The following is a 55,999-nucleotide window of genomic DNA, read 5'->3' on the forward strand; positions in this document are numbered from 1 at the left end:
ACGCCACCACCTGTTCGGGCGTTGTCGCTGGTATGTCGAGCGTGGTGATGTACTGGCCGTCGCGCAGCACGGTAACGCGGTCGCAATTGTCGAAGATCTCGGCCATGCGGTGCGAGATGTAGATGATGCCGATGCCTTCGCCGGCAAGCTGGTGAATGATCTCGAACAGTTTCTTGGCCTCGCGCTCGGTCAGCGCCGCCGTCGGTTCGTCGAAGATGAGGATGCGGCAATCGAGCGTCAGCGCCTTGGCGATCTCAACCAACTGCTGCTGGGAAATCGACAGGCTACGCACCATCGCGGTCGGATCGATATTGCCAAGCCGCGCCAGGATGGCTGCCGCGCGTTTCTCAAGGTCGCGGTAGTTCATCAGCAACGCCTTGCTGGCGTTGGTGATCGACATGAAAATGTTTTCCGCCACCGAGACATCGGGGCAGAGCGCGATTTCCTGATGCACGAAGCCGATGCCGAGTTTTTGCGCCGCCAGCGGCGAGGGGATGGAGACAGAGCGGCCGTCGACCTGGATGTCACCACTGTCGGGCGGCAGGATGCCGTCGATCACTTTCATCAGCGTCGACTTGCCGGCGCCGTTCTCGCCGGCAATGGCGTGAATCTCGCCGGAGCGCAGCTCGAAGGACACATCGCGCAACGCCCGGACGGGACCGAACGATTTGCTGAGGCCGGATATTGTGAGAAGGGCCGGGGTTTCCACTGCGGTGCTCGCCTGCTCAGGGAGGGTGAGGCAACCGCGCCGGATGGCGCGATTGCCTGATGGACGCGATCAGCTGGGATCGCGGCCTTGCATGTACTTGTTCAGGTCGAACGAGTCGGCATTCTCCTTGGTGATGACGGCAAAGCCGTTATCGGCGAAGGGAATGCGCATCGGATTGTAGCCCGACGCCTTGTAGTCGTTGAACGGGTCGATCAGTTCCGGATGCGCCGCCATGAAGGTGGCGACGAAGCCGAGATAGCCCTGCATGCCCTGGTTGGGGCTCAACGCCATGTGGATGTTGCCGGCCTTGATCTGCTCCAGCGTCGCCGGCGTGATGTCGGCATGCATGATCAGCACCTTGGCCTTGGCTTCGAGAACGGCAGCGACCGCACCTTCGGCCGAGCCGGCTTCCGGGATCCACAGCGCCTTGAGGTTCGGGTTGGCCTGCAGCATCGAGGCCACCGCCTTGTTGGCGACATTGGCGTCCTGGTTGGAGGCCTGGCGTCCGACCAGCTTCATCTTCGGATAGTTCTTGGCGAGATAGTCGATGAAGGCGGTGACGCGCAGATCGTGGTTGCTCTGGCCGGGGTTCTCCAGCACGCCATACTCGGCATCGTCGCCGACCTGCTTGACGATCTCCTCGGCAGCGAATTTGGCTTCCGCCAGATTGTCCGAGGTGATGTAGGACACGCGCTTCGACTTCGGCGAGTCGGCGGCGAAGGTGACGACCGTGGTGCCGTTCTCGATGGCGCGGTCGATCGGCTCGATGAACGGATCGGCCTGCATCGGGTGCAGCAGCACGCCGGCCGGCTTCTTGATCAGATCCTGCTCAAAGGACGCAATCTGCTTGGCGATGTCATAGTCCGGCGTGCCCGAAAACACTGTTTTGCAGCCCATCGCCGCCGCCGCCTGCTTGAAGCCCTGATAGACCGGCACCCAATAGGGATGCGCGGAGACCATGACGTTCATCACATAGGTCTCATCCGGCTTGCACTGAAACTTGCTCTCTGCCGACGCAGCACCTGGCATCGCCAAGGTCAGCGTCATCACGGCGGCGCTCAATGCGCCCGCCAGCCCAATCCTGTTCATTCTCTCCTCCGGGTTCCCCGACGATGAAAGCCTCGTCGCGTCAGCTTTTGCAAGAAATTTCATCATATGAAATCTCTGGCGAGTTTGAATAGGCCGGGATTTGTTGCATGTCAATGAGCATGCACGAAATATCATGTCGTGAAATTTCTTGCAGACCTACGCATTGATCCGGGCGGTGGCATCCATCGCCGGGGGCATCGTCTGATTGGCTTTGCGGCCGGCGACCTGAAACCAAGATGTTCGGTCTCGGTGTAGGTGCTCCGAGGGCAAATCCTCTGTTTCTTAACCAGCCGCAATTCTTGCGTGTTGAAGCAACGTCGGAGTTCTCTTATCGTCGCCGCAATTTCCGGGGAAATTCGATATGCCTTTCATAATTGCTCTTCTCGGCGTGCTGGGAGCGGCGGCGTTCTGGTGGTACCGCATGAAGGCCATGAACGACGCCGCGCGCGAGGTCGCCGATGTCGTCGGGCGCGTCCAGGGCAACATCCGTCGCAAGAAGCTGCGCAAGCAGGCCGCGCTGTCGCCGCTGACGGCGATCGACGATCCGGTGGTGGCAGCGGCAACGCTGATCACCGCCATGGCCGCGGAGCATGGTCCGATCCTGCCGAAGCGCGAAACCGTCATCCGCGAGGTGATTTCGCAGATCGCCGAGAACCAGAAGAAGACCGACGAGGCCGTCGTCTACGCCAAGTGGGCCTCGGCGCAGATCGACGACACGACCATCGTCATCGACAAGCTGGCGCCCTTCCTGCGCGAGCGCCTCGATCCGCACGAACGGGAAGATCTGCTGCAGATGCTGAACCGCGTCGCGCAAGGCGGCGAACAGAGTTTTCGGGTCACCGACCAGCGGATGTTAAGGCTGCGGCAGAAGCTGGGCTTCGAGGTCAACTAGAATTCAGGGTGCAGCCGCCTGCTTCGGCGATTGGCGGATGCATCCCAGCTTCGTCATCCACGGGCGGAGCAGCCGCGAAGCGGCGTCGCGAAGACCCGAGGATCCATTCCGTGACCTCGATCGAAAGATGCAGCGGAGCAGAATTCTGTAACCGCCGCAACGCTTTAGCGTAACGGCATGGATCCTAGGGTCCGCGCGCGTCGCTCCGCTCCTTGCTCCGCCCTAGGATGACGAAGTGGGAAGGCTTCCGCCAATTGCGGGCGATCAGATCGCCTCGCCCTTCAACAACCGTGGCGTGTCGCCGGACAGCCCCGACGCCTGGCGGATGAAGAACTCCTTCAGCCGCGGCATGCGCTCAACCAGCCCGAGGCCGATGTCGCGGATTTGGCGCAGCGGGCCGATGTCGTTGGAAAACAGCCGGTTCAGCACATCGGTGGTGACGCCCATCTGCACGGTGTCGAAGCGGCGCCATTGCTGGTAGCGCTCGAGCACGTCGAGCGCACCGATGTCCTGTCCCAGGCGATCGGCTTCGACCACCACTTCGGCCAATGCTGCAACATCCTTGAAGCCGAGATTGAGGCCCTGGCCGGCGATCGGGTGAATGCCGTGGGCGGCGTCGCCGGCAAGGGCGATGCGGGGCGCGACAAAGGCGCGCGCGATGGTCAGGCCGAGCGGCCAGGCGCGCGGCTTGTCGGTGACGCGGATCTCGCCGAGCTTGAGGCCGAAGCGCAATTCCAGCTCATGCTCGAAGACGAGGTCGTCGCCCGAAACCAGTTTCTCGGCATCCTCGGAGCGTTCGACCCAGACCAGCGATGACCGGTTGGTGCCGTCCTCGGTCGGCTTCAGCGGCAACGTGGCAAACGGGCCGGCGGGCAGGAAATGCTCCTCGGCGCGGCCATTGTGCGGGCGCTCATGCGCCACCGTGCAGACGATGCCGGACTGGCCATATTCCCATTTCACCGTCTTGATGCCAGCCATGTCGCGCAATTTCGAATTGACGCCGTCGGCGGCGACAAGCAGCCGCGCTTTGAGCGTCGCGCCGTCGGCCAGATGCACGGTGACGCCGGCGCCGTTCGTGTCGAAGGCGCTGACCGCGACACCTTCGATGATATCGATGCCAAGCTTTTGCGCGCGGCGGCGCAAGGCGCCGTTCAGATCCCTGTTGGCGACCATGTGGGCGAACGGTTCGCCGGGAGCCACCTCGCCGTCGAACGTAAGAAACACCGGGCGCACCGGGTCGGCGGTGCGCGAATCGGTGACGATCATCTCGGTGATGGCCTGCGACTGACCGACGATCTCCTGCCAGACGCCGAGCTGGTCGAGCATGCGGCAAGCGGCGGCGGCGATGGCCGAGGCGCGGCCGTCTTTCTGCCAGATGCCGGCAGGGGCTGCATCGACGACGGCGACCGCCAGGTTCGGCCGTGCCTGTTTCAGCGACACGGCGGCGGCGAGGCCGACATAGCCGGCGCCGGCGACCAGCACGTCGAGCGATTTTTTTGCGTCCGTCTTGCGGTCTGCCATGTCAATTCCTTTCGAAGCCATGACCGTCCTGTTCCCACGGGGACATTGCGGCCTTGACTGCCCGCCATTCCTGTCCGAAACCGCCATAGCATCTTTAAGGCGAGGTCACGAAGCATGACGGCGGCCATGGACGAGCTTCTCAGCATTCTCGACCTCGAGCAGCTGGAACACAATCTGTACCGTGGTCGCAGCCCCAAGCTCGACTGGCAGCGTGTCTTCGGCGGCCAGACCATCGCCCAGGCGCTGGTCGCCGCGCAGCGCACGGTCGAGCCCGAGCGTCATGTGCATTCGCTGCATGGCTATTTCATGCGGCCGGGCGATACCAAGGTGCCGATCGTCTACGAGGTCGACCGCATCCGCGATGGCGGCTCCTTCACCACGCGGCGCGTGGTGGCGATCCAGCACGGCCAGGCGATCTTCTCGCTGGAGGCCTCGTTCCAGCAGGACGAGGTCGGTCTCGAACACCAGCTGCCGATGCCGCGCGACGTGCCGGCGCCCGACAGCCTGTTGTCGCAGCGCGAATTGCTGGGCAAATTCGGCGAAGCGGTGCCGGAGGGCATCAAGCGCTACTGGGAGCGCGACCGGCCCATCGAGATGAAGCCGGTGATGCTCAAGCACTACACCAGCCGCGAAAAGCTGGAGCCGCAGCAGAACATCTGGATTCGCACCACCGGCCCGGTGCCGGCCGACCGCGGCATCCAGGCGGCAGTGCTTGCCTACCTCTCCGACATGACCCTGCTCGACACCTCGACTTTTGCGCACGGCCGCGCCATTTTCGACCGCGACATCCAGGCGGCAAGCCTCGACCACGCCATGTGGTTTCACCGCAGCCATCCGCTCGACGACTGGATCCTGTACACGCAGGACAGCCCGTCGACGCAAGGGTCGCGCGGGTTCACCCGCGGCTCGCTGTTTGCCCGCGACGGCACGCTGATCGCCTCGGTTGCCCAGGAAGGTCTGATTCGCCTGAAGCGCCCGCCTGCCGAATAGGCATTTTCTGAAAATTGCCTATTTTTTAATCAGTGACTGTCCGATGACAGTGCGCGCTGTGCTGTCGTGCCCCGAGCAATCCGTTTGTTTACAATGAGTTAACACGCTGCTTCGGCAACTGGCACGGAGCTTGAATCCTGTTGGGCACTCTCCGGGCTCTTTGGGATCGGTGAAGGTGTGCAAACGCGGGGGACCGCAACAGCAAAGGGTGAAACCTTATGAAAATCGTGATGGCAATCATCAAGCCGTTCAAGCTCGACGAGGTGCGCGAAGCGCTCACCGCCGTCGGCATCCAGGGCCTGACCGTCACCGAAGTCAAAGGCTACGGGCGTCAGAAGGGACATACGGAAATCTATCGCGGAGCGGAATACGCGGTCAGTTTCCTGCCGAAAATCAAGATCGAAGTCGCGGTCAGCACCGACCTGGTCGACAAGGCCGTCGAAGCCATCACGGCGGCAGCCAAGACCGGGCAGATCGGCGACGGCAAGATCTTCGTCTTCGGCATCGATCAGGCGGTGCGCATTCGTACCGGCGAAACAGACACCGACGCGCTCTGAGCGGCGAACACGTATTCCAATGGAGAGTTCAATGAATATTCCTTCCACCTTGAAGACGACGGGACGCGCGGCCGCACTCGGCTCGCTCGCTCTCGCAGCATTGGGCAGCGTCGCCGCCTTCGCGCAGGAAGCAGCCCCCGCGGCCGCGGCTGCCGCCCCGGCGGCACCGACGCCCGTGCTCGATACCGGCAACACCGCCTGGATGCTGACTTCGACAGCGCTGGTGCTGATGATGACCATTCCGGGCCTCGCCCTGTTCTACGGCGGCATGGTGCGCAAGAAGAACGTGCTCGCCACGATCATGCAGAGCTTCGCCATCACCTGCCTGGTGACGATCCTGTGGTTCATGTTCGGCTATTCGCTGGCCTTCTCCACCAATGATTCCGCCAGCGTGAACAGCTTCATCGGCGGCGCCTCGAAATTCTTCCACCATGGCATCACCACCTCGTCGCTGTGGTTGCCTGGCGTGGCGAACATTCCCGAGTTCGTCTTCTCGATGTTCCAGATGACCTTCGCCATCATCACGCCGGCGCTGATTGCCGGCGCCTTCGCCGAACGCATGAAATTCTCGGCGCTGCTGATCTTCATGGCGCTGTGGCTGCTGGTCGTCTACGTGCCGGTTGCGCATTGGGTCTGGGGTGGCGGCTTCCTCGGTACGGCTGGCGTTCTCGACTTCGCCGGCGGCACGGTCGTCCACATCAACGCCGGTGTCGCGGGCCTGGTCTGCGCGCTCGTTCTCGGCAAGCGCGAAGGCTACGGAACCGTCAACATGGCGCCGCACAACCTGGTCTACTCGGTGATCGGCGCTTCGCTGCTGTGGGTCGGCTGGTTCGGCTTCAACGCCGGTTCGGAACTGGCGGCTGACGGCCTTGCCGGTGCTGCCATGCTCAACACCCAGGTTGCCACCGCCGCGGCGGCGCTGGCCTGGATGTTTGCCGAATGGATTGTCGCCAAGAAGCCTTCCGTGCTCGGCATTATCTCGGGTGCGGTTGCCGGCCTCGTCGCGGTGACGCCGGCTTCCGGTTTCGTCAACCCGACTGGCGCCTTCATCGTCGGCATCGTCGCCGGCGTGCTCTGCTACATCTCGGCGGTCAAGGTGAAGCACATGTTCGGCTATGACGACTCGCTCGATGCCTTCGGCGTGCATGGCATCGGCGGTATCATCGGCGCCCTGCTCACCGGCGTGCTCGCCGATCCGGCAATCAACAGCCTGTCGTCGGGCGCATCGCTCGGCAAGCAGGTCTACGGCGTTGCCGTCACCATCGTGTGGACGGCGGTCGCCACCTTCGTGATTCTCTACATCGTCAAGGCGCTGGTCGGCCTGCGGCCGAGCACCCAGGAAGAGGTCGAAGGTCTCGACGTCACTCAGCATGGCGAAGTGGTTCCGTAAGGCCACCTGCCAACGGGACCGGCGGAACCCTCCTCCCGCCGGTCCCCCAATTTGCTTCAGAATCCCGTCGTGACGCTCCCGAAAAGGGCTCACGCATTGAGGCCCGGGTCATTCCGGGCCTCTCTTTTTTGCAAACTGTTCCGGCGAACCGGGGCTCACCATTGTCGTGCGCATCCCCCGCGCGGGGGATGAAAGCGCCCGATGGGTGTGGCACCCAGACCCGCGACTTTGTTCGAACGGGAAGCCCGCATGAAAAAAATCTACGAAAAGCCGACGCTGACAAAGCGCGAGAAACTGTCCCGTGTCATCGCGATGGCGTCGGTGCCGATAGAGTAACCTTCGGCTCGCGCCGGCCTCTTGGAACAGGCGCAGAAGCTGCAGATTGATTGTCATTACAGCTCTCCCCATGCGGGAGATCAAAGTGCAGGGCGGCAGGTCGCCGGGTACTCGCTCCAAGAGGAAGCTCATCGTGAAAAAAACCTATGAAAAGCCGACGCTGTCAAAGCGCGAAAAATTGTCCCGTGTGACCGCCGGCATTCCCTTGTCGCAGCAGGCATGAGTCGAAATGGCCGTGGTGCGCTCGGTGCAAGATCGTCGCCCACGGCCTTATAGTTAATGCGGCCTTAACCTTCCCCCCGATAGTCTGGCGTTCGAATCTGCCGGAGTGCGTCATGCGCCCGGCCAGGCAAAAACAGACGGGGAAGAGCATGCGTTCAGGGGCTTCAGCACCGCTCGCGCTGACCGATTCGGGGCACGGCATCCAGGCATTCGCGCGGCGCCAGGTCGGGCGGCTGGTCGGCGCCGGCCTGTTTGCGCTGGTCGCCTTCGGCGTCGCGGCACTGGCCACCTGGAACGTCGCCGATCCGAGCTTCTCGCACGCCACCGACAACATCGTCACCAATGCCATGGGCTATGCCGGCGCGGTGTTCTCCGACCTCGCCATGCAGTTCTTCGGCCTTGCCGCGGTTGCCGCGCTGGTGCCCGCGGTGATCTGGGGCTTTCTCCTGTTTTCGGCGCGTGGCGTCGACAGGTTGCCGAAGCGCGGCCTCGCCTGGTTCGGCTTTGCGCTGCTTGCGGCGGCAATCGCCGGCTGCGTCGTGCCGCCCAAGACCTGGCCGCTGCCGACCGGCCTCGGCGGCGTGTTCGGTGACATGGTGCTCAACATCCCGGGCCTGCTCATTGGCGGCTACCCGACCGGCCTCGTTGCCAGCATCATAGCCCTGGTGCTCATTGCGCCGGCGCTGTGGCTGTTTGCCTATGGCTCGGCGTTGATTGCGCGCAAGAACGGCTTTGCCGTCATGGAGCGCACTGCCGAGCCCGATCCCCGAGAGGACGATCTGCTCTTCGACGAAGACGAGGACGAGGGCGACGAGGGGATATTGGCGCTAGGCGCCATCACCCATTGGTGGCTGTCGTTCCGCGCCTACCTGCATCGCCGATCCGTACGCCGTCAGCAGGAGCGCGACGAGTACGAGCCGGAGATGGAGCAGCGCTCCACGGCATGGCGTCGCGCTGCCGAACGGGTCGAATCGGCGGAATACGCCGAAGCGCGGATGAGCCCGGATGGCCGCGCCCGCGTCGAACCGGAATTCTTCGCCGCCATGGTCAATGATCGCAGCGTTTCCGTCGATCCGGACGATGACGACGTCCTCGATGCCGGTTTCGACAATGGTGACGAAGACGTCGAACTCGACGACGAGCCGGTCCAGCGCCGTGGTGCGCCAAACGCCAAGGTGCAAAACTTCCGCTCCGATGCGGCGACCCGTGTTGCAGCACCGGCGGCGCGCCCCGTGCCGGGCGCCCGCGTCCAGCGCGAGGCGCAGACCTCGCTCATCGGTTCCGACACGTTCGAGATGCCGTCACTGCATTTCCTGTCCGAACCGAAAAACGTCGCCAAGGATGCCAGCCTTTCGAAGGACTCGCTGGAGCAGAATGCGCGGCTGCTGGAGGGTGTGCTGGAGGATTTCGGCGTCAAGGGCGAGATTATTGCCGTCCGGCCAGGCCCGGTGGTCACGCTCTACGAGCTGGAGCCGGCGCCCGGCATCAAATCGTCGCGCGTCATTGGCCTCTCCGACGACATCGCCCGCTCGATGAGCGCGATCGCCTGCCGCGTTGCCGTGGTGCCCGGCCGCAACGCCATCGGCATCGAACTGCCGAATGCCAAGCGCGAGACAGTGTATCTGCGCGAAATCATGGCCAGCCGTGATTTCGAGACGACCAAGATGAAGCTGGCGCTGGCGCTCGGCAAAAGCATCAATGGCGAAGCTGTCATCGTCGACATCGCCAAGATGCCGCACGTGCTGGTCGCCGGCACCACCGGCTCAGGCAAGTCGGTCGCCATCAACACCATGATCCTGTCGCTGCTCTACCGGCTGACGCCGCAGGAATGCCGGCTGATCATGATCGATCCGAAAATGCTCGAACTCTCCGTCTATGACGGCATCCCGCATCTTTTGACGCCGGTGGTCACCGACCCGAAGAAGGCGGTGGTGGCGCTGAAATGGACCGTGCGCGAGATGGAGGACCGCTACCGCAAGATGTCCAAGGTCGGCGTGCGCAACATCGACGGTTTCAATGCGCGCGTGCAACTGGCCGAGAAGAAGGGCGAGAAAATCTCGCGCACCGTGCAGACCGGCTTCGACCGCCAGACCGGCGAGGCGATCTACGAGACCGAGAACCTCGACCTCGAGCCGATGCCCTACATCGTCGTCATCATCGACGAGATGGCCGATTTGATGATGGTCGCCGGCAAGGACATCGAGGGCGCGGTGCAACGCCTGGCGCAGATGGCGCGTGCCGCCGGCATCCATGTGATCATGGCCACGCAACGCCCGTCGGTTGACGTCATCACAGGTACCATCAAGGCCAATTTCCCGACCCGTATCTCCTTCCAGGTGACGTCGAAGATCGACAGCCGCACCATTCTGGGCGAGCAGGGCGCCGAGCAGCTGCTCGGCATGGGCGACATGCTCTATATGGCCGGTGGCGGCCGCATCCAGCGCGTGCACGGCCCGCTCGTCTCCGATGACGAGGTCGAGAAGGTGGTCGGTCACCTCAAGCTGCAGGGCGTGCCCGAATATCTCGACGCCATCACCGAGGAAGACGAAGAAGATGACGACGATGCGCCGTCCGGCAAGGGCGGTTCCGGCGGCGGTGGCGGCGGCAATTTCGAGGATTCCGACGATCCCTACGACCAGGCGGTGGCCGTGGTGCTGCGCGACGGCAAGGCCTCGACCAGCTACATCCAGCGCCGGCTCGGCATCGGCTACAACCGCGCGGCCTCGATCATCGAGAAGATGGAGAAGGAAGGCATTGTCGGCCCGGCCAACCATGCCGGCAAACGCGAGATCCTGGTGCCGACGGAGGACGACAAGTTCTGATTTGACAATACGGCCGGGCGAAGACTGCCCGGCGGCAACCTTTGAACCGTTTGGCGCGTTCAAGCGACAGAGTGCCGTTCGGCCGCCAAACTTAAGTCTAACTGGGGGTCCACGGACTGCAACGAGACACACACCACACGAGAGTGACCGGCATGAAAAACGATCCTTCCGCGCTCAGCGATTTCGCCCCAAACCGCCGCCAGCTGCTCGGCCTTGGCCTGATGCTTGCCGGCGCCGCTGCCGTCAACGTCATACCGGGGTTCCAGCTTTTGGCTTCGGCACAGGCCGCGGTGCCGCCGACGGCGCAAAAGATCGCCGACCATTTCTCCTCGGTCAAATCGATGAGCGGCGAGTTCGTCCAGTTCGGGCCCAACAACCAGCAGACCGGCGGCAAGTTCTTCCTCGAGCGGCCGGGCAAGATCCGTTTCAACTATGAGGGCAAGTCGAATTTCCGGGTGATTTCCGACGGCAAGTCGGTGGTCATCCTCAACAAGCGGTTGAACACATCCGATCTCTATCCGCTGTCGAAGACGCCGCTGAAGCTGTTGCTCGACAATCGGATCGACCTCTCCGGCGGACGCGTCAAAGATATCAAGGAAGAGGCCGACGTGACCACCATCCAGCTTGCCGACAAATCAGTGTTCGGCAACTCGAAGATCACCATGATGTTCGATGCGAAATCCTATGATCTGCGCCAGTGGACGATCACCGACGCGCAGGGCAAGGACACCACGGTGATGATCTACAACACCAAGGAAGGCGTCAGCTTCCCTGCGGACACATTTGCCATCGACTATACGGCGAACCGCGAACTGAACACCAAGACGCGGTAAGGGTCTGCGGGGCACACTTCTCCAGGGTTTGTCGTGCCAAACTTGATGACTGGTGCGAGGCTTGTCTTTGCCGGCTGTGGCTGGCAGTAGTTTCCGGGATCGCTCTTTCAAAAAAGGCGTCATTTCCCGTCAAGGCCCATTCCGGTTCCTGGCAGGTCTTGCGCTGCCCCGGACCCTCGCATGCCCTTCACCATTGCCACCTGGAACATCAACTCCGTGCGCCTGCGCATGCCGATCGTCGAACGGTTGCTGAAAGAGCAGGCGCCGGATGTGCTTTGCCTGCAGGAGACGAAGGTTCCCGACGAGCTGTTCCCGGAAAAAGCCTTCCGCAAGGCCGGCTACGAGCACATCGCCTTCCATGGCCAGAAGGGTTACCACGGCGTGGCGACGGTGGCGCGGCGGCCGATCGAGGTGGTCGAGAAGCGGCGCTTCTGCGAGATCGACGACAGCCGCCATCTGTCGGTGAAAGTGCAGGCCGGCGGCAAGGCGATCCTGATCCACAATTTCTATGTGCCGGCCGGCGGCGACGAGCCCGATCCCGAGATCAACCGCAAATTCCGCCACAAGCTCGACTTCGTCGACGAGATGAACGCCATCCGCGCGGCGCATGACGAGGTTTCAGCCTCGATCCTGGTCGGCGACCTCAACATCGCGCCGCTGGAGCATGATGTCTGGTCGCACAAGCAATTGCTCAATGTGGTCAGCCACACGCCGGTCGAGACCGAAAATTTCGAGGCGATGCGGCTCGCCGGCGACTGGGTTGACCTGATGCGGCTCAACGTGTCGTCCGAGGAAAAGCTCTACACCTGGTGGAGCTATCGCGCGCAGGACTGGGAAGCGTCGAACCGCGGCCGCCGGCTCGACCACGTCTGGTCGTCGCCGAACCTTGTGCCCAGTTTTGCCGGCTACGAAATCCTGCGCGCCGCCCGCGGCTGGGATCGGCCATCGGACCATGTGCCGGTGATTGCGCGGTTTGATCTGGATTAGACCGCGAGACAAAGAGGTCGTTTGAATGGAGATAGTGGCAGCACGAGAGCCGGATGTGACATCGGCGGCCGACTGCCTGGCGGCAGCCTTTGCCGATGATCCGCAGATGGCTTTTTTCTTCTCGGGCGATCCTGCGCAGCGTCAGGAGCTGGTGACGGAGTTCTTCTCGATCCTGATGGCGGCGCGCCTGGCGCTTGGAATGCCTGTGCTGCTGTTAAAGAGCGAAGGTGCCATCCTGGGCGCGGCGATGGGCTATGATACGCAGCGGCCCGAATGGCTTCCCGCCCACCAGGAGAGATGGGCTCTGCTTCAGCAAAGGCAGGCATTGATGGCTTCGCGCTTCGAGAGGGCTGACGCCATCAGCGAGAAATACAAGCCGCAGGAACCGCATTTCTACCTTGGCGTCCTTGGCGTTCACCCCTCAATGCAGGGAAAGGGGGCTGGCGGCGCGCTCATCAAGGCTTATTGCGATCTTGCCGAAAGAGATCTTGTCTCGGCAGGGACGTTTCTCGAAACCGCACAAGGCAAGAATTTGGCTTTCTATGGGCATTGCGGGTTTCAACTCGTCGGCCAAGGTGAACTTGCGCCCGGGAAGCCATTCTGGTGCCTGTTCAGGCCAAGACCCGTTCGAGACGGCAATTAGACTCACCCGCCAAACCGCGGCGCCAGTTTCTCGATGCGGGCGATCATGGCCTGGAAATCGTCCAGGATGCGCTGGTGCAGTTTCACCGCCACGTCGGGATATTCCTCGAGGATGCGGCGAAACATCTTGCGGCTCAGCCTTATCACTTCCGAATCGGTCTCGGCCGAGGCGCTGGTCAGCCGCCTTGAGTCGGCGATCAGCGCCAGTTCGCTGAGAATCGTGCCCGGACCGGCGGTGCCGATCGGGATGCGGTCGCCATCCTGCTCGCGGTAGAGCACGATCTTCCCACTGACCACGATATAGGCCGAATCGGCTTCGTCGTCCTCGCGGTACAGCTTGCGGTCGGCCTGCAGGTGGGTGGCTTCGGCGCCGAAGGCGAGCAGGCGCAGCTGTTCCTGCGTGAAGCCCTCAAAGAGCTTCACGGCGGACAGGATGCGGATGTCGTCATCCAGCGCCATCTCTAGCTGCGTCCCCGAACGGTCAGTCCAATCCCTCCTCTACGGATCGATCCATGCCCTCCAGCTGGATCGTACCCGAAAACAGTCCCGCCCCGACCGTCTATTAGATAACAAAATGCTTAAGGAACCAGCTTGTAGCCGCCGCTTTCTGTCACAAGGATTTCGGCATTGGAAGGATCGCGCTCGATCTTCTGGCGCAGCCGATAGACATGGGTTTCCAGCGTGTGCGTGGTGACGCCGGAATTGTAGCCCCACACTTCCTCGAGCAGGACGTCGCGCGTCACCACCTTCTGGTCGGCGCGGTAGAGATATTTGATGATCGAGGCCTCCTTCTCGGTCAGCCGCACCTTGGCGCCGCGCTGGTCGATGAGAAGCTTCTGGCTGGGCTTGAACGTGTACGGACCGACCGAGAAGGTGGCGTCCTCGCTCTGTTCGTGCTGGCGCAGTTGGGCGCGGATGCGGGCAAGCAGCACGGCGAAGCGGAACGGCTTGGTGACATAGTCGTTGGCGCCGGCCTCAAGGCCCAGAATCGTGTCGGAATCAGTGTCATGGCCGGTCAGCATGATGATCGGCGCCTTGTAGCCGCCCTTGCGCAGGATCTTAACCGCCTCGCGGCCATCCATATCGGGCAGGCCGACATCCATGATGAGCAGGTCGATGAGCCCGCCGCGCGCAGCAGTGACGCCTTTGGCGGCGGTCGCTTCCTGCAGGACGTCGAATTCTTCGTAAAGGGCGAGTTGCTCGACGAGGGTTCCGCGCAGGTCGTCATCGTCGTCAACGATAAGAATGGTACGTGATGTCATGGATCAATCCGTTGTTTTGAAAAGAATTTTCAGTTGACCGACCCCCATTTATGCGGAAGCTGACCGGCGCAACAGTCCGATCACAGTGATTTGTTCCGTGACACGATCATACAAGAAAAAACGCGATCGCAATGCAGCCGGCGCAATTTTGCCAAAAGGGCTGCGCGTGCTGGTGGTGCGGGCAAGGCCGGGCAACCCCAGCCAGGGCATTTTGCAGGCCGGCAGCAAGGTGTTTGCCTGCGCACTGGGGCGCGGTGGCATCTCGGCCAACAAGCGCGAAGGCGACGGCGCGACGCCGCTTGGCGAGATGCGGATTTTGTCGGGGTATTTTCGGGGCGATCATTTCCCGGCCGGCCGCAAAACCCGGCTGGCGATGGCGCCGATCGGCCCAGATCTCGGCTGGTGCGAGGTGCCGGACGACCGCAACTACAACCGGCCGGTGAAAATCCCTTATGGCGCCAGCCATGAGCGTATGCGGCGCGACGACCGCCTCTACGACGCTTGCCTGGTGCTCGACTGGAACATGGCGCCGCGCCGGCGCGGCCGCGGCAGCGCCATCTTCTTCCACCTGGCGCGTCCCGGCTTCACGCCGACGCAAGGCTGCGTGGCGGTGACGGCGCGGACGATGGCGCGGCTGTTGCCGCTGGTGTCGGACAGGACGGTGGTGAGAGTGGTTAGGTAGGCAGTAGGCAGTAGGCAGTAGGCAGTAGGCAGTAGGGCGGGATGTCGGCGCCGTCTAACTTCCCCTACTGCCTACTGCCTATTCACTACTGCCTGTTCCTCTGCCAGCCAATATCCAGCAGCCCGAGCCGACCCAGTTCCCGATCCACCGCCCGCGTGACGTCCTTGCGCTGGGCGCCGATGTCGCGCAATTGGCGGTCGGAGAGGTCCTCGACATCCTGGCGCGGCAGCTTGATTGCGACCCTTGCCTGGCGAAGCCAATCGGTGACGGCGACAAACCAGGTCGAGCGAGGGGCTGGCGAATTGAAAGTGATGATGGACATGGTGTGATCCGTTCCTCCGGATATCAAATCCGGTTTGATGGTGTTTCGATTGAGCCCATCTTGGCGGATTGAAAGAAAAAGGAGAAACGAGTAGTTTTCTCCGTATCATCAAGTTTTATTTGGAGATCGATTGGCCCGCCTGCTGCCTGGAACCCGAGCCTTGAGGACGCTGGAAGCGGCGGCCCGGCACCTCAATTTCACCCGGGCCGCGGACGAACTCGGGCTGACGCCGGCGGCGGTCAGCCACCAGATCAAGGAAATCGAGGATCAGCTCGGCATCGTGCTGTTCACCCGCACCAGCCGCACCATCCGGTTGACCGAGGCAGGCACGGTGCTGTTCGAAGCCTCGATCGATGCGCTTGACCTGCTCAACCGGGCGGTGTCGCGGGCGCAAAAGATGACGCGCGGCTTGGCGCTCCTGAAGATAACGCTCGACCCGCAGTTTGCGACCAAATGGCTGATGCGGCGTGTCGACGATTTCCGTAAGCATCAGCCCGGAATCGAACTTCGCTTCGATATCACCTATGAGGTGCGCGATTTCGATCGCGACGACGTCGATATAGGCATTCGCTTCGGCACCGGGAAATATCCGGGCATTGTCAGCCACCGGCTGTTCGACAACATCATCATTCCGGTGTGCAGCCCGGCTTTGCTGACCTCCGGTCCGCCGCTGCGCGAGCCGCGCGATCTGTTCCGGCACACGCTTGCCCATATCGTGTGGGCGCGGCAAGGCGTGACCTGGCCTAACTGGCGCATGTGGATGGCGGCGGCAGGCATCGACGATTTCGATGACAGCCGCACCATCGTTTTCGGCTCTTCGTCAGATGCGGTGCAGGCGGCGCTCGACGGTAATGCGGTGGCGCTCGCCGATTTCGCCATGGTGGCCAACGACCTGTCCGAGGGACGGCTGGTGCGGCCGTTCGAACTCGGCCTCAAGGTGGCGGCCGAATTCGCCTATTTCCTGGTCTATCCGGCAGGGTCGGCAAACGACGCCAGGATCATCGCGTTCAAGGACTGGATCCTGGGCGAAGTCCACAATCCGCAACCGGATTCGACGCGCCGGACTTGGGACGAGCTTTAGGTCAGCCGGGGACGACCGGTGCGCCGAACCAGCCGATCACCGCACCGATGATCAGAAGCACGCCGAGCCAGTGGCCGCCATCGATGAGGGTCAGGTCCCAGCCGAAATTCTCATAGCGGTGGTTGGCCGTCAGTGTGGTGGCGACAAAGCCCAGCCAGAGGACGAAGCCGAAGACCACGCCGGCGACAAGGGTCGGCTCGCCGCCGGTCATCGCGCCGACGACCAGGGCAAAGACCGCAGCCATGATCAGTTCGGTGACAAAGGAGACGATGAAGGGCAATATTGATTTCTTCGCAGTTGACGGATCGATCTTGGCCGCCCTCATCCATGGCTTGCTGAGGGCCGTGTACCAGACGGCGCCGAACAGCCACACCGCCACGGCCGCGACAACCACCGCCAGCCAGTTCACCACTGAAAAATCCATAAATCCTCCCCTCAAGCATGTCGCCCAACGCCTTAGCGGTTTGGGGCAACGACGCGCGTATTCTTCAAATCAATCTCGCGATGGAACGCCTGTTCGCCAGCGCCGTCAAGCGAAGCGCCACACCGTGGTGCGCTTGACCAAGGCGTCCTCCAGCGCCCGCGTCACCGCCACTTCGTAGACGGCCAAAGGCTCCAGTCCGGCCTTCGGCATATAGGAGCGGCCGGGATCGCCGACGAGAATGTCGGCACCGCGCGCCTTCAGTGTCGAAAACCACGGCATGAGCGTGTCGGCAAAGGACCGGTCGTAGAAGACGTCGCCGGCCAGCACCACGTCCCAGCCGGCATCGGTGCCGATGCTGTCCGTGCCGCAAAACTCGATGGCAACGCCATTGGCCTCGGCATTGAGGCGGATCGCCGTTTCGCAGAACGGATCGATGTCGGCGGCGATCACGTGTGCAGCGCCGGCCTTGGCGGCGGCGATGGCGACAAGCCCCGAGCCGGAAGCGAAGTCGAGCACGCGTTTGCCGCGCACTTCAGACGGCTTGTCGAGGATATAGCGGGCAAGACCCTGGCCGCCGGCCCAGGCAAAGGCCCAGAAGGGCGGCGGCAGGCCGATCTCGGTCAACTCGTCCTCGGTCCGCTGCCAGAGGTCGTGCGCCTCGTCGGCCAGGTTGAGGACAATTTCCGGCACATGCGGCGGCGCCATCAGCGCCGTGTTGTCGAGAATGAACTTTTTCGCGCTGTTCGGCCTGACGGCCGTCACGGAGCGGGCGTCAGGCCGCCCATGCGGCAGACCTCTTTCCATTCGGCCGGAGTGACCGGCTGTACGGAAAGCCGCCCGAGCCTGACCAGCGCCATCTCGGCCAGCTTCGGGTTGGCCTTGACCTGTTCCAGCGTCGGCGGGTTAGGCACATCCTTGAAGGCTCTGATATCGACGCATTCCCAGCGTGGATCGTCGGTTGTCGAGTCGGGATGGGCAAGCGCGCAGACTTCGGCAATGCCGACGACGTTCAGCCCCTCATTGGAATGGTAGAAGAAGCCGAGATCGCCGATCTGCATCGCCTTCATGTTGTTGCGCGCCGCATAGTTGCGCACGCCGTCCCATTGCGTGCCGGCCTTGCCCTTGGCCTTCAGCGCCTCGAAGGAGAAGACCGAAGGTTCGGATTTGAACAGCCAGTAGTTCATGTCTTTGCTCCTCCGTCCGTCTTGCCCGAACTAACTAGCCGCCGGCTTGTTGAAGGTCCAGTTCCACTGGCGGATTTCGACGCTTTCGAACAGGCCTGCCTTGGCATAGGGGTCGGCAGCCGACAGCGCCTGCGCGCCGGCCAGGTCCGGCGCCTCGACGACGACGAGGCTGCCGCTCGGCTTGCCGTCGGCATCGAGGAACGGGCCGGCAAAGGCCAGTTTCTTGTCGGCGTTCAGACCTTCGAGAAAGGCGACGTGGGCGGGCCGCGTGTCGACGCGTATCTGCAGGCTGCCCGGTTTGTCCTTGCAAATCAACGCAAACAGCATGTTTTCTAACTCCGGTTTGGGATTGCGACAACAGCTCGCCTCGAACTGCAGAAACCGCGGTTTTGCTTTTATGCGGGCTTTGGGTCAATGCCAAATGACGACCTATCGCGTTGAATCTCTGCCACGGCTCAAGGCCAAGGCGTTGAAATGATTGATCCACTTGAGTTTGACGACAGTCACGGACGATATCGCTTCGCCCGAAAGGGTAGACTCAAGGCAACAGCGCTGCATCGCGAAAAAATAGCGCCAGGCCTTTGCCAGTGCCGCTTATGAAAGAAAAGACTGATATTCCGTAAATTCAAAAATAATCAATTTTCGATACGCAACACTCCAGCGGGTCAATTGTGAGGATGGGCTGGTTCTTCCAGAACGCCTGAATAGAGGACGCAATGGAGAGCATCGCGCGCAGCACGACAGTTCGGATCGACGACGCCAGCGTGGAGACCGAGCGTGTTCTCGTCTCTGCAATCATTCCTTGCCTGAACGAAGAATTGACGATCGGCATCTGCATCCGCAAAGCCTTGGATGCCTTCTCGAGGCGCGGCATCAAGGGGGAGGTCGTCGTCGGCGACAATGGCTCCACGGACAAGTCGGTGGAGATTGCGCAAAAGTTGGGAGCCCGGGTCGTCCATCAGCCGGTAAAGGGGTATGGCGCGGCGATCAGCGCCGCGGCTGAAGCGGCCGAAGGCAAATATCTCATCATGGCCGATGCCGACGATTCCTACGACTGGAGCCAGCTCGGCGATTTCGTCGATGCGTTGGAATTGGGTGCGGACTTTGTCATGGGCAATCGGTTCGCCGGCGGCATCGAGCCGGGCGCCATGCCGCTATTGCATCGCTACCTGGGCAATCCCGTCCTGTCCACCATCGCTCGCTGGCTGCACAAATCTCCGATCCGCGACTTCCATTGCGGCATGCGCGGTTTCACCCGAGAGGCATTTCAGAAAATCGGCGCACGCTCGACGGGAATGGAATTCGCCTCGGAAATGATCATCAATGCGCATCGTGCCGGGCTCGCCATTCGTGAAGTGCCGATCAAGCTCCATCCCGACAAGCGAAACCGCGCGCCGCATCTGCGTTCCTTCCGCGACGGCTGGCGCCATTTGCGGCTCATCATCGCTCATGCACCGGACACACTCTACCTGATACCTGGCCTTACCCTGCTGGTGACGGGTACCGTCGGCCTGGCTTTGCTTTCGTCCGGCCCAATACAGTTCAACGGGCATTATTTCGGCATCCATTTTGTCGCGCTTGCGTCCATGTCAACGCTGATCGGACTGTCCGCGACGCTGTTGGGCATGTTGGCCAAAGTGGCCATCGCCATCTATCACCCGGTTCAGAAGGGACGTGTCGTTCCCTGGCTCAAACGAGGACGCCCACTGGAATGGCTGGTTGGGGGAGGTGTCTTGATCTTTGCCGGAGGGTTCACGGTAAACCTGCTCCTTGCTCTCCAATGGTTGCTTGTCGACGAACCGATGGAGCAGTCTGTGCACCTCATATTCACCAGCAGCACTGCGTGCGTGGCCGGCGTGCTGATGACCCTGTCCGGTTTCGTTCTGAAGCTGCTGCTCGACAGTCTTGGCGATCCGCTTCTTTCCGAGTTTCGCCGCCTTATGCGAAGGTAAGCTCGCAACATGAAAGCAAGCAGGGCTTCTCCGCGTATCTGGGATACCGACTGGCTTATATTGCGCGGGCTTGCCAGGCTGCTCAAGGAGCAGGCACGCGCCCATGTCAGGCCGGAAACACTGATGGTCGATCTGGGTTGCGGAGACATGCCCTATGCCCGGATGATGCGGGAGATGCGGATCGACTATCGTGGCGCCGACATCGACGATGGCGGATCGCTGCGGATCGACGAGCGTGGCCGGGTGCCGCTTGCCGATGGCGCCGCGGGCGCTGTCCTCTCCGTCCAGGTCCTGGAACATGTACGCGACCTCGACGCCTATTGTGCCGAAATCAAACGGCTGCTGCGCGATGACGGCGTTCTGTTGTTATCCACGCATGGCACCTGGCTGTACCATCCTCACCCGGAAGATCATCGCCGCTGGACACGAACAGGCCTGATTGCCGATCTCGGCGATCGCGGCCTGGTTGTCGAGGATGTCAAGGCTATCGCCGGTCCGCTGGCCACGACCACATTGATCCGTCTGACAGGCTTTGCCTTCTTCCTGCGCCGCATTCCTGTTTTGGGAGGCGTTTTCGCGTCGCTGCTGGCCGTGCTCATGAACCTGCGCGCGCTGCTGGAAGACGCCATCACGCCAGCGTCGATACGCGACGACAATGGCTGCGTATTCCTCGTTCGGGCACATAAGGCGATCGCATGAACATGCGTGCGCCTTCCACTTACGTCGTTGTGGCGGCGCTGTGTCTCGCGCTCCACAACGCGGTGATGATTCTTTCCGACCGTGCCGGATCGCCTTTGTGGCTGGCGGTCCTGTTGTCCTTCGGGATTGTAGCGGCAACCGGCTACGTCCTGCATGGCGTCTTCACGTTCCGGCAGCCCTTGGCTCTGCCCGGTTTTGCAAGATATCTGCTGGCGATGTCGGCCAACGTTCCGCTGGCGTTCATCTTCACCTGGTTCTGGCGCGACTGGACAGGTCTGGCGATGCCTGTCGCGGCGCCGCTTGCGTCGGTCTGCATGCTGGCGATCAACTTTGCGCTCAGCCGCTGGGCGATCGGCGCGCCAAAATCCACATCCGTCAGAAATCCATGAATCTCCAGATGACGATGCCCTCCATCGATCCGCACCTCCTGCAGGGTATCATGTCGCGCCATCTCGCCATGTACCGAAGCAAAGTGCCGTTCTATCAAGCCACGATGCTCGACAGCTTGCGTCAAGTGTGGGCCGGCGATCATCGCAGGCTGCTGGATGTCGGTGGCGGTACAGGCGTGATTGCACAAGCCATGTCCGAGCTGTTTCCGCTGGAAGAAGTACAAACGGTGGATCTTGTCGACCGTTTCTGCCCGTCGCTAACGGTGTCCACACGCCAGTATGACGGCAAGACGTTGCCCTTCAGGGACGATGCGTTCGACGCGGCAACGCTCAACAACGTCATGCATCACGTGCCGCTTGCGGCGCGAGCAGCGCTTCTCACAGAGATTCGGCGGGTGGTGGATGGGCCGCTCTATATCAAGGACCATGAAAGCCTCCACGCAGTGGATCGTCTGCGCCTCATGGGAATGGACGCCATTGGAAACATCCCGTTCGGCGGAATGGTCTGGGCACGCTACCTAGATCGTGCCGAATGGGAGAGGCTCGCCGCCGAGAGCGGCTATCGCATTGCCGCACGCGCGGCGCCGATGCGATATCGCAATGGCCTGTACGGATGGGTGTTTCCGAACCGCCTTGAGATTACGCTCCGCCTGGAGCGGGTTTGACGGGCGCGCCCTTGCGAATTTTGACGGTAAGCCACTTCTTCGAGGCGCATGGCGGCGGCATAGAACGCGTCGCCGGGCATCTTTGCCGCCGCTTCGCGGATAACGGCGTCGAAGCGTCCTGGGCTGCAAGCGATGCCGACCTGCCGCCCGAGGGAAAAGTGGATGCGGTGCCGATTGCCTGCTTCCAGCTGATGGAAAAACGCAACGGCCTGCCGATGCCCATACCTCGTATGCGAGGGATAGCGGCGTTGGCGCGCGCAGTGCGCGGCAGCGATTCGGTGGTGATGCATGATGCGCTCTACGCCACGTCGATCGTGGCAATGGTGGCGGCCAAGATTTACCGCAAGCGAACGGTGCTTGTTCAGCACATTGCCAGCGTTCCGTTTTCTTCGCGTATCCTGCGCTTCGCGATGGCGCTCGCAAACCTCCTGGTGACGCGGCCTATGCTGAGGGCGGCGGATGCCCGCGTCTTTATTAGCGACACGGTGCGCCATGAGTTGCTGGGAACGCCCGCGCGGCACCCTTACAGCCTGCTTTTCAACGGGGTCGACCGCGGCATTTTCCACCGATCTCCGGACTCGACCGGCAATGCGGGCTCTCCGGCGCCAGGACGTCGCGTTCTGTTCGTTGGCCGCTACGTCGAGAAAAAGGGACTGTCGGTGATCCGCGCGCTGGCGACCTTGCGGCCCGATCTCGAATTCTCGCTGGCGGGCGCCGGCTCGATCAGGCCAGGCGCCTGGGGACTCGGCAATGTTCGTGACCTGGGCACTCGGACGCCCATGGAATTGGCGGACCTCTATCGCACGGCAGATCTTTTGCTGCTGCCAAGCGTCGGTGAAGGGTATCCGCTTGTCATACAAGAGGCGATGGCCTGCGGCCTTCCGGTGATCTGCGGCGCTCCGGTCCACCTTGCCGATCCCGATGCAGCGGTCTGGCTGCGTGGTGTGAAAATCGACCTGAGAGATCCCTTGGGGTCAGCGCGTCGTTGCGCTGAAGCGATCGACGGCCTTGCCCTGACTGACGCCGAGCGCGATGCGATGGCTGCCCATGCCCTGGCGCATTACGATTGGGAAAAGATGGCCCGCGGCGTGATCGCCTTGGCGGGCAATGGCCGAGCGGTGGCACCGACCGAGAACCGGCAAGGGAGCGTTGCCGATGGATGACCGGTCCGCCGTGAAAACCGACATCGGTAACAGGGACCTTTTCGGTATTGCCGAACGCCCGGCCACAATCGGGCTGAGCGTGCTGATCGCACTTAAGATCGTCCTTCTCTTCGCGCTGGCCTATCGCAGCCGCTTCGTCATGGATGAGTTCGGCCAAGTCGGTTACGCGAAATATCTCGGCAACGGCCTGTTTGACACTATCCAGCCGGCCAAGGCGGTAGGTTTCACGGTTTTCAGCAAGCTGGCCATTCTCATTGGATGGGATGCGACGTCCATCATGTTCGTGGGGCGCTTCCAGATGGCGCTGCTCGCCTGCGCCACCATCGCCATGATCTATGCATGCGCGCGAGCGCTCGGCCAGGACAGGCAGCATGCCTTGGCAATTGTCCTGGTCCTGCTGTGCTTTTCCAATTTCATGGAGCGAATTTTCCGCACGATCTCGGAACCGCTGGCGCTGTTCTTCGCGGTCGCGGCGCTGCTGGTGGTCATCAGCGGGAATTCGGCAGGCGCGAGACGGATCGTCTTCGCTGGTATGCTTAGCGGCCTCGCCTTCCTGACGACCCAGAAATCCATCTATTTCAATGTCGCGCTGGGCCTGGGACTGCTTGTCAACGCCTTCATTGCACGACAATACGCTGCCGGGATCAAGCGTGGCGCAGCCCTGGTGCTGGGCTGGATTGTGCCCATCGCCGCGTATTGCTTCATATTTGGTGGCGCCGATCCGCTCCCGATCGCCCGAGGCCTGATATTCGGCCCAGCTGAAGTCGCGAGCCGGGGCGGTGTCGAATATGGCGGCTTGCGACATTTTGTGCTCCAGACACTCGTTCGCAACGCAATCCTCTATGCATTCTGCTCCGGCGGGATCGTCCTTGGGTTGGTACGCATTGGAGCGTTGGAAGAAAGGCAGCGGATTGCACTGACGTTCACCGCCGTCATCACGGTCCTGGTTTTTGTTCATGATCAGCCTTGGCCTTATATCTTCATCATGGCCTTGCCATTCATGGCGCTGTGGTCGCTTGCACTGCCCGATCGCAACGCGGCCGATGCATTGCCCATGCGTTTGGCGCGGGCGTCACTCGTGATTGCCGGAGTGATCAGCTTCATCAGCAACGTACTCTATCTGCGCATTGACAATCCGGCGCAGCTGACGCTGATCGCCCGCGCCGAAGCGATGGTCAAACCGGACGAGTTCTATTTCGACGGCATCGGAATGCTGCCCAATCGACGGGAGCCCTCCACCCTCTGGCTCGACCAGTACTACATCTTGAAAACATTGCGGGAGGGCAGCGAATCGGAAGCGTACAAAATCCTCTCGAACACTCCGCCAAAGCTGATCATCTGGTCATATCGCATGGATATGATCGATACCGTGATTGCCCCTTTTATCCGCGACAGCTACGTCCAGATCGCTCCAAATATCAGAATGGCCGGCCGTCGCCTTCGCTCCGGTCGTGTGGACGTTTTCAAGGTCCCGGTCGCCGGACGGTACAAGCTGTATACGACGAACGGGCAGCTTGCAGATGGCGAGGTCGAGATCAATGGCACCCCGCGCTCCTTGCCTTTGTCCCTGGAGGCCGGTGTCAGCGACGTTGTTCTGCGCAGCGGTCCGGCCGAGGCGCTGCTGCTTCCGGAAGGTGACTACGAAAACCTCATCGTCGCCGGTGAGGACAATGCCGAACTGTTCAAAGACGTGTACAATTAAATATCAGCTTCGGTCTTCAGCGGCCGCGTCATCAGGGCGGACACAGCCTGCCGTATGGTGATCGTGCCGTCCAGTATGGCCGACACCGCCGCGATGATCGGCGCGTCGATGCCGCGTTCGGTGGCGATGCGGGCGGCGATCGCAGCCGTCGGCACACCTTCGGCCAACGGCAGTCCGGTCAAGGGTTTGCCTTGGCCAAGCGCCAGCCCGTAGGCGAAATTGCGCGACTGGGCGGACGAGCAAGTGAGCAGCAAATCGCCGAGGCCGGAAAGCCCCATCAGCGTCTCGGGCTTGGCGCCGAAGGCAGCGCCGATGCGGCGCAATTCGACGAAGCCGCGCGTCACCATCGCGGCCTGGGCGCTGGCGCCGAGCCCGGCGCCGGTGACGGCACCGGCGGCGATGGCAAAGACATTCTTCAGCGCGCCGCCAATCTCGACGCCGATCAAATCGTCGCTGGAGTAGCAGCGCAGATTCTGTGCCGAAAACCGGGCGGCAAGCTCGGCTGCTAAAACCTCATCGCGGGCGGCGACCACGACGGCAGTCGGCAGGCCTCGCGCGACATCGGCGGCGAAGCTCGGGCCGGACAAAGCCGCGACCGGGGTTTCCGGCAAAATGTCCGCGACGATTGCCGACAGCAGCGCGCCGGTGTCGCGCTCGATGCCCTTGGCGCAGAGAACCAGCGGAATGCATTTCGGCATATGGGGTTTTGCCGTCGTCAGCATGGCGCGCAGCGCTTGCGCCGGCGCCACGGCCAGCACGCAATCGGCGTCGGTCAGCGCTGCACCGATATCGCTCGTCGCCGCAATGCCAGGCTCGATGGCGATGCCGGGGAGGTAGCGCGGGTTCTCGCCGCGATGAAGTGCTGCGACCGTTTCGTCGTCGCGTGCGTAGAGCCTGACGTCGTGGCCGGCCCGCAGCATGGCCAGCGCCAGCGCGGTGCCCCAGGCGCCACCGCCGAGCACGGCAACGCGCCAGCCGGTCTTGTCTCTGTCGCTTGCCTTGCTCCCGGTCATGCTTTCGCTCCGCGCCGGCCGGAGCCGACCATCGGCGCCGAGATCGAGTCCAGCGGCCAGCGCGAACGCGGCACGAAATCGGCGGCGTTTCCATCCGCTATACCGGCGCGCAGCCGTTCGATGCCGGCCCAGGCGATCATCGCTGCATTGTCGGTGCACAGTTTCAGCGGCGGCGCGACAAAGGCGAAGCCAGCCTCGGCGCACTGCTTCTGCAGCGTCGCCTTGATGGTGCTGTTGGCGGCGACGCCGCCGGCAACGACCAGCGAGGGCGTGGCCTTGTCCGGAAATTCCTGGCGAAAGCGGGCCAGCGCACGGGCGACACGGTCGCCCAGCGCATCCGCCACCGCCGCCTGGAACGAGGCGCAGATGTCGGCGACATCCTGCTCGCTCAGCGGCTGGATGGCGGTCGCCGCCTGGCGCACGGCGGTCTTCAAGCCGGAGAAGGAGAAATCCGGCTGGGCCGAGCCCTTCATCGGCCGCGGGAAGGCAAAGCGCGTCGCATCGCCCGCCGCTGCTGCCTTTTCGACATTCGGTCCGCCGGGATAGGGCAGACCGAGCATTTTGGCCGTCTTGTCGAAAGCTTCGCCGAGCGCGTCGTCGATGGTGGTCGCCCAGCGCTGGTAGTCGCCGACGCCGCGCACGGCAACGATCTGGGTGTGGCCGCCGGAGACCAGCAGCAGCAGATAGGGAAAGTCGAGGCCGTCGGTCAGCCTTGCGGTCAGTGCATGGCCTTCGAGATGGTTGATGGCAATCAGCGGCTTGCCGGCAGCGGCGGCAATCGCCTTGGCCGTCATCAGGCCGACAATCAACCCGCCGACCAGGCCCGGGCCGGCGGTGGCGGCAATGGCGTCGATGTCGCCGAGGGCTACGCCCGAATCCGCAAGGGCGGCCTCGACGATGCCGTCCAGCGCCTCGACATGGGCGCGCGCGGCGATCTCCGGCACGACGCCACCAAAGGCAGCATGCTCCTCTATCTGGCTGAGCACGATGTTGGACGCAATCACCGGCGCGGAGGCGCCGTCCAGCGTCACCACGCTGGCGGCGGTCTCGTCGCAACTCGTCTCAATGCCCAGAACGCGGATCAATTCGTCGCTGTCTCCAGAGATTGTGTCACCGGACTTTCCTAGTTAGTAGAGGCGGGCCTCGTTAGGGAGAGGGCCGGAAACGCAAAGCCAGCCGGGGGTTATCACGGACCGCGCGCCATGCAAACTTTGAAAATCGGAACACGCGGCAGCCCGCTGGCACTCGCCCAGGCGCATGAGACGCAGGCGCGGCTGATGGCAGCGCATGGCATGCCGGCGGAAGCGTTCGAGGTCGTCGTCATCTCGACCAGCGGCGACCGCATCCAGGACCGGCCTTTGTCGGAAGCCGGGGGCAAGGGCCTATTCACCAAGGAAATCGAAGAAGCGATGCTGGCCGGCACGATCGACATCGCCGTGCATTCCTCCAAGGACATGCCGACGGTGCTGCCGGACGGGCTGGAGCTTTCCGCCTTCCTGCCGCGCGAAGATGCGCGCGACGCCTTTATCGGCAAGGCGGTAAAGCGCATCATCGACCTGCCTCGGGGCGCCAAGGTCGGCTCGTCTTCGCTGCGGCGCCAGGCGCTGATCCGGCGCATGCGTCCGGATCTCGACGTGGTGATGTTTCGCGGCAATGTGCAGACCAGGCTGCGCAAGCTGGAGGAGGGCGTCGCCGAAGGCACGATCCTCGCCCATGCCGGGCTGAAGCGGCTGGAGCTCGGCCACGTCGTCACCGATCTGATGCCGCTCGACGCCTTTCCGCCGGCGCCGGGGCAAGGTGCGATCGGCATCGAGACCCGCATCGGCGACAGCGCCGTCGAAAAGATCCTGACGGCCATCCACGATGTGCCCACGGGCCAGGCGCTGGCCTGCGAGCGCGCCTTTCTGGCGGCGCTCGACGGCTCCTGCCGCACGCCGATCGCCGGCTATGCGACGATATCGGGCGGAAAACTGGTTTTCGCCGGGCTGATCATTTCGCCAGATGGCACGCAATCGCATGAGGTTAAGGCCGAAGGCCTGGCGCTGGATGCCGCAGATATCGGCACGGACGCCGCCAGGATGGTGCGGGTCAAGGCCGGCGAAACCTTCTTCGACGGCTGGGTCTGACATGCGTGTCCTGGTGACGCGGCCGCAACCTGGGGCATCGCGCACGGTGCGGCGGCTGCAGGAATTGGGGTTCGAGCCGATCCTTCTGCCACTGACCGAAACGGTGACACTGCCGGTCGATGCAAACGCAGCAGGCGACAATGCCGCGGCCGTTGCGATCACCAGCGCCAATGCCTTGCGCCATGCGCCGGGAGACCTCATCGCCACGCTCGCCGCCTTGCCTTGCCATGCGGTCGGCCACAGAACGGCCGAAGCGGCGCGCGCGGCAGGGTTTTTGTCCGTCAGCGAAGGGCCGGGCGATGCCGAGAAGCTGGCCGAAGCGATTGTCGCCGGCCTTTCCGGCAAGGCGATCGTCTATCTCACGGGACGCGTGCGGTTTCCGGCCTTCGAGGCGCGGCTGCGCCAGGCCGGCGTCGAGATCCGCGCAATCGAGACCTATGACACGATTTCGCTCGATTATTCCGACGGTGAAATCCTTGCGCGCCTGTCCGATAGGGCGGTCGATGCGGTGCTGCTCTATTCGGCCAAGGCGGCGGCAGCGTTGCGAACCTTGGTCAATCGGCCGGAATCGGGCGATCTCCTTGGAAAGGCGCGGGTTTTTGCTCTCTCCGGGCGCATAGCGTCAGCGTTCGGCGATGCCGCCGGCAAAAAAATACGCGTTGCACGGGAACCCCAGGAGGAGGCGCTGCTTGAGCTGTTGCACGACGGCGCCTGAGCCCCGTGTCATCACGCCGCCCCTTTTCACCTGATGATGATGTGCTAGACCATTTTTCAAACCATCACGCGCCTCAGGGCGCCCAGACGAAGCAGGATTGCGGAGCCCAGGCATGGTCAAGACGCCGAAGATGCGACATTCGAAGAGCCGCCGCGAGCCGGTGACCATCGAACTCGAACCCGGCGCCGTCTCGCGCATTGTCGATGCGGACGCCGCCAAGGCGGGTGCGACCGAGGCCTCGGTCGAATCGTTAGCGGCCGAGGAAGCGGCTGCCGTGGCCGATGCACAGGCGGAGACGCCCGACGAGCCGGTTCATGCCGACCAGGCCGATCTCGAGCCGTGGGAGCATTCCGACGCCGCGGCCCAGGCCGGGCCAGAGAGCGATGCCAAGATGTCCGGCGAACCGGAAAGGCCTTATCCCGCCGCCTCCGACGCGCCACCAAGCGCCAGGACCTCCGATTACAGTTTCGAGGATGCCTCGCCCAAATCGGGTGGGTCCAAGGAAACACCAAAAACCGCCGAAGTGAGGAACCAGCCCATGGCCGCGCAGCCGAAGCGCTCTAACGGCATTGCGGCCGGCATCATTGGCGGTTTCATCGCGCTGGCCGCCGCCGGCGGGCTGCAGTTCGCCGGCGTGCTCGGCGCACCGGGGTCGGGCGGTGGCACCGTCTCGCTCGACGGCGTCAATGGCGAGATCGCTTCGCTGAAGCGCGAAATCGCCGACCTCAGGGAAGCCGGCGGCAATGGCGCCGCAACGGCCAAGGTCGACGGGCTGTCGTCGGCGCTGGATCAGGTCAAGGCCGATGTCGCGTCGCTCAAATCGGCGGTCGAACAAGGCGGCGCCGGCGACAATGCCGGACTTGCAGCGCTTGGCGACAAGGTCAAGCAGATCGAGACGGCGGTCGCGGCACTTGGCCAGGCCGGCGGCCCGGTCGATCTCGGCCCGCTCAACGAAAAGCTTTCGAGTCTCGATGCCCTGGTGAAATCGGCCGGCGAGGCAACCAAGACGCAGGAAGGCAAGATCGCTGCACTTGAACAGTCGGTGACGCAGCTCGCCGGCAAGGTCGATGCGCAGGCCTCGCAGCCGAAAATCGCGATGGCCATCGCCGCCTCGGCGCTGAAAGCGGCGCTCGACCGCGGCGCGCCGTTTGCCGCCGAGCTGGAGACGTTCGCAGCGATCTCGCCTGATGCGCCGCAGATTGCGGCGTTGCGTCCCTATGCCGAAAAGGGCGTCCCGACCCGCACCGAAATCGCCGGCGAGGCCGATGCAGCGGCCAATGCGATGGTCGCTGCCGCGACGCCGGTCGACGAGAATGCCGGCTTCTTCCAGAACCTTCTGTCGAGCGCCGAATCGCTGGTCAAGGTGCGGCCGATCGGCGCCGTAGAGGGCGCCGGCGCGCCCGAAACCGTGGCGCGCATTGAAGTGGCGGTCAATCAGGGCGACTACGCCAAGGCGCTCAGCGAATATGCGACGCTGCCCGATGCGGTCAAGGCGGCGGGTGCCGACTTTGCCGGCAAACTGAAGGCGCGCATCGAGGTCGAAACGCAGGTCGACGCGCTCATTGCCGGCGCGATGAAGGCATGAGGACGACACGATGATCCGCATTCTCATCTTCCTCGCCGCCGTCTTCGCGCTCGGCCTCGGCTTTGCCTGGCTGGCCGACCGTCCCGGCGAGATGGTCGTCACCTTCAACGGCTACCAGTACCAGGTCAGCCTGATGGTGGCGGCGGTAGCGATCGTTGCCGTGGTTGCCGCGGTGATGATCGTCTGGTGGTTGATCAAGTCGCTGTGGAACAGCCCGTATACGATCTCGCGCTATTTCCGCGTGCGGCGCCGCGACCGCGGCTACCAGGCGCTGTCGACCGGCATGATCGCCGCCGGCGCGGGCGATGGCGCGCTGGCGCGCAAGAAGACCAAGGAAGCCGCCAAGCTGATCCGTTCAGACCAGGAGCCGCTGATCCATCTGCTCGAAGCGCAAGCCTCGTTGCTCGAAGGCGACCATGAGGGCGCGCGCGAAAAATTCGAGGCCATGCTCGACGATCCCGAAATGCGGCTGCTCGGCTTGCGCGGGCTCTATCTCGAAGCCGAGCGGCTGGGCGACCGCAACGCGGCGCGCCACTATGCCGGCCGCGCCGCAGCCGTGGCTCCGCAACTGGCCTGGGCAGCGGAATCGACACTCGAAGACCTGACCGGGCGTGGCGATTGGGACGGTGCGTTAAAACTGGTCGAGGCGCAGAAGTCGACGCGCCAGATCGAACGCGACGCCGCCAACCGCCGCCGCGCCGTGCTGTTGACCGCCAAGGCGCAGGCGCTGACCGACAGCGACCCCAATGCGGCCAAGACAGCGGCACTCGAGGCCAACAAGCTCGCGCCCGATTTCGCGCCGGCCGCGGTTGCCGCGGCCAACCTTCTGTTCAAGCAGAACGATGTGCGCAAAGGCTCGAAGATCCTCGAAGCCGCCTGGAAGGCCGAGCCGCATCCGGAAATATCCGAACTTTATACTCATGCCCGACCGGGTGATGCGGTGGTCGACCGCCTGAACCGGGCCAAGAAGCTGCAGGAGCTGAAGCGCAACAACGCCGAATCGTCGATGACGGTGGCGCGCGCCGCGCTCGACGCACAGGATTTTTCCACCGCCCGCCGCGAGGCCGAAGCGGCGATCCGCATGGATCGGCGGGAAGGCGCCTATCTGCTTCTGGCCGATATCGAGGAGGCCGAGACCGGCGATCAGGGTAAGATCAGGCAATTGCTGTCCAAGGCGGTCCGGGCGCCGCGCGACCCGGCCTGGGTTGCCGACGGCGTCGTCTCCGAACGCTGGGCGCCGGTGTCGCCGGTCAGCGGCAAGCTCGACGCCTTCGCCTGGCGCGCGCCGATGGAGCGGCTCGGCCAGCTCATCGATAGCCATGAGGAAACGCCGGAAGCCACCGTGCCGGTGCTTGCGGCACCTGCCAAGCCGGCAAAGGAAGCCGAGGTGATCGATCATCCGGCCGTCGCCAGGACGAGCAGCGAGGCGCCGATCGAGCCGAAGCCTGTGGTGGGCGACGATCATGTCACGCCGGTCACCGCCGCTGCCTTTGCCGCCGTGCCGTCCGATGCCGAGGCAGTCGAGCCGGCCGAGGAGGTTATCCGGTTGCCGGACGACCCCGGTGTCGACCCTGACGAAGAAGCGGAGAAGTCACCGCGCCGGTTCCGACTGTTTTGAACCCTGACCTGATGTGAGCACCATGTTCGAACGCGTTCTGTCCTTTCTGAAAGACCTGCCCTCCGGGGCCGGTCCTCGCGCCAATGCGGACGATCCGCGCGTTGCCGCCTCGGCTTTGCTCTATCATGTGATGAACGCCGATGGCGTGCGCCAGGATGTCGAGTGGGAGCGGTTCAAGCAGGTGCTGGGTGAGAGCTATTCGATCAGCGGCGCCGAGCTCGATGCGCTGGCTGCCGCCGGCGAGCGCGCCGACAATGAGGCGATCGATCTCTATGCCTTCACCAGTGTGCTGAAGCGCCATCTCGACGCCGAGGCGCGCAAGGCCTTTATCGGCCTGATGTGGGAGATCGTCTATGCCGATGGCGAACTGCACGAGCTGGAAGACAACACCGTCTGGCGCGTCGCCGAACTGATCGGCGTCGAGCGGCAGGACCGGATCGAGGCGCGCCGAAAGGCGGCGGCCGCCGCGCCTGGGGCCAGCGGAACGTCGAGCGACGAATAGGATCCCAGCTCTCCATGCCGCCTAGACCGAGCTCGAAACCAAAGATCCTGATCGTGCTGCATCAGGAGACTTCGAGCCCCGGCCGGGTCGGCCATATGCTGCTCGAGGAAGGTTTCGATCTCGACATCCGCCGGCCGCCTCTGGGCGACAGCTTGCCCGAGACGCTGGAAGGGCATGCCGGCGCCGTGGTGTTCGGTGGGCCGATGAGCGCCAATGACGAGGACGAGTTCGTCCGCCGCGAAACCAACTGGCTGAATGTACCGTTGCGCGAGAACCGGCCGTTCCTCGGCATCTGCCTTGGCGCGCAGATGCTGGCCAACCATCTCGGCGGCAAGGTCGAGGGTCATGACGAAGGGCTGGTCGAGATCGGCTGGTATCCGCTGAAGCCGACCGAAGCCGGCAAAAAGCTGATGCACTGGCCCGATATGGTCTACCAGTTCCACCGTGAAGGTTTTTCACTGCCGAAAGACGCGACACTGCTGGCGACCGCGGAAACCTACCCCAACCAGGCGTTCCGCTACGGCGACAATGCCTGGGGCATCCAGTTCCACGGCGAACTGACCCGGCTGATGATGCAGCGGTGGGTGGTGCGCGGCGCGCACCGTTTCGAACTGCCCGGCGCCCAGCCCGGCCGCGACCATCTCGGCGGCCGGCTGATCTGGGACATGCATCTGAAGCGCTGGCTGAGCGAGTTTTTGCAGCTGATCTTCGGCAAGCCCACTGCGGGATAGAGTAAAATCCAACTACTCTGAACGGCCGGGCTTGCCCAAAGACGACTTGCGTCCGGCCAAATGCGGGACGATGGATCCGAGACCTTAACCCGTTCCCGCAGATTTGGATTGCGCTCCAAACACTCCGATGGATCGAAAAACTCCGTGGCGCATTTAAGCTTCGGCTAACAATGGCCCCAGGGGAGAACCAATGAAGAAGACGCTGCTCATTTTGAGCCTACTCATTCCACTCGCGGCATGCTCCCGCACGGAACAAGGCGCTGCCGTCGGTGGTTTGGGTGGCGCAGCTATAGGCGCTGCAGTGGCCGGCGACCCTGTGAAAGGGGCGGTTGTTGGCGGGGCGGTCGGAGCGCTGGCTGGGGCGGTCATCGGGCACGCCAGCGAGGCAGGCCAGTGCAGATATCGCGATCGGAACGGTCGAGTTTACGTTGCACAGTGCCCGGACGGCTACTGATCTCAAAGGGCGCGTGATCTCTATCGATCACGCGCCTGCTCGGGGTAGGATAACTGAATGGCATATAACATCAAAAGATTGCTGGCTTTCTGGTTTGCCGTTGTCAGCGCTGTCGCGATAAACGTCGAACTTACGAGCGCGGTCTCGGCCGCACCTGTGGATGCGAAGACGATTGCCGATCACTTCTCATCGGTAAAGTCCATGTCCGGGGACTTTGTCCAGTCGGGCCCAAGAAGGGAAAGGACCAAAGGAAGATTTTTTCTCCAGCGGCCGGGCAAGATACGGTTCAACTATGCAGGCCAATCAGGGATCAGCGTAGTTGCAGATGGAAAATCCTTGGTGGTCTATAACAAGAAGCTCAAGACATCGCGGCTTTATGCTCTCTCGAAGACGCCGCTCAAGCTGCTCCTCGACGATCAGGTCAACTTTTCCGGCAATCGCCTCAAAAGCATCAGAGACGATGGCGCCCAGGTGATCATCAAGCTGGCCGACAAGTCGGTCTTCGGCAATTCGAACATCACTATGGTGTTTGACAGGGAATCGCTCGATCTACGCAGATGGAGCCTCACTGACGAGAAGGGCCTTACCACGACGGTCACTATATCCAACGTTAAGCAGGGCGTTCGCGCCCCTGCGGGCACCTTCACCATCGACTATGCGGCAAACCGTGAACTCAACACCAAAACGAAATAGTCGGCAGCCGTGGAAGCGGTCGAAGCTGGACGAACGATGGGAACGTCGGCGCGCTCGAACAGTTGCGGCTGTTGAGATGCCACACCTTGCGCTGCTGCGGAAACAGCACCGCCCATAGACCAGCGAACGGCAAACGCTCCGACGCGCCGCCGATCACAACTACCGGCACGGTATCCAGCGCATGCCGCACCGCCCGACGCGGCGAATCCACAACCCTACTCGGCGGCCGTCTCCGATGGCGCCTCTGCCGGCACCGTAGGCTCGGCCTCGGCATGCGGCTTGCGCCGTGAAAACAGCGACCTGAGCGTGACGTAGAACACCGGCGTCAGGAACAGGCCGACGAAGGTGACGCCGAGCATGCCGGAGAACACCGCGGTGCCGAGCGACTGGCGCATTTCCGCGCCCGGGCCCGTCGCGATCATCAGCGGCACGACGCCGAGGATGAACGCGAAGGCGGTCATCAGGATCGGCCGCAGCCTGAGCCGGCAGGCTTCGACGGCAGCCTCGGCGACCGACAGTCCGCGTTCCTGCGCCTGCCGCGCGAATTCGACGATCAGGATCGCGTTCTTGGCGGCAAGCCCGATCAGCACGATGAGGCCGATCTGCACGAGGATGTTGTTGTCCAGGCCTCGAAACGACACGCCGAGCAACGCCGCGAGCACGCCGAGCGGCACCACCAGCACAATGGCGAAAGGCAGCACCCAGCTTTCATATTGCGCCGCCAGCGCCAGGAACACGAACAGCACCGACAGTCCGAAGATATAGACAGCGGCATTGCCGGTGTTGCGCTCCTGATAGGCGAGCTCGGTCCATTCATAGGAGGTACCGGCCGGCAGCGTCTGTGCCGTGATCGCTTCCATCTTGGCCAGCGCATCGCCGGTGGAAACGCCGGGCGCGGCGTTGCCCTGCAGCGGCACCGAGACGTACATGTTGTAGCGCTGGACCAGCGCCGGGCCGGTGACGTCGCGGATCTCGATCAACGTGCCGAGCGGAACCAGCGCGCCGGTCGCCGAGCGCACCTTCAGTTTCAAGATGTCGGCGCGATCGAGGCGGAACGTCTGGTCGGCCTGCGCGCGCACCTGGTAGACGCGCCCGAACGCGTTGAAGTCGTTGACATAGGCGGTGCCCAGATTGATCGACAGCGTCTCGAAGATGTTTGGGATCGGCACGTTCAGGATGCGCGCCTTGTCGCGATCGATCGCCAGGAAGAATTGCGGGCTCGATGCAGAGAAGGTGGTGAACACACCCGTCAGCCCCGGCGTCTTGTTGGCCTTGCCGGCGATTTCGTAGGCAAGCGCGAGGATCTGCCGCATGTCGGCGCTGTTGCGCTCCTGGATCTGCAGCTTGAAGCCGCCGGCATTGCCAACGCCACGGATCGGCGGTGGCGGCAGTGCGATGATGAAGGCTTCCTTGATGCTTTGCAGGCTGCCGAACAGATTGCCGATGACCTTGGTCGCCGAATGGTCTTCTTTCAGTCGCTCGTCAAACGGCTTGAACCTGGCGAAAATCACGCCCGCGTTGCTGGCGTTGGTGAAGGTCGCGCCGGAGAAGCCGGCGAAGGCGACGGCGTAGTCGACGCCTGGCGTTTTCTGGATGATCTGCGATGCCTGCTGGATGACAGCATCGGTCCTCGCCAGCGAGGCGCCATCCGGCAGCTGGACGACGACGATCGCATAGCCCTGGTCGAGCGACGGAATGAAACCGCGCGGCACCGTCTGCACCATGTACACCGTGGCGTAGATGAGGGCCGCAAAAACGGCCAGCATGGCGGCGATCGCTATCCGCGAGCCGACCAGAACGCGGACGATGCTCGAATACCAATGGGCGAGCCGGTCGAAGCCGCGGTTGAAGCCGTCGGCGAGCGCCTGACCGAACCGCGCCAGGAAAAAGCGCGGCGGCGCCGCGGCAGTGTGGTGCGGCTTGAACAACAGCGCGGCCAGCGCCGGCGAAAGCGTCAGCGAATTGAATGCCGAGATCGCGGTCGACACCGCGATGGTGATCGCAAACTGCAGGTAGAATTGCCCGGAAATGCCGGGGATGAAGGCCGTCGGTACGAACACGGCTATCAGCACCAGCGAGATCGCGATGACGGCCGTTCCGACCTCGTCCATGGTCAGGTGCGACGCCGGATTGGGCGCCAGCCCTCTGGCGATATTGCGCTCGACGTTTTCGACCACGACAATCGCATCGTCGACGACGATGCCGATCGCCAGAACGAGGCCGAACAGCGTCAGCATGTTGAGCGAGAAGCCGGCGGCGTAAAGCACCGCCAGCGTGCCGATCAGCGACACGGGAATCGCCACGATCGGCACGATCGCCATGCGCCACGATTGCAGGAAGACGATGATGACGATGATGACCAGCACCATCGCCTCGAGGATCGTCTTGTAGACCTCCTGGATCGACTCGGCGACGAACTCGGTCGGATTATAGACGATGTCGTAGCTCAGTCCCTTCGGGAAATCCTGGGACAGCTCCTTCATCTTGTCCTGGATCTCCGCGGCTGCGGCGAGCGCATTGGTGCCCGGCCGCTGGAAGATGGCGAGCGCCACCGCCGGTTTGCCGTTGAGATAGGAGTTGGTGACGTAATCCTTGGCGCCGAGCTCGATGCGCGCCACGTCCTGCAGTTGGATCAGGCGGCCGTCCTCGGTCGATTTGACGATCACGTATCGGAAGTCGCGTGCATCGTTGAAGCGGCCTTGCGTGGTGACCGTGTACTGGAACGCCGTGCCCATGTTGGTCGGCGGCGCGCCGATCGAGCCGCCCGACACCTGGACGTTCTGGTCGCGCAGCGCCTGCACCACATCGCCAGAGGTCATCCCCAGGGCGGACAGTTTTTCCGGATCGAGCCAGATGCGCAGCGAATATTCGCGTTCGCCGAAGATGATGAGGTCGCCGACGCCGTCCAACCTGAGCAGTATGTCGCGCACCCGCGAGCGAGCATAGTTCGAGACGTAGAGCTGGTCGTAGGTATTGTCGGGCGACAGCATGTGCACGACCATCATCAGGTCGGGCGAGCTTTTGGTGGTGGTGATGCCGAGGCGGCGGACTTCTTCGGGCAGGCGCGGCTCGGCGACCGATACGCGGTTCTGCACCAGCACCTGCGCCTGATCGAGATTGGTGCCCAGCTTGAAGGTGATGGTCAGCGCCATCGCCCCGTCGCCCGACGAATAGGACGACATGTAGAGCATGCCCTCGACGCCGTTGATCTCCTGCTCGATCGGCGTTGCCACGGTCGCTGCGACCGTCTCGGCGTCGGCGCCCGGATACTGCGCGCGAACGACGATGGTCGGCGGCGCGATCTCGGGATATTGCGCGACCGGCAGCTGGGTATAGGCAATCCCGCCAAGGATCAGCAGGACGATCGAAACGACCGATGCGAAGATCGGACGGTCGACGAAGAAATGGGCGAACCTCATTGCGGCAACCCGGCGGTTTCGACCTTGGGCGGCAACGTCACCATCTCGACCTTCACCTTGGTGCCGGGCCTGGCATGCATCAGCCCGTTGACGATGATCGTCTCGTTGCCGGTCAGGCCCGAGCGGATCACCCGGTAGCCGTCGAGAAGCGGGCCGGTGCGCACGGGCTTCGCCGACACCATGCCTGCCTCATCCACCAGGAAGACGATGCGGCGATCCTGATCGGCGCCGATCGCCTCGTCGGGCACCAGCACGCCGCTATGCGGCAGCGACCCCGGCACGTTGATGCGGCCGAACATGCCTGGCTGGAGAACGCCGTCGGCGTTGGGAAACGTTGCACGCACCCGCATGGTGCCGGTCGCGTTGTCGATGCGGTTCTCGGCAAAATCGAGCTTGCCTTTGAACACCGCCTCTGCGCGGTCGGCGACGCGAACCACCACTTCAAGGCCGCCAGCGCCTTCCTGCATCGAGCCGCCGCGCTCCTTAGCGTCGCGGGCGTAGCTGAAATACAGGCGCTCATCGACGTCGAAATAGAAGTCGATCGGATCGCGGGTAACGATGGTCGTCAGCAAGGTGGAGTCCGGCTGCACGAGGTTGCCGACCGACACCAGCCGGCGATCGATGCGGCCGGACAAGGGCGCCTTGATCTCAGTGAATTCCAGATTCAGGCTGGCCGACGTCAGCGCAGCCGTTGCGCCCTGCATCTGCGCCTGTGCCGAAAGGTATTCCCGCCGGCGGTCGTCGACCGTCGCGGCCGAGATATTGCCGGTCTTGGCGAGTTCGTCGGCGCGATCCAGCTGCATCTTGGAGAATTCGAGCAGTGACTTGGCGACGTCCACTTGCGATTTGGCGGCATCATAAGCCGCCTGGTACGGACGCTGGTCGATGGTGAAGAGCAGGTCGCCCTTGTTGACCAGTGCGCCGTCCTGGAAGCTGACCTTGTCCAGATAGCCGCTGACGCGCGAACGGATGGCGACCTGGTCGACGGCTTCGAAGCGGCCGACGAACTCGTCGTCTTCCACGATTTCACGGACCACCGGCTTGGCCGCCGTCACCACGGGTAGCTGCTGGTCCTGCGCAAACGCAGTGCTGCTGAAAGCCATGCCGAGCAGGAACGCCGACGACATGGCCGCGCGGGCAAGCCAGCCGGCGGATCGACGGGGTCGCCCGCCCGCGTCGCGATGCAGTTGCCCATTGTCCATTTTGCGTCCCCCTTCGCTGGACCCGGAGGTCGGTTGATCCGCTTCTACGCTCAGGCTTGTCGTCGAGATCAGAGCCCTGCGGTATTGTGCAGGGCAACATAATCATTTTCCATGTGGGCTGAAATGTCCACCCTGTGGTTGCCCCGCCATCTGGCTAGTTCGTTCCAGAACCGGACCGTCCGCTGCCGGTCCATCTCCAGCCGTCGTCGGCGCAAACTGATTTGGGGCGAGCGCGGGATCCAGAGGCTTGCTCGATCAGTTGCGGCTGTTGAGATGCCGCACCCGGCGCAGCTGCGGGAACAGGACCGCCCACAGGCCAGCCACGGCAATCGCGCCGATGCCGCCGATCACCACGGCCGGCACGGTGCCGATCAGTGCTGCCATGGTGCCTGCGCGGAATTCGCCAACTTCGTTGGAGGCGCCGACGAAGACCTGGTTGACGGCGTTGACGCGGCCGCGCACCTCGTCCGGCGTCCACAACTGGATCAGCGTCTCCCTGATGTAGACGCTGAACATGTCGGTGGCGCCGAGGCCGGCAAGGGCCAGGATCGACAGCCAGGTGATGGTGGAAACGCCGAACAGCACGGTGAAGGCACCAAAGCCTGCGACGAAGCCGAGCATGATCTTGCCGGCATTGTCGCGCAGCGGGTGCCCGGCCAGCCAGACCGCGACGCAGATGGCGCCGATGCCGGGCGCCGAGCGTAAGAGGCCGAGGCCCCAGGGGCCGAGCTCGAGAATGTCGCGGGCATAGACCGGCAGCAGCGCCGAGGCACCGGACAGAAGCACGGCGAAGAGGTCGAGCGAGATGGCGCCGAGCACGATCTTCTCGCTCCAGATGTAGCGGAAGCCGGCAAACAGCGTTTCCATCGTCGGCTTGTCGGTGGCGCTCTGCTGGGCGGGCTTGGGAATGGTGAAGATCAGCAGACCGGCCACCAGCATCAGCACGGAGGCAGTGGCGTATGCGGCTTCGGCCGAGACGCCATAGAGCAGGCCGCCGGCGACCGGGCCGACAATCGTTGCCGTCTGCCAGGCCGACGAGTTCCAGGCGATTGCGTTACCAAAGTCCTCCGGCGGCACCAGATTGGCGAACAGCGACGACGAGGCCGGTCCGTAAAAGGCGCGCGCCATGCCGAACAGAGCCAGCACGACGAAAATCGGCAGCGGACTGACGAGGCCGCGCAGCGTGAAGTACAACAGAACGAGCGCACAGCCCGCCTCGGTCACCGTCGCCAGCGCCATAATGAGGCGGCGTCCAAAACGGTCGGCGACGACGCCGGTGACCAGCACCAGGAGCAGCGACGGCAGGAACTGGACGATGCCGACAATGCCGAGATCGAAGGGATCGCGCGTCAGATCATAGATCTGCCAGCCGACGGCGACGGACACGATCATGGTGGCGAAGGTGGTGAGAAACCGCGCCGCCCAATAGCTCAGGAAGGAGCGGTGGCGGAAGGCAGCGTAGCGCTGGTCCGGCGACGTTTGTTCTGCTGTCATGGAGAGAGGCCCCGTTGCAAAGACTTGGCCGGCGGGGCACTTCCACGATGGGCGCTGTTCCGGCCAGGGAACTAAGTTCGCCGGGGCATGTGCGCCCGAATCAATCTGGGATCAAGGGATTTCCGGTCCGTTTGACGAAACGGAATGGAAAATCATTCCCTCAGTGCGGCGGAGATAGCCTGCAAACCACCCTGCAATTCCGCCTCTTTCGGCCAGCCGAAACCGACGCGGAAGAAGCGCTTCGGCATGTCGAACCAGTGGCCGGGGCCGACATAGGTGCCGTGGCTTTCCAGCAAATTGACGTAGAAGCGGTCGAGGTTGAAGTCGGAGCTGACATTCAGTCTGGGGAAGCCGACGACGCCGCCCTGCGGCCGCACCCAGTCGACCAGCGGCTCGCGGTCGATCCATGCCTGGACGATGTCGCGGCGCTTGGCCATGTCGGGCAGCAGCGCGGCCAGGAAAGCCTCGCGGCGCTCCAGCATGCCGCGCGCAATGCCTTCGTCGATGACGCTGCCGCAAATGCCGATCTGCTCCTTGGCGGCGAGGAAGCGTTCCTGCAGTTCGGCATCCCTGGTGACCAGCCAGCCGATGCGGATGCCTGGAATGCCGAACGCTTTCGACAGCGACGACACGCTGATTGCCTTGGGGCTGAGCGAGGCCGCTGCCGGCAGGCGCTGTCCGTAAGACAGGTCGCGATAGGTCTCGTCGACCAGCAGATGGCAGCCGCTCGCTTCGGCGAGCGCGATCAGCGCATCGAGATCGGCGCGGCCCATCATCGTGCCGGTCGGGTTGTGCGGGCAGGTGACGCTGATCAGCTTCGTGTTCGGCCGCAGCTCAGCCGCGACGCGGCTGACATCGATGGCAAAACCGTTGTCGAAGTCGAGATCGACATAGGAGATGGCGCAGCCGATCGCCTTGGGGGTCTCGATGTTGGTGGCATAGTTCGGCCGGACCACGACGAGATGGTCGCGCTCCGACAAAAGCGAGGTCGAGATGATAAACAGCGCCCCTGCCGCGCCTGCCGTGACGAGAACGTCGTCAGCGGAGATCCCTTTATCCTGCGCCGCGATCAGCGCCCGCAGCTCCTTGTCGCCGCGATGCTCGCCATAGAACAGCGTGACGTCGGGCAGCGACAGGCCGATGTCGGAGAGTTTCTGGTCGGCGATCGAGCTTTCGGAGAGGTTGTAGCGGATGCGGTCGTAACCGTATTCCTCCGGCGCCTCTTTCTCGATCACCATTCTGGCGTAGTTCATGGTCGCTCCCCCAAAGTCCCGACATTCCAGAGGTACAAGCCACAAAACCACGAAGCCTGCCAAGGCTCATTCGCCGGCAGGCTTCTGTTCCAGTCGTCCAAACTGTTGGCTCAGCGCCGAGGCGCTGATTCCGCTCAGGCCGGGACTTTGGCCTTGCGACCCTTGGCCTTGGCCGGTGCGATCGCGGCGGCCTTGCGACCGAGGCCGATCGACTTGGCCAGTTCGGAGCGCGACGCCGCGTAGTTGGGCGCAACCATCGGATAGTCGGCCGGCAGGCCCCATTTGCTGCGGTAGGCCTCGGGCGTCAGGTTGAAATGGACGCCGAGATGGCGCTTCAGCGATTTGAACTTCTTGCCGTCTTCGAGGCAGATGATGTAGTCCGCCGTCACCGACCGCTTGGGATTGACGGCCGGGACCTGCGGCGGCGCCACCGGAGCCGGCGGCTGGCTGAGCCCGCCGATCGACGCCGCAACGCTGGCGATGAGATCGCTCAGGCCGGCAACGGGCAAGCGGTTCTTCTCGACGTAAGCGGACACGATATGGGCGGTTAGCTCGAGCAGGTCGATGTCCTTGTCAGAGTCGTTGCTGTCGTCGGCCAATTTATCTCTCCGTCGCTAGGGGGGTGGCGGAAACTCCCAGAGCTGTCCCAGTGGAGCCGGAAATCCGCTCTAGTCATTTGTCTTGCCGCATTTGTACGGTTGCACCCAGATGATTCCATCCGGTGCAATCGCTCTAATCGCCAAATCTGCGTAACGCAATGACTTCGTATCGCATCACACGTCATTTTGAACAACTATACTGAATTTTAATACTATCAGACGATCAGCGCCTTGTCGCGCCATAGTCGAAAGCCACCCTCGAAAGCGCGCGTATTGTCACCGCGCCTGGATTTGGCGGGCAATTCATCCAGTCTGTCGACATTGCCGCCGCCAATGACGATGTAGTCCGGCTGCAGGGCCGCACGCAGCCGCTCGACGACGTCGAAGACGTATTTGCGCCATTTCTTCTTGCCGTATTTCTCCAGGCCGCGCTCGCCGACATAGTCCTCGAAACTGCGGCCCTTGCGGTAGGGCAGATGGGCCAGTTCCATCGGCTGGCCGACATTGTCGAGGATCATCGCCGCGCCGAGGCCGGTGCCGAGGCCGAGAAACAGCATGCGTCCGCGATCGTAGCTGCCAATTGCCTGCAGCAGCGCATCGTTGACGACCTTGACCGGCTTGCCGAAGGCGGCGGCGAAATCATAGCCGTCCCAGCCCTTGCCGAGATTGGCCGGATCGAGCGAAGGCTTGTTGTTCCTGACAGGGCCGGGATAGCCCATCGAGATCACGTCATAGGCCAGCCCCTCGGCAAGCGTCTTCACCGTCGCCACCATCTGCTGCGGCGTCAGGTCCGGTCCGGAATCGGCGCGGCGCGGCTCGCCGCCGGCACTGGTGAGGATTTTTACATGCGAGCCGCCGACATCGATCGTCAGCACGACCGGTTCGACCTCGGCCGTCGCGGGCTTGGTTGCCTTGGCCATGTCGTTTCCTCCGCTCCACTCTGTTTCACGCAATTCCCAAGGGAAAAGCGCTAGCGCTTTTCCCCGGGAAAACCGCTCACACTTTTCCTGGAATTGCTCAAGTCGGATTGATCCAGCCGTTGGGCGGGCCGAAGTTGGCCATCGCGTCGGCCGGGCCCCAGGTCTTCGGCTCGTAGATGTGCGGCGGCGTGGTGTCGCCAAGCACCGGGCCGACGATGCGCCAGGCAAGCTCGCTGGCGTCCTGGCGGGTGAACAGCTGGCCATTGCCGCTCATGGCGTCGCCGATCAGCCGCTCATAGGGCGGCATGTCGTTCTTGGTGTCGTCGAGCGCGGTGAGCTCGACCTGCTCGCCGACCATGTCGTCGCCGGCCGCCTTGCGCTGCGCGCCGATCGAGATCGCCACCTGCGGGTCGATGCGGAAGCGCACGTAATTGGCGTCGCCGGGCTTGATCGGATCGAAGACGTCGAGCGGCGGCCGTTTCAGCCGCACGATCACTTCGGTGATATGCACCGGCATGTTCTTGCCGGCGCGGATGAAGAACGGCACATCCTGCCAGCGCCACGTGTCGACCATGAAGCGCACCGCGGCAAAGGTCTCGACCGGCGAGTTCGGCTTCACGCCGGGCTCAGCGAGATAGCCGGTGAACTGGCCGCGCACGACGTCGTCCTTGGTCAGGGTGCGGATGGCGCGCAGCACCTGGACCTTCTCGTCGATCAGATCGTCGGCGGAGCGGCCAACCGGCGGCTCCATGGCGAGCAGAAGCAGGATGTTGAGCAGATGGTTCTCGATCACGTCGCGGATCGCGCCGACATCGTCGTAGAATTTGCCGCGGCCATCGATGCCGAAATCCTCGGCCATGGTGATCTGCACGCTTTCGACGAAGTTGCGGTTCCAGATCGGCTCGAGGAAGGAATTGGCGAAGCGGAAATAGAGCAGGTTCTGGATCGCTTCCTTGCCGAGATAGTGGTCGATGCGAAAAATAGACTGCTCGTCGAACACCAGATGCAGCACCCGGTTCAACCAGCGCGCCGATTGCAGATCGTGGCCGAACGGCTTTTCCACCATCAGCCGCGCGCCATGCGCGGTGCCCGACTGTTCCAGCCCCTGGACCACGGTTTCGAACATGGTCGGCGGCACTGCCATGTAGTGAAGCGGCCGCTGCGCCGAGCCGAGCGCCGTCTTCAGCTTCTCGAAGGTGGCGCCGTCGCGATAGTCGCCGCTGACATAGCGCAAAAGGCTCGCGAATTTGGCGAAGATCTTTTCATCGATCTTGCCGACGGCGTTGACGATGCCGTCGCGGGCCCGCGCCTGCAGCTGCTTGATGTCCCAGGCGTCGAAGGCGACGCCGATCACCGGCTCGGTCAGCGTCCCCTTGGCGACCATCTGGTAAAGGGCCGGGAATATCTTCTTGTGAGCGAGGTCGCCGGTGGCTCCGAAGAGCACCAGCGTGTCGGACCGTTCCGGGCTCATTTTGCGCGTCTCCCCTGCCGCTTTCACTTGCCGGCCTTCGGCTTTTCGACATGGCCGCCGAAGGCATAGCGCATGGCCGACAGCAGCTTGTCGGAGAATTCGGATTCGCCTTGCGAGGAGAAGCGGTCAAACAGCGCCGAGGACAGCACGGGCGCCGGCACGCCGGTGTCGATCGCCGCCTTCAGCGTCCAGCGGCCCTCGCCGGAATCCGAGACGCGGCCACCGAACTGGGCAAGTCCCGGGTCGCTCTTCAGCGCGCCGGCGGTCAGGTCGAGCAGCCAGGAACCGATGACGCTGCCGTGGCGCCAGACTTCGGCGACCTGCGGCAGGTCGATGTCGAACTGGTAGTATTTCGGGTTTTCCAGCGGGCTGGTCTCGGCATCGGCGGTGCGCGGCCTTTTGCCGGCATTGGCCGATTTCAGGATGTTCATGCCTTCGGCATAGGCGGCCATGACGCCATATTCGATGCCGTTGTGGATCATCTTGACGAAGTGACCGGCGCCGCTCGGTCCACAATGCAGATAGCCGAAGGGCGCGGTGCCCGCAGCCTTGTCCGGCGTGGCGCCGGCATCTGCGCCGGGCGCCAGCGTGGCGAAGATCGGGTCGAGATGTTTGACCGCCACGTCGGGGCCGCCGATCATCAGGCAATAACCGCGCTCCAGGCCCCAGACGCCGCCGCTGGTGCCGACATCGACATAGTGCAGGCCCTTGGGCGCGAGTTCAGCGGCTTGGTCGACGGCGTCGCGATAGTAGGAATTGCCGCCGTCGATGATGATGTCGCCGGGTTCCATCAGCGCTGCCACCTGGTCGGCGATCTTGCCGGTGATCGCCGCCGGCAGCATCAGCCAGGCGCTGCGCGGCTTGGACAGCTTGCCGACGAACTCCTCCATCGAGGCGGCACCGATGGCGCCGTCCGCGACAAGGCCGGCAACGCTTGCCGGGTTGATGTCGTAGACGACGCATTCATGGCCGTCGCGCATGAGGCGGCGCACCATGTTGGCGCCCATCCTGCCCAGTCCCATCATTCCGATCTGCATGGTGTTGTCCTAGTCGCTGGAGGAAACGAAAACTACGTGATCTTTTGTGAGCATGATCTTTTCCGAAAACCGGTTCCCACTTTTCGGGATCATGCTTGTGGTTCTTCGACGTCCACGGTGAAGTCGACATTCTCCCAACGGTCGCCGTCGGGCCAGAAAAAAGTGAAGACGATGGTGTTACCTGGCGGAATATCGGCCACAGGCAAGTCCGCCAGATGAACGCCGAGGGCGTTTTCGGCGGTGTGGATTTCATGGGCGGTCTGCCAATGATCGCCGCTCCAGCGGATGAGCGCCGGCTGCAGCAATTCCACGCGCAGAGTCTTGCCGGCATCCATGGTGCGTAGCTTGTTGTTGAAGCGCCATATCCTGAGCGTCGAACCGGTCTTGCCCTCTATGTAGCGTTTGACGCCCTGCGGCGGCATGTCGAAAACGGCGCCGTCGCGCAGCGAACGCAGCAGCTTGGTGTGTTCCGAATGCGCCCAGACCAGCGGCATGGCGCTGCCCGACGGTTTGCCCAGCCACAATTCGCGCTCCGGTAGGTCGGCGCCGTCCCAGACCTGTTCCGGCAGCAGGCCGCCAACCCCGGCGGAGGCTTCGAACGTTTTCAGCAGGCTTGCCGCCTTGTCCTTGCGTCCGAAGGCCAGCTCGTAGTGGGCGCGTTCGCCGGCGAGCAATGGCCAGGGACGGCCCTGGCCGGTGCCATCGAAGGGTGCGCCGTCGGCATGTTCGCCATAGCCGTCGTCGGTGTAGCGATACCAGAGAGGCCCTTGCGGCAGGTCGCAGCGCAACTGCGCGTCGATGATCGTCACTGTGTCGACGATGCGCGGATCGTCCGCGGCCCTGAGGCCGAAGCGGACCAGCGCCAGCGCGTCCGGGCTGACTATCGCCTCGGCCGGCTTGTCGGTATCGCCCGGCGGCCGGTTCTTGATCGGCACGAAACCGTCCTTCGGTGAAGCCGCGCCGGCATCGTCGGCCGGCGCGATGCGGACATAATAGCCGTCGACGCCGGCTTGCCGACACTCCGGCGTGCCGCTGACATAGGTCCAGTGTTCGATCTGGTCGTTCCAGCAGTCAGCAATCTCACGCAGATAATTAGCTGGCTCTAGTTTTCCTGAAACCTCGAACAGGTCGGCGGCGCCAAGCAGTGCCGAAATCTCGACGGCAAGCGTGAAGGGGCTGTATCCCGCGTCCTCTTCCCAGCGATCCTGACCGGTGACGGGGCCGTTGCGCACGACATAGGACGCCGCCTTCTCGATCATCGGCATGAAGGCGGCGAGTTTGGCATGGGGCAGATGGCCGGCACGGTGCAGCGCATCGGCAAGCAGCAGCGGGAAGGCGCATTCGTCCATCTGGATGCCCGGCCAATAAGGCGAGCCGTCGAGCCACACATTCTGCGGCCAATGGCCATCCGGCTGCTGGATGGAACGGAGATAGGTGAGGATCTGCAGCGCCTGGCCCGGATCGCCGGCGGCGAGAAAACCGCCCGCGGTTTCAACCAGGTCGCGCGGCCAGACCAGATGATAGCCGCCGAGGTCGTCATCGCCCTTGCTGAAGCCCCAGGGGATCGACAGGCTGGCGACGGCAGCACCGGGCCTGGCCAGCGAAAGGTGCGTCGCCAGCACCGCGGTGCTGACGCGGTAGGTGTTGAGGCCGGAAGCATCATGGCGGTCGAGCGGCAGCAGGCCGACCTGCCATTTCCGCCATTTCGCAACATAGGTCTTTGCCGCAGGCGCAAAACCGCGCTTCAGACTGGCGGCAGCATGTTCGGCGGCTTCGTCCGGCGTCGAACCGAAGCCGAGCGCCAGCAAGGCCTTGTTGATGCCTGCCGAGAAACCGATCTCGCCGGTCAGCGCGACATTGCCGTCCTCGGCGCGTTGGCATGTCGCATCGAGGCGGCCGTCGCGACTGAGTTGCTGCCAGCCGTCGGAAAATCCGGCATAGCCGGCGGAGCAGTCGCCCCAGGGCAGCGACGAGGCGAGCGCCAGGCAGGTGCCGCGCCCGGAGGCGAACAGCATCGGTTTGCCCTTGTGCTCGCCGACCCAGGCCGTGTTGCCCATGCCGGCATTTACCAGATGTGGCGCCAGAAGCGCGTAGACCCGGTAGTCAGCGGCATTGCCTTCGAGTGCCGTAAAACTGGTTTCCTGCAAAAGGGCCGGGCGCGCCGGATCGGCCAGGATGCGCTTTTCGATCCGGTAGCGGGCAGTGGTGTTGACCAGCCGGTAGGCGGGCACGCCGTCCTCGAACGGTTCGATGACATGCGTGGCGTCGCGCTTCTCCTCGGAGAACCAGCCGCCGGGGCCAGTGACCAGCAGCCCCATGTCACGTGTGCAGGCGCTGTCGAGGCCGGGATAATAGACTTCGTTGACGATGCCGTGGCTGAGCGTGAACCAGACACGGCTCGCCGGCGACAGCGCTGCGCCAACGCCGCTCTTGGCGCTCGACGTCCAGCGCGCAGGAATTCCGGGTGCGCCTTCGGGAAAGGTCGGCGGCGTCGCTGCCATGCATGGTCTCCTGGACCCTTCCCTAGACCAGCACAGGAAGGCTTTTCAATCATTGCACCTGAAGTTGATCGCCAAAGCGTGACCGATCGCAGTTGACAAGCGGGCGCATCTGCATTTGTCTGACAATAGATAAAAAACAGGCAGCCAACGCCAAAACCATCAGCAACAGTCGGCGGGGCCGACAATCCACGGGAGGATTATGACATGAAGAAACTGCTCGTTCTGAGCGCGCTTGCGGCAATGCTCGCCTCGGGCACGGCGCTTGCCGACACCAGCGGCAAGAAGATCGCCTTCTCCAACAATTACGCTGGCAATTCCTGGCGCCAGGCGATGCTCGACAGCTACGGCATCGTCACCAAGAAGGCGGTCGAGGACAAGGTCGTCGGCGCCGCAGACATCTTCACCACCGCCGACAAGGAAGTGCCGACCCAGGCAGCCCAGGTGCAGAACCTGATCCTGCAGGGCTATGACGCCATCGTTATCAACGCGGCGTCGCCGGATGCGCTGAACGGCGCCATCAAGCAGGCCTGCGATGCCGGCATCGTCGTCGTCTCCTTCGACGGCACCGTGACCGAACCCTGCGCCTATCGCGTCGTCGTCGACTTCAAGGACATGGGCAAGCAGGAAGTGGAACAGATGGCCAAGTTCCAGCCCAAGGGCGGCAATCTGCTGGAAATTCGCGGCCTGGCCGGCACCTCGATCGACGATGCCATCCATGCCGGCATCCTCGAAGGCGTTGCCGCGCATCCGGAGTTCAAGATCGTCGGCTCGGTGACCGGCGATTGGGACCAGACGACGGCGCAGAAGGCGGTCGCGACCATCCTGCCGTCGCTGCCCGACATCGTCGGCATCGTCGACCAGGGCGGTGACGGCTATGGCGCCGCCCAAGCCTTCGCCGCCGCCGGCAAGCCGCGCCCGACCATCATCATGGGCAACCGCCAGGACGAGTTGAAATGGTGGAAAGAGCAGAAGGAAAAGGACGGCTACCAGACCTGGTCGGCGTCGATCGCGCCGGGCGTCTCGTCGCTGGCCTTCTGGGTGGCGCAGCAGGTGCTCGATGGCCGCACCGACATCCCGCACGACCTGCTGGTGCCTTATCTCGCCTTCACCCAGGACGATTTCGAGGCAGCCCTGCCGAAGATCAAGGAAGGCGGCGTCGCCACTCACGAATACACGCAGGAAGACGCTCTCGCGGCGATCAAAGCCAACATCAAGTGATGGTTTGCATTCATTGCCAGAGGCATGACCGACCGGATATCGTTGAGCATGCCTGAGGCAGATATCGACATCATCAGACTGAGCGGCGCCGAAAAACATTTCGGCGCCGTTCGCGCCCTTAACGGGGTCGACTTTCATGTTGGCGCCGGCGAATGCGTCGGGCTGGTCGGCCATAACGGCGCCGGCAAGTCGACGCTGATGCATATGGTGGCCGGCACGCTGCGGCCGGATGGCGGCGAGATCGCGGTGCGCGGCAATGCGGAAATCGACTACTCGGTGGCGCGCGCGCTAAAACTCGGCATACGCTGCGTGTTCCAGGAACTGTCGCTGTGCCCGAACCTCAGCATCGCCGAGAATACGCGCATCAATCATCCAGCGCTGACCGGCTTCGGCTGGCGGCGCAAGGCGGCCGCGCTTATCGCCGCCAAGCTCGACGAAATTTTCCCGGATCACGGCATCTCGGCGGATGACATTGCCGGTGACCTGTCGATCGGCCGCAGGCAGATGGTCGAGGTGGCGCGCGCCTTTACAGTGACGCGCGACCCGCTCGATCTGGTCATTCTCGACGAGCCGACCTCTTCGCTCGACGCACACACGGCCGGCCAGTTGCTGGCCTTCGTGCGCCGCTTCGTCGCCGGCGGTGGCAGCTGCATCCTGATCTCGCATGTGCTGGGCGAGGTGCTGCAGAACGCCGACCGAATCGTGGTGATGCGCGACGGCAAAGTGGTCGCCACGGACGCGGCAAAGGCCTTCGACCGCGACCGGCTGGTGGCGACCATGGGCGGCGCCGAGGCACGCGAGAAGATCGCGGCCGAGATTGCAGCCGCAAGACCAGCGGACAGTCCCGTCAGTGTGCGGGCGCGGCCTGCCCGGCAAGAGGACGGCAAGGAGCTTGTTGCCCGCGCCGGCGAAATCATCGGCCTTGCCGGGCTTGCCGGCCATGGCCAGACGGATCTTCTGCTGGCGATCTTTGCCGCCGCGGCGCGCCGAAGGCCGGGCATCGACGTGACCGCGCCGGTGGCGCTGGTGGCGGGCGACCGCCAGTCGGACGGAATCTTTGCGCAATGGTCGATCTCTGAAAACATCGGCATCCGCTCGCTGGCACGTTTGCGCAAAGGGCTTCTGATTTCGCCGCAGCGCGAGGCCGAACTTGCCGAATTCTGGAAGCAGAAGATCGGCATCCGCACGCCTGACATGGCCAACAACATTTTTTCGCTGTCGGGCGGCAACCAGCAGAAAGCGCTGTTTGCCCGTGCGCTCGGCTCGGATGCCGAGATCGTGCTGATGGATGACCCGATGCGCGGCGTCGATATCGGCACCAAGCTCGAAGTCTACGACCTCGTGCGCGAGGAAGCGGCCAAGGGCCGGACCTTCCTCTGGTACACGACCGAGACCGAAGAACTCGACAATTGCGACCACATCCATGTCTTCAAGAACGGCCGCATCGTCGCCAATCTCACGCGTGGCGAGTTGACGGAGGAAAAGATCATCCAGTCCTCATTCGGCGATGCGGCCTGAGATGACGGCAATCGCTCCCGGCCCAACTTCCTCGCCGCGCGGCAGTGCCGCCCGCGCCCGCATGCTGCGCAGCCTGTTGCCGGCGCTGTCGCTGGCTTTGGTGCTGCTCGCCATCGCCTGGCTCAACCCGCGCGCCATCAGCTATTTTGGCTTCAGCCTGATGCTCAACCTGGCGATCCCGATCGCATTGGCGACGATCGCGCAGATGTTCGTCATCGCGGGCAATGAACTCGATTTGTCGATCGGGACCTTTGTCGGCTTTGTCGGCTGCGTCACAGCGACATGGCTGAAGGATGCGCCGCTGGTCGGCGTGATTATCCTCATCGGCGCCATCGGCGTCTACGCGCTGCTCGGCGCGCTGATCCATCTGCGCAACCTGCCGTCGATCGTGGTGACGCTGGGCATGAGCTTCGTCTGGCAGGGGCTGGCCATCCTGGTGCTGCCCAAGCCCGGCGGCAAGGCGCCGGACTGGCTGCTGGGGCTGATGGCGTTCAAGCCGCCCTTCATTCCATTCCCGATCATCGCCGCGCTGGTGATCGCGGCGGTGGTGCATTTTGGGCTGATGCGCACCTCCTATGGCGTCATCCTGCGCGGCTCGGGCGGCAATCCGGCGGCGCTGCGGCGCGCCGGCTGGTCGCTGCTGCGCACCAAGATCGTGCTGTTTGCGCTGACCGGACTGTTCGGTGTTTTGTCCGGCATGGCGCTGATCGGCATCACCACTTCGGCCGATGCCAATATCGGTAATGGCTATACGCTGCTGGCGATTGCCGGCGTCATTCTCGGCGGTGGTGAATTCGTCGGCGGCCGGGTGTCGCCCATCGGGGCCGTGCTCGGCGCGCTGACGCTGGCGCTTGCGGCGTCACCGCTGCTCACCTTCATGCATATCCCGCCGGACTGGCAGGTCGCCGCCAACGGCGCCATCCTGATCATCGTGCTGGCGGCCCGCGTCCTGATCAGCCGCAAGGAGCGATAGCGATGACCCTGTTGCGAACGCTCACCGCCAAACCCTGGATCTGGTCCTTCCTCGGCGCGCTATTGGTATGGCTGGCAACCATCGCCTTCACCGGCGGCTATGGCGCCGGCGGCATGGTCACGGCGGCCCTCTCGCTCGCCGTCTTCACCGTCATCGTCGGCGTCGGCCAGATGTTCGTCATCACGCTCGGACCCGGCAATGTCGACCTGTCGCTGCCCGCCAATATCGGGCTGGCCAGTGCTGTCGCCATGAAGGTGATGGATGGAAGCGATTCCATGATCGTGGTCGGGCTGTTGGCGGCGCTCGCCTGCGGTGCTGCCATCGGCGCGGTGAATTACCTGCTGATCTGGGCGCTGCGCATTCCGCCGATCATCGCGACGCTGTCTGCCAGCTTCATCATCCAGTCGATCGACATCAGCTACGGGCGCGGCCTGCAGATCAAGCCGCCGCCAGGCTTTGCCGATTTCGCCAACTGGCAGATTTTTGGCATTCCGGTGCTGGCGATCCTCACCGTGGTGTTCACCGTTGCTGCTGCCATCGCCTTGCAGCGCATGATCTATGGCCGCTCGGTGCTGGCGATCGGCCAGAACATCCGCGCCGCGTGGCTTGCCGGCGTCAATGTCGGCCGCACCCGCTTCCTCACCTACACTCTGTCGGGCGCGCTCGGCGGCATCGACGGCGCGCTGCTCGCCGGCTATTTCCGCGGCGCCAATGTCGACATCGGCAATGAGTATTTGCTCGCCTCGATCGCCGTCGTCGTCATCGGCGGCACCTCGGTTGCCGGCGGCAAGGCCAATGTTCCCGGCGTCTGGGGCGCGGCTTTGTTCCTGGTGCTGCTTCTGACCATGCTCAACACATTCGGCGTCAGCGCCGGCGTGCGCTTGTTGCTGACCGGGCTCATCATAGTCGGCGTCATCACGGTGGCTGGTGGCGAGAAGGTGTTGCGGTAAATCGCTTCCAAGTTTGGCAGTGTCTCAGTTTGAAATTTCACTGCGGCTTCGATCTGTCCGTTATTTCGCAGCCATCCCGTACCGGAAGCGTATGCCATCGGTTGCGAGCCTCTTTGATATCCCAGACAAAGTCGGCTCGGCAGTTGGAGTGGGCTCGTAGCGAAATCGAAGCACAATCGAAACCTTGGCTGGCGGGGTTTCTGGATATTTCTGGCGAAATCGATCGCTTGTTGCAATCTGCAAATAGGATTCCACCCTCGCCGATATGCTTTCGAGATGCGCAGCTATCGTCTTGTCATCTGTCCAAGGCAACGTATCAGTGATGACGAACCGCAGACCATTATTTCCCAAACGAACTTCCAAATCGTTCGAAAAGTCATCGCTGATAGCAAGGCTCTCGTTGTTCATCATCCTTCGATCGTTTTTTGTAAGGGCCACGCTTGCCCGACTTAGGCGCAACGGCGTCCATTTTCCCGCAAGGGTCTTCCATAGACCAGAGCGTCTTGGACATGCCAGAGACCATTGCTTCAAATTTCAGACTGAGACACTGCCATCAAATTTGACCATGTGGACAAAAGTCCGCACCCGTTCCATAGTTCCGCGTCTGATTTCAGAACAGCCGGCTCGACACGGCTGTCAAACAGAGGGGCACTAGATGGAAAACCGGAAAAACAAATCGCAATCGACCGGCCTGTCGCGGCGCGACGTGCTGGAACTCGGCGCGCTTGGCCTGGCTGCGGCGATGCTGCCGGGCGTGGCTTTCGCCAAGGACAAGAAGCTGAAAGTGGCGGCGATCTTCGCCACGCCGATCGAGGAGCCGTGGGACAACCAGATCCACGTCGCCTTGCAGAAGGCCGAGAAGGAACTCGGCATCGAATACAAATGGTCGGAAAAGGTGCAGACCGCCGACTTCAGCCGCGTCATGCGCGAATATGCGCAAGGCGGCTACCAACTGGTGCTGGGCGACGCTTTCGCCGCCGAGCGCGAATCGCGCCGTACGGCAAAACAGTTCCCGAAGACCGCCTGGCTGTTCGGCTCGGGCGCCGGACCGGCCGAACCCAATTTCGGCGTCTTCGACAACTGGATCCACGAGCCAGCCTATCTCTCCGGCATCATCGCCGGCAAGATGTCGAAGTCAGGCACGATCGGCGCCGTCGCGGCGATGGGCATTCCGGAAGTGAACCGGCTGGTCAACGCCTTTTTCGCCGGCGCCAAGGAGGTCAACCCCAACATCAAGAAGAAGGTTGCCTTCATCGGTTCCTTCTTCGATCCGCCCAAGGCCAAGGAAGCCGCCGTCGCCCAGATCGATGCCGGCGTCGACGTCATCTATGCCGAGCGCTTCGGCGTCATCGAAGCGGCGGTGGACAAGAAAATCCTTGCCATCTCCAACATGTCCGACCAGTCGAGCCTCGGCCCCGATACGGTGATCACCGGCCCGGTCTGGGACATGTATCCGACGGTCGAGCAGGCGATCAAGCTGGTCAAGGCCGGTGTCTTCACCGCGCAGGATTATGGCGATTTCTCGCGCATGGCCAAGGGCGGCTCGTTCCTGGCGCCCTACCACAAATTCGACAAGACCCTGCCGGCGGAGGTCAAGGATCTGGTCGAGAAGAAGAAGGCCGAGATTCTCGAAGGCAATTTCCGGGTGGATGTGGACGAGAACACGCCGGTTTCGGATTGAGGTTCGGTTGGAGGGTTGGTGCTTGTCGCACCCCCCTCTGCCCTGCCGGGCATCTCCCCCTCATGGGGGGAGATGGGCTGCTTTGACGCTGGCTAACATTGTTCGCGGTTTGAGATTGGCGAAAGCCGACGTGACGTCCAATCTCCCCCCATGAGGGGGAGATGGCCGGCAGGCCAGAGGGGGGTGTGACGGGCACGCCCTCACAATTCAGGAGCGCCCTTGTCCGCCCCACTCATCGAAATGCGCGGCATTACCAAGAGCTTCGGCGCCGTCAAGGCGAACGAAGCGGTCGACCTCAGCGTGGCGCCTGGTGAAATCCTCGGCCTGCTGGGCGAAAACGGCGCCGGCAAGACGACGCTGATGAATGTGCTGTTCGGCGCCTATGCGCCGGATGCCGGCGAGATACTCATCCAGGGCAAGCCGGTGCGGATCACCAGTTCGGCCGATGCGCTGGCTGCCGGCATCGGCATGGTGCACCAGCATTTTCACCTGGCGCCGCGGCTGACCGTGCTGGAGAATTTGCTGATCGGTATTGCGGGCAAATCCGGCCGCATCAATCGCGCCGGCGGGCTTGCCCGGTTGTCCGACATCAGCAAACAGCATGGGCTGACGCTCGACCCCGATCTGCCGGTGTCGGCTCTGTCGGTCGGCGAACAACAGCGGCTGGAAATCGTCAAGGCGCTGTTTCGTGGCGCCAAGCTCTTGATCCTCGACGAGCCGACGGCGGTGCTGGCGCCGAGCGAGGTCGACGGGCTGTTCTCGGCGCTACGCTCGATGGCGGCGCAAGGGCTGGGCATCATCTTCATTTCGCACAAGCTGAACGAGGTGAGGGCACTCACGCATCGCTGCACCGTGCTGCGGCACGGCCGCGTTGCCGGCCGGGTCGACGACCCCGCCAACACGACATCGGCTGCAATGGCTGAGCTGATGTGCGGCCACGAGATTGTGCCGCCGGCGAGGGGGCCGTCGACGCCGGGCGCGGCGGTGCTGACGCTCGACGCTATCTCCACCTCACGGCATTCGGGTACGCCGCTGCACGACATCTCGCTTGCTGTGCGCGCCGGTGAAATCCTCGGCATCGCCGGCGTCTCCGGCAATGGCCAGCGGGCACTGGCCGAAGTGATTTCCGGGGTGCTCGCGCCTGACGCCGGCGCGATGACAATAGCCGGCAGACCGGTGACGCGGTTCTCGCCGCGCGAGGTGCAGGCGCTCGGTCTCGGCCGCATTCCGGAAGACCGGATGACGACCGGGCTGGTTACCAATCTGCCGTTGGCCGATTCCATGGTGCTGCCGCGTATCGGCACGGCGGCGTTCAGCAGCAAGGGCCTGCTCAAGCCGGATGCGATCCGCGCCTTCGCCGAGGAACAGATCAAGGCTTATGACATACGCTGCCCCGGGCCGATGACCCGCGCCGGCGCGCTGTCCGGCGGCAATCTGCAGAAGGCGCTGCTGGCGCGCGAACTTGCGTTCGATCCGAAAGTGCTGATCGTCTCGCAGCCAACGCGCGGCCTCGATATCGGTGCCGCCCGTTTCATCCACGAAAAGTTTCTCGGTATGCGCGCCAAGGGCTGCGGCATCGTCGTCATCGGCGAGGATCTGGAGGAACTGCTGGTGCTCTGCGACCGCATCGCGGTGATGTATGAGGGCCGTATTGCCGGCACGCTCGACAGCGCCGATGCAACCATCGCGCGGCTGGGGCTGCTGATGACCGGGGCGGAGGGCCATAGCTGATGTTCCGCCTGGAAGCCCGCACCTCTACCCCCGCCTGGTTCAACCTGGCGCTCCCGCTCATCGCGATCGCAGCCACGCTC

The 55,999-nt window shown here is 63.3% G+C and carries 54 protein-coding genes (2 of these 54 cut by a window edge); 32 read left to right on the forward strand and 22 right to left on the reverse strand.

The features are described 5' to 3' along the window. Window positions 1–709, reverse strand: the start of a protein-coding gene (locus AC1DZ8_RS05825; protein WP_477400473.1) for a sugar ABC transporter ATP-binding protein. 818 nt of this gene lie to the left of the window's left edge; only the first 709 of its 1,527 coding nucleotides appear in the window; it begins with the start codon at window positions 707–709; its stop codon lies off the left edge, out of view. A gap of 69 nt (window positions 710–778) precedes the next feature. After that, window positions 779–1,798 (reverse strand): substrate-binding domain-containing protein, encoded by a 1,020-nt coding sequence (locus tag AC1DZ8_RS05830; RefSeq protein WP_477288562.1) that lies wholly within the window; start codon window positions 1,796–1,798, stop codon window positions 779–781. 361 nt (window positions 1,799–2,159) lie between these two features. Here AC1DZ8_RS05830 and AC1DZ8_RS05835 point away from each other — a divergent pair, with 361 nt between their 5' ends. Further along, window positions 2,160–2,690, forward strand: coding sequence for a hypothetical protein (locus AC1DZ8_RS05835; protein WP_477307918.1), 531 nt, complete (start codon window positions 2,160–2,162; stop codon window positions 2,688–2,690). 264 nt (window positions 2,691–2,954) lie between these two features. Here AC1DZ8_RS05835 and AC1DZ8_RS05840 read toward each other — a convergent pair whose 3' ends face one another. After that, window positions 2,955–4,211, reverse strand: coding sequence for a ubiquinone biosynthesis hydroxylase (locus AC1DZ8_RS05840; protein ID WP_477307920.1), 1,257 nt, complete (start codon window positions 4,209–4,211; stop codon window positions 2,955–2,957). 114 nt (window positions 4,212–4,325) lie between these two features. On the opposite strand from AC1DZ8_RS05840, the gene tesB reads away from it, so the two are divergent. From tesB to AC1DZ8_RS05880, 8 genes are all read left to right on the forward strand, one after another. Continuing rightward, the gene (tesB, locus tag AC1DZ8_RS05845; RefSeq protein ID WP_477307922.1) at window positions 4,326–5,201 is read left to right on the forward strand and encodes an acyl-CoA thioesterase II; all 876 of its coding nucleotides are present in this window, start codon (window positions 4,326–4,328) and stop codon (window positions 5,199–5,201) included. Between the two features lie 218 nt (window positions 5,202–5,419). Next, on the forward strand, window positions 5,420–5,758 hold the full coding sequence (locus tag AC1DZ8_RS05850) for a P-II family nitrogen regulator (protein ID WP_023670499.1): 339 nt from the start codon (window positions 5,420–5,422) through the stop codon (window positions 5,756–5,758). Window positions 5,759–5,789: 31 nt separating this feature from the next. After that, the gene (locus tag AC1DZ8_RS05855) at window positions 5,790–7,148 is read left to right on the forward strand and encodes an ammonium transporter (RefSeq protein ID WP_477307924.1); all 1,359 of its coding nucleotides are present in this window, start codon (window positions 5,790–5,792) and stop codon (window positions 7,146–7,148) included. Window positions 7,149–7,530: 382 nt separating this feature from the next. After that, the gene (locus AC1DZ8_RS05860) at window positions 7,531–7,707 is read left to right on the forward strand and encodes a hypothetical protein (protein WP_477307926.1); all 177 of its coding nucleotides are present in this window, start codon (window positions 7,531–7,533) and stop codon (window positions 7,705–7,707) included. 148 nt (window positions 7,708–7,855) lie between these two features. Next, window positions 7,856–10,528: a DNA translocase FtsK gene (locus tag AC1DZ8_RS05865; protein ID WP_477400476.1), complete on the forward strand. Its 2,673-nt coding sequence runs from the start codon at window positions 7,856–7,858 to the stop codon at window positions 10,526–10,528. Window positions 10,529–10,680: 152 nt separating this feature from the next. Next, window positions 10,681–11,361: an outer-membrane lipoprotein carrier protein LolA gene (locus tag AC1DZ8_RS05870; RefSeq protein ID WP_477307930.1), complete on the forward strand. Its 681-nt coding sequence runs from the start codon at window positions 10,681–10,683 to the stop codon at window positions 11,359–11,361. Window positions 11,362–11,541: 180 nt separating this feature from the next. Then, complete coding sequence (locus AC1DZ8_RS05875; protein WP_477307931.1) at window positions 11,542–12,348, forward strand: exodeoxyribonuclease III; 807 nt, start codon at window positions 11,542–11,544, stop codon at window positions 12,346–12,348. A gap of 25 nt (window positions 12,349–12,373) precedes the next feature. Then, complete coding sequence (locus AC1DZ8_RS05880) at window positions 12,374–12,991, forward strand: GNAT family N-acetyltransferase (RefSeq protein ID WP_477400479.1); 618 nt, start codon at window positions 12,374–12,376, stop codon at window positions 12,989–12,991. Window positions 12,992–12,993: 2 nt separating this feature from the next. Here AC1DZ8_RS05880 and AC1DZ8_RS05885 read toward each other — a convergent pair whose 3' ends face one another. Together AC1DZ8_RS05885 and AC1DZ8_RS05890 are read right to left on the reverse strand one after the other, a co-directional pair. Then, window positions 12,994–13,449: a cyclic nucleotide-binding domain-containing protein gene (locus AC1DZ8_RS05885; RefSeq protein WP_477307935.1), complete on the reverse strand. Its 456-nt coding sequence runs from the start codon at window positions 13,447–13,449 to the stop codon at window positions 12,994–12,996. Window positions 13,450–13,568: 119 nt separating this feature from the next. Then, the gene (locus AC1DZ8_RS05890; RefSeq protein WP_477400481.1) at window positions 13,569–14,252 is read right to left on the reverse strand and encodes a response regulator transcription factor; all 684 of its coding nucleotides are present in this window, start codon (window positions 14,250–14,252) and stop codon (window positions 13,569–13,571) included. 145 nt (window positions 14,253–14,397) lie between these two features. Here AC1DZ8_RS05890 and AC1DZ8_RS05895 point away from each other — a divergent pair, with 145 nt between their 5' ends. Next, window positions 14,398–14,934: a L,D-transpeptidase family protein gene (locus tag AC1DZ8_RS05895; protein WP_477308045.1), complete on the forward strand. Its 537-nt coding sequence runs from the start codon at window positions 14,398–14,400 to the stop codon at window positions 14,932–14,934. Window positions 14,935–15,019: 85 nt separating this feature from the next. Here the strand turns inward: AC1DZ8_RS05895 and AC1DZ8_RS05900 are convergent, their stop codons facing one another. Beyond that, on the reverse strand, window positions 15,020–15,256 hold the full coding sequence (locus tag AC1DZ8_RS05900; RefSeq protein WP_477307939.1) for a DUF1127 domain-containing protein: 237 nt from the start codon (window positions 15,254–15,256) through the stop codon (window positions 15,020–15,022). Window positions 15,257–15,386: 130 nt separating this feature from the next. Between AC1DZ8_RS05900 and gcvA the strand changes: the two genes are divergently transcribed. After that, on the forward strand, window positions 15,387–16,337 hold the full coding sequence (gene gcvA, locus AC1DZ8_RS05905; protein ID WP_477307941.1) for a transcriptional regulator GcvA: 951 nt from the start codon (window positions 15,387–15,389) through the stop codon (window positions 16,335–16,337). 1 nt (window position 16,338) lies between these two features. On the opposite strand, the gene AC1DZ8_RS05910 is transcribed toward gcvA, so the two are convergent. From AC1DZ8_RS05910 to AC1DZ8_RS05925, 4 genes are all read right to left on the reverse strand, one after another. Next, entirely contained in the window at window positions 16,339–16,761 is a 423-nt protein-coding gene (locus AC1DZ8_RS05910) for a DUF1761 domain-containing protein (RefSeq protein ID WP_477307943.1), read from the reverse strand. 105 nt (window positions 16,762–16,866) lie between these two features. After that, window positions 16,867–17,565, reverse strand: coding sequence for a class I SAM-dependent methyltransferase (locus AC1DZ8_RS05915; RefSeq protein WP_477400484.1), 699 nt, complete (start codon window positions 17,563–17,565; stop codon window positions 16,867–16,869). Continuing rightward, complete coding sequence (locus AC1DZ8_RS05920) at window positions 17,520–17,945, reverse strand: EVE domain-containing protein (RefSeq protein ID WP_112621800.1); 426 nt, start codon at window positions 17,943–17,945, stop codon at window positions 17,520–17,522. The genes AC1DZ8_RS05915 and AC1DZ8_RS05920 overlap by 46 nt, the downstream gene beginning before the upstream one ends. 30 nt (window positions 17,946–17,975) lie before the next feature. Next, window positions 17,976–18,272 carry a YciI-like protein gene (locus AC1DZ8_RS05925; RefSeq protein WP_477307947.1) on the reverse strand — a complete coding sequence of 99 codons (297 nt, stop codon included), beginning with the start codon at window positions 18,270–18,272 and terminating at the stop codon, window positions 17,976–17,978. 389 nt (window positions 18,273–18,661) lie between these two features. Here AC1DZ8_RS05925 and AC1DZ8_RS05930 point away from each other — a divergent pair, with 389 nt between their 5' ends. From AC1DZ8_RS05930 to AC1DZ8_RS05955, 6 genes are read left to right on the forward strand one after another with little or no spacing between them, the layout of a single operon-like run. After that, the gene (locus AC1DZ8_RS05930) at window positions 18,662–19,897 is read left to right on the forward strand and encodes a glycosyltransferase family 2 protein (protein ID WP_477307949.1); all 1,236 of its coding nucleotides are present in this window, start codon (window positions 18,662–18,664) and stop codon (window positions 19,895–19,897) included. Window positions 19,898–19,906: 9 nt separating this feature from the next. Further along, window positions 19,907–20,596, forward strand: coding sequence for a class I SAM-dependent methyltransferase (locus AC1DZ8_RS05935; RefSeq protein ID WP_477307951.1), 690 nt, complete (start codon window positions 19,907–19,909; stop codon window positions 20,594–20,596). Next, window positions 20,593–20,985 carry a GtrA family protein gene (locus AC1DZ8_RS05940; protein ID WP_477400487.1) on the forward strand — a complete coding sequence of 131 codons (393 nt, stop codon included), beginning with the start codon at window positions 20,593–20,595 and terminating at the stop codon, window positions 20,983–20,985. Before AC1DZ8_RS05935 ends, AC1DZ8_RS05940 begins: the two co-directional genes overlap by 4 nt. Before the next feature lie 8 nt (window positions 20,986–20,993). After that, a complete protein-coding gene (locus AC1DZ8_RS05945) occupies window positions 20,994–21,650 on the forward strand; it encodes a methyltransferase domain-containing protein (protein WP_477307955.1) in 657 nt (218 codons plus the stop codon). 11 nt (window positions 21,651–21,661) lie between these two features. Next, window positions 21,662–22,813, forward strand: coding sequence for a glycosyltransferase family 4 protein (locus AC1DZ8_RS05950; protein WP_477307957.1), 1,152 nt, complete (start codon window positions 21,662–21,664; stop codon window positions 22,811–22,813). Continuing rightward, on the forward strand, window positions 22,806–24,515 hold the full coding sequence (locus AC1DZ8_RS05955; RefSeq protein WP_477400489.1) for a DUF7056 domain-containing protein: 1,710 nt from the start codon (window positions 22,806–22,808) through the stop codon (window positions 24,513–24,515). The genes AC1DZ8_RS05950 and AC1DZ8_RS05955 overlap by 8 nt, the downstream gene beginning before the upstream one ends. Here the strand turns inward: AC1DZ8_RS05955 and AC1DZ8_RS05960 are convergent. Together AC1DZ8_RS05960 and tsaD are read right to left on the reverse strand one after the other, a co-directional pair. Continuing rightward, window positions 24,512–25,528, reverse strand: coding sequence for an NAD(P)H-dependent glycerol-3-phosphate dehydrogenase (locus AC1DZ8_RS05960; protein ID WP_477307961.1), 1,017 nt, complete (start codon window positions 25,526–25,528; stop codon window positions 24,512–24,514). The genes AC1DZ8_RS05955 and AC1DZ8_RS05960 overlap by 4 nt on opposite strands. Next, window positions 25,525–26,610, reverse strand: coding sequence for a tRNA (adenosine(37)-N6)-threonylcarbamoyltransferase complex transferase subunit TsaD (gene tsaD / locus AC1DZ8_RS05965; protein WP_477308047.1), 1,086 nt, complete (start codon window positions 26,608–26,610; stop codon window positions 25,525–25,527). Before tsaD ends, AC1DZ8_RS05960 begins: the two co-directional genes overlap by 4 nt. A gap of 120 nt (window positions 26,611–26,730) precedes the next feature. Here tsaD and hemC point away from each other — a divergent pair, with 120 nt between their 5' ends. From hemC to AC1DZ8_RS06005, 8 genes are all read left to right on the forward strand, one after another. Then, entirely contained in the window at window positions 26,731–27,654 is a 924-nt protein-coding gene (gene hemC / locus AC1DZ8_RS05970) for a hydroxymethylbilane synthase (RefSeq protein WP_477307963.1), read from the forward strand. 1 nt (window position 27,655) lies between these two features. Beyond that, the gene (locus AC1DZ8_RS05975) at window positions 27,656–28,369 is read left to right on the forward strand and encodes a uroporphyrinogen-III synthase (RefSeq protein WP_477307965.1); all 714 of its coding nucleotides are present in this window, start codon (window positions 27,656–27,658) and stop codon (window positions 28,367–28,369) included. A 112-nt stretch (window positions 28,370–28,481) separates the two neighbouring features. Continuing rightward, a complete protein-coding gene (locus tag AC1DZ8_RS05980) occupies window positions 28,482–29,954 on the forward strand; it encodes a COG4223 family protein (RefSeq protein ID WP_477400492.1) in 1,473 nt (490 codons plus the stop codon). 10 nt (window positions 29,955–29,964) lie between these two features. Beyond that, complete coding sequence (locus AC1DZ8_RS05985; protein WP_477400494.1) at window positions 29,965–31,572, forward strand: heme biosynthesis HemY N-terminal domain-containing protein; 1,608 nt, start codon at window positions 29,965–29,967, stop codon at window positions 31,570–31,572. A gap of 22 nt (window positions 31,573–31,594) precedes the next feature. Further along, window positions 31,595–32,074 (forward strand): tellurite resistance TerB family protein, encoded by a 480-nt coding sequence (locus tag AC1DZ8_RS05990; RefSeq protein WP_477307971.1) that lies wholly within the window; start codon window positions 31,595–31,597, stop codon window positions 32,072–32,074. Between the two features lie 14 nt (window positions 32,075–32,088). Next, window positions 32,089–32,805, forward strand: coding sequence for a glutamine amidotransferase (locus AC1DZ8_RS05995; RefSeq protein ID WP_477307973.1), 717 nt, complete (start codon window positions 32,089–32,091; stop codon window positions 32,803–32,805). Window positions 32,806–32,995: 190 nt separating this feature from the next. Next, entirely contained in the window at window positions 32,996–33,259 is a 264-nt protein-coding gene (locus AC1DZ8_RS06000) for a YMGG-like glycine zipper-containing protein (RefSeq protein ID WP_477288617.1), read from the forward strand. 57 nt (window positions 33,260–33,316) lie between these two features. Next, a complete protein-coding gene (locus AC1DZ8_RS06005) occupies window positions 33,317–33,952 on the forward strand; it encodes a LolA family protein (RefSeq protein WP_477307975.1) in 636 nt (211 codons plus the stop codon). Between the two features lie 215 nt (window positions 33,953–34,167). On the opposite strand, the gene AC1DZ8_RS06010 is transcribed toward AC1DZ8_RS06005, so the two are convergent. The 9 genes from AC1DZ8_RS06010 to AC1DZ8_RS06050 all read right to left on the reverse strand — a co-directional run bounded on the left by AC1DZ8_RS06010 (window position 34,168) and on the right by AC1DZ8_RS06050 (window position 47,848). Continuing rightward, window positions 34,168–37,371 (reverse strand): efflux RND transporter permease subunit, encoded by a 3,204-nt coding sequence (locus tag AC1DZ8_RS06010; protein ID WP_477307977.1) that lies wholly within the window; start codon window positions 37,369–37,371, stop codon window positions 34,168–34,170. Next, window positions 37,368–38,498 (reverse strand): efflux RND transporter periplasmic adaptor subunit, encoded by a 1,131-nt coding sequence (locus AC1DZ8_RS06015; protein WP_477400781.1) that lies wholly within the window; start codon window positions 38,496–38,498, stop codon window positions 37,368–37,370. Before AC1DZ8_RS06015 ends, AC1DZ8_RS06010 begins: the two co-directional genes overlap by 4 nt. A gap of 330 nt (window positions 38,499–38,828) precedes the next feature. Further along, window positions 38,829–40,067 (reverse strand): MFS transporter, encoded by a 1,239-nt coding sequence (locus AC1DZ8_RS06020; protein ID WP_477307979.1) that lies wholly within the window; start codon window positions 40,065–40,067, stop codon window positions 38,829–38,831. Between the two features lie 152 nt (window positions 40,068–40,219). After that, window positions 40,220–41,320 (reverse strand): aminotransferase class I/II-fold pyridoxal phosphate-dependent enzyme, encoded by a 1,101-nt coding sequence (locus AC1DZ8_RS06025; RefSeq protein ID WP_477400497.1) that lies wholly within the window; start codon window positions 41,318–41,320, stop codon window positions 40,220–40,222. Between the two features lie 134 nt (window positions 41,321–41,454). Further along, on the reverse strand, window positions 41,455–41,919 hold the full coding sequence (locus AC1DZ8_RS06030) for a Ros/MucR family transcriptional regulator (protein WP_477307983.1): 465 nt from the start codon (window positions 41,917–41,919) through the stop codon (window positions 41,455–41,457). A 215-nt stretch (window positions 41,920–42,134) separates the two neighbouring features. After that, window positions 42,135–42,839 (reverse strand): ROK family protein, encoded by a 705-nt coding sequence (locus AC1DZ8_RS06035; protein WP_477307985.1) that lies wholly within the window; start codon window positions 42,837–42,839, stop codon window positions 42,135–42,137. 97 nt (window positions 42,840–42,936) lie between these two features. After that, a complete protein-coding gene (gene zwf, locus AC1DZ8_RS06040; RefSeq protein WP_477307987.1) occupies window positions 42,937–44,310 on the reverse strand; it encodes a glucose-6-phosphate dehydrogenase in 1,374 nt (457 codons plus the stop codon). A gap of 23 nt (window positions 44,311–44,333) precedes the next feature. Next, complete coding sequence (gnd, locus tag AC1DZ8_RS06045) at window positions 44,334–45,347, reverse strand: phosphogluconate dehydrogenase (NAD(+)-dependent, decarboxylating) (protein WP_477307989.1); 1,014 nt, start codon at window positions 45,345–45,347, stop codon at window positions 44,334–44,336. Window positions 45,348–45,436: 89 nt separating this feature from the next. Continuing rightward, window positions 45,437–47,848 carry a glucan 1,4-alpha-glucosidase gene (locus AC1DZ8_RS06050; protein ID WP_477400500.1) on the reverse strand — a complete coding sequence of 804 codons (2,412 nt, stop codon included), beginning with the start codon at window positions 47,846–47,848 and terminating at the stop codon, window positions 45,437–45,439. A gap of 204 nt (window positions 47,849–48,052) precedes the next feature. On the opposite strand from AC1DZ8_RS06050, the gene AC1DZ8_RS06055 reads away from it, so the two are divergent. From AC1DZ8_RS06055 to AC1DZ8_RS06070, 4 genes are read left to right on the forward strand one after another with little or no spacing between them, the layout of a single operon-like run. Then, window positions 48,053–49,066: a substrate-binding domain-containing protein gene (locus AC1DZ8_RS06055; RefSeq protein ID WP_477307993.1), complete on the forward strand. Its 1,014-nt coding sequence runs from the start codon at window positions 48,053–48,055 to the stop codon at window positions 49,064–49,066. A gap of 48 nt (window positions 49,067–49,114) precedes the next feature. Continuing rightward, on the forward strand, window positions 49,115–50,584 hold the full coding sequence (locus AC1DZ8_RS06060; RefSeq protein WP_477307995.1) for an ATP-binding cassette domain-containing protein: 1,470 nt from the start codon (window positions 49,115–49,117) through the stop codon (window positions 50,582–50,584). Between the two features lies 1 nt (window position 50,585). Then, a complete protein-coding gene (locus AC1DZ8_RS06065; RefSeq protein ID WP_477307997.1) occupies window positions 50,586–51,557 on the forward strand; it encodes an ABC transporter permease in 972 nt (323 codons plus the stop codon). A gap of 2 nt (window positions 51,558–51,559) precedes the next feature. Beyond that, complete coding sequence (locus tag AC1DZ8_RS06070; RefSeq protein WP_477307999.1) at window positions 51,560–52,507, forward strand: ABC transporter permease; 948 nt, start codon at window positions 51,560–51,562, stop codon at window positions 52,505–52,507. Between the two features lie 60 nt (window positions 52,508–52,567). On the opposite strand, the gene AC1DZ8_RS06075 is transcribed toward AC1DZ8_RS06070, so the two are convergent. Beyond that, window positions 52,568–52,918, reverse strand: coding sequence for a DUF6572 domain-containing protein (locus AC1DZ8_RS06075; protein WP_477308001.1), 351 nt, complete (start codon window positions 52,916–52,918; stop codon window positions 52,568–52,570). Window positions 52,919–53,162: 244 nt separating this feature from the next. Between AC1DZ8_RS06075 and AC1DZ8_RS06080 the strand changes: the two genes are divergently transcribed. The 3 genes from AC1DZ8_RS06080 to AC1DZ8_RS06090 all read left to right on the forward strand — a co-directional run. Further along, complete coding sequence (locus AC1DZ8_RS06080) at window positions 53,163–54,188, forward strand: BMP family protein (protein ID WP_477308003.1); 1,026 nt, start codon at window positions 53,163–53,165, stop codon at window positions 54,186–54,188. Window positions 54,189–54,407: 219 nt separating this feature from the next. Continuing rightward, entirely contained in the window at window positions 54,408–55,919 is a 1,512-nt protein-coding gene (locus AC1DZ8_RS06085) for an ABC transporter ATP-binding protein (protein ID WP_477308005.1), read from the forward strand. Next, window positions 55,919–55,999, forward strand: partial view of an ABC transporter permease gene (locus AC1DZ8_RS06090; protein ID WP_477308007.1) — the 5' portion only. 975 nt of this gene lie beyond the right edge of the window; only the first 81 of its 1,056 coding nucleotides appear in the window; its start codon is at window positions 55,919–55,921; its stop codon lies off the right edge, out of view. Before AC1DZ8_RS06085 ends, AC1DZ8_RS06090 begins: the two co-directional genes overlap by 1 nt.

This window comes from Mesorhizobium sp. P2_F7 (genome assembly GCF_056403695.1).

What these genes read in the sequence shown, in the direction of transcription:
- AC1DZ8_RS05830 (WP_477288562.1), bottom strand. Translation starts at nt 1,798, where the DNA reads ATGAACAGGATTGGGCTGGCGGGCGCATTGAGCGCCGCCGTGATGACG.
- AC1DZ8_RS05835 (WP_477307918.1), top strand. Translation starts at nt 2,160, where the DNA reads ATGCCTTTCATAATTGCTCTTCTCGGCGTGCTGGGAGCGGCGGCGTTC.
- AC1DZ8_RS05840 (WP_477307920.1), bottom strand. Translation starts at nt 4,211, where the DNA reads ATGGCAGACCGCAAGACGGACGCAAAAAAATCGCTCGACGTGCTGGTC.
- tesB (WP_477307922.1), top strand. Translation starts at nt 4,326, where the DNA reads ATGACGGCGGCCATGGACGAGCTTCTCAGCATTCTCGACCTCGAGCAG.
- AC1DZ8_RS05850 (WP_023670499.1), top strand. Translation starts at nt 5,420, where the DNA reads ATGAAAATCGTGATGGCAATCATCAAGCCGTTCAAGCTCGACGAGGTG.
- AC1DZ8_RS05855 (WP_477307924.1), top strand. Translation starts at nt 5,790, where the DNA reads ATGAATATTCCTTCCACCTTGAAGACGACGGGACGCGCGGCCGCACTC.
- AC1DZ8_RS05865 (WP_477400476.1), top strand. Translation starts at nt 7,856, where the DNA reads ATGCGTTCAGGGGCTTCAGCACCGCTCGCGCTGACCGATTCGGGGCAC.
- AC1DZ8_RS05870 (WP_477307930.1), top strand. Translation starts at nt 10,681, where the DNA reads ATGAAAAACGATCCTTCCGCGCTCAGCGATTTCGCCCCAAACCGCCGC.
- AC1DZ8_RS05875 (WP_477307931.1), top strand. Translation starts at nt 11,542, where the DNA reads ATGCCCTTCACCATTGCCACCTGGAACATCAACTCCGTGCGCCTGCGC.
- AC1DZ8_RS05880 (WP_477400479.1), top strand. Translation starts at nt 12,374, where the DNA reads ATGGAGATAGTGGCAGCACGAGAGCCGGATGTGACATCGGCGGCCGAC.
- AC1DZ8_RS05885 (WP_477307935.1), bottom strand. Translation starts at nt 13,449, where the DNA reads ATGGCGCTGGATGACGACATCCGCATCCTGTCCGCCGTGAAGCTCTTT.
- AC1DZ8_RS05890 (WP_477400481.1), bottom strand. Translation starts at nt 14,252, where the DNA reads ATGACATCACGTACCATTCTTATCGTTGACGACGATGACGACCTGCGC.
- AC1DZ8_RS05900 (WP_477307939.1), bottom strand. Translation starts at nt 15,256, where the DNA reads ATGTCCATCATCACTTTCAATTCGCCAGCCCCTCGCTCGACCTGGTTT.
- AC1DZ8_RS05910 (WP_477307943.1), bottom strand. Translation starts at nt 16,761, where the DNA reads ATGGATTTTTCAGTGGTGAACTGGCTGGCGGTGGTTGTCGCGGCCGTG.
- AC1DZ8_RS05915 (WP_477400484.1), bottom strand. Translation starts at nt 17,565, where the DNA reads ATGGAAAGAGGTCTGCCGCATGGGCGGCCTGACGCCCGCTCCGTGACG.
- AC1DZ8_RS05920 (WP_112621800.1), bottom strand. Translation starts at nt 17,945, where the DNA reads ATGAACTACTGGCTGTTCAAATCCGAACCTTCGGTCTTCTCCTTCGAG.
- AC1DZ8_RS05925 (WP_477307947.1), bottom strand. Translation starts at nt 18,272, where the DNA reads ATGCTGTTTGCGTTGATTTGCAAGGACAAACCGGGCAGCCTGCAGATA.
- AC1DZ8_RS05930 (WP_477307949.1), top strand. Translation starts at nt 18,662, where the DNA reads ATGGAGAGCATCGCGCGCAGCACGACAGTTCGGATCGACGACGCCAGC.
- AC1DZ8_RS05935 (WP_477307951.1), top strand. Translation starts at nt 19,907, where the DNA reads ATGAAAGCAAGCAGGGCTTCTCCGCGTATCTGGGATACCGACTGGCTT.
- AC1DZ8_RS05940 (WP_477400487.1), top strand. Translation starts at nt 20,593, where the DNA reads ATGAACATGCGTGCGCCTTCCACTTACGTCGTTGTGGCGGCGCTGTGT.
- AC1DZ8_RS05945 (WP_477307955.1), top strand. Translation starts at nt 20,994, where the DNA reads ATGACGATGCCCTCCATCGATCCGCACCTCCTGCAGGGTATCATGTCG.
- AC1DZ8_RS05955 (WP_477400489.1), top strand. Translation starts at nt 22,806, where the DNA reads ATGGATGACCGGTCCGCCGTGAAAACCGACATCGGTAACAGGGACCTT.
- AC1DZ8_RS05960 (WP_477307961.1), bottom strand. Translation starts at nt 25,528, where the DNA reads ATGACCGGGAGCAAGGCAAGCGACAGAGACAAGACCGGCTGGCGCGTT.
- hemC (WP_477307963.1), top strand. Translation starts at nt 26,731, where the DNA reads ATGCAAACTTTGAAAATCGGAACACGCGGCAGCCCGCTGGCACTCGCC.
- AC1DZ8_RS05975 (WP_477307965.1), top strand. Translation starts at nt 27,656, where the DNA reads ATGCGTGTCCTGGTGACGCGGCCGCAACCTGGGGCATCGCGCACGGTG.
- AC1DZ8_RS05980 (WP_477400492.1), top strand. Translation starts at nt 28,482, where the DNA reads ATGGTCAAGACGCCGAAGATGCGACATTCGAAGAGCCGCCGCGAGCCG.
- AC1DZ8_RS05985 (WP_477400494.1), top strand. Translation starts at nt 29,965, where the DNA reads ATGATCCGCATTCTCATCTTCCTCGCCGCCGTCTTCGCGCTCGGCCTC.
- AC1DZ8_RS05990 (WP_477307971.1), top strand. Translation starts at nt 31,595, where the DNA reads ATGTTCGAACGCGTTCTGTCCTTTCTGAAAGACCTGCCCTCCGGGGCC.
- AC1DZ8_RS05995 (WP_477307973.1), top strand. Translation starts at nt 32,089, where the DNA reads ATGCCGCCTAGACCGAGCTCGAAACCAAAGATCCTGATCGTGCTGCAT.
- AC1DZ8_RS06000 (WP_477288617.1), top strand. Translation starts at nt 32,996, where the DNA reads ATGAAGAAGACGCTGCTCATTTTGAGCCTACTCATTCCACTCGCGGCA.
- AC1DZ8_RS06005 (WP_477307975.1), top strand. Translation starts at nt 33,317, where the DNA reads ATGGCATATAACATCAAAAGATTGCTGGCTTTCTGGTTTGCCGTTGTC.
- AC1DZ8_RS06010 (WP_477307977.1), bottom strand. Translation starts at nt 37,371, where the DNA reads ATGAGGTTCGCCCATTTCTTCGTCGACCGTCCGATCTTCGCATCGGTC.
- AC1DZ8_RS06015 (WP_477400781.1), bottom strand. Translation starts at nt 38,498, where the DNA reads ATGTCGTCGGCGTTCCTGCTCGGCATGGCTTTCAGCAGCACTGCGTTT.
- AC1DZ8_RS06020 (WP_477307979.1), bottom strand. Translation starts at nt 40,067, where the DNA reads ATGACAGCAGAACAAACGTCGCCGGACCAGCGCTACGCTGCCTTCCGC.
- AC1DZ8_RS06025 (WP_477400497.1), bottom strand. Translation starts at nt 41,320, where the DNA reads ATGAACTACGCCAGAATGGTGATCGAGAAAGAGGCGCCGGAGGAATAC.
- AC1DZ8_RS06035 (WP_477307985.1), bottom strand. Translation starts at nt 42,839, where the DNA reads ATGGCCAAGGCAACCAAGCCCGCGACGGCCGAGGTCGAACCGGTCGTG.
- zwf (WP_477307987.1), bottom strand. Translation starts at nt 44,310, where the DNA reads ATGAGCCCGGAACGGTCCGACACGCTGGTGCTCTTCGGAGCCACCGGC.
- gnd (WP_477307989.1), bottom strand. Translation starts at nt 45,347, where the DNA reads ATGCAGATCGGAATGATGGGACTGGGCAGGATGGGCGCCAACATGGTG.
- AC1DZ8_RS06050 (WP_477400500.1), bottom strand. Translation starts at nt 47,848, where the DNA reads ATGGCAGCGACGCCGCCGACCTTTCCCGAAGGCGCACCCGGAATTCCT.
- AC1DZ8_RS06055 (WP_477307993.1), top strand. Translation starts at nt 48,053, where the DNA reads ATGAAGAAACTGCTCGTTCTGAGCGCGCTTGCGGCAATGCTCGCCTCG.
- AC1DZ8_RS06060 (WP_477307995.1), top strand. Translation starts at nt 49,115, where the DNA reads ATGCCTGAGGCAGATATCGACATCATCAGACTGAGCGGCGCCGAAAAA.
- AC1DZ8_RS06065 (WP_477307997.1), top strand. Translation starts at nt 50,586, where the DNA reads ATGACGGCAATCGCTCCCGGCCCAACTTCCTCGCCGCGCGGCAGTGCC.
- AC1DZ8_RS06070 (WP_477307999.1), top strand. Translation starts at nt 51,560, where the DNA reads ATGACCCTGTTGCGAACGCTCACCGCCAAACCCTGGATCTGGTCCTTC.
- AC1DZ8_RS06075 (WP_477308001.1), bottom strand. Translation starts at nt 52,918, where the DNA reads ATGATGAACAACGAGAGCCTTGCTATCAGCGATGACTTTTCGAACGAT.
- AC1DZ8_RS06080 (WP_477308003.1), top strand. Translation starts at nt 53,163, where the DNA reads ATGGAAAACCGGAAAAACAAATCGCAATCGACCGGCCTGTCGCGGCGC.